Genomic DNA, 57,671 nt, shown 5'->3' on the forward strand with positions numbered 1-57,671 from the left:
TGGTTCATCGAGCATTACCGGGGAAGGCGGCGCGGATTTTGAGGAAGAAGTAGTCCTGGTCGCGGTAGCCATAGGCCCGACGCTTGATGACCTTGATCGTGTTGTTAATGCCCTCGACGACGCTGGTGTTCAGCCGGTGGCGGCAGCGCGAGACGATGCCGGGCAGGTAGGGCTCCAGCAGGCGTGCGAAGCGCTGCAGGGCTTGGATTCCGCTGTCGCGGGCTTGCTGCACCCATTGCCGCCACGCCTGGTACGTCCGCTCGGGGCTGCGCTGGAACCACAGTCGCTTGAGTTCGTCGCGTAAGAGGTAGACCGTCAGTAACGCTTGGTTGGCCTGCAGCAGCTCGTCCAGGCGCACCGCCTGGCCAGCATTCAACGACGTCCTGTTGCGCAACAGCAGCCAGCGGCTGGACTTGATCACGCGTCGGGCCTGTCGGTCGTCGCCCAGGCGCTTCGCCTCATCGACCCGCACCCGGTCGATCACCTCGCGCCCGTACTTGGCCACCACATGGAACAGGTCGTAGACGATCTCGGCCCGGGGGCACTGCGCCCGGATCTCGAGCTCAAAGGCCGTGGTCATGTCGATCGCCACCGCCTCGATGCGCTCGCACACGCCTTCGGGGAGCTGCTCGAAGAAGGCCCGCGCCGTCTCGCGCGAGCGGCCTTCGCCGACCCACAACACCTGGCGCCGGATCGGCTCGATTACCACGGTCGCGTAGCGGTGGCCCTTGTGCAGGGCGAACTCGTCCATCGCCAGATAGCGGATCGATGCCCAGTCCGGCTCCGGCAGCGCCGCCGCCAGGCGATGCCGGTCCACCGTCTTCACGGTGTGCCAGCCCAGGCCATAGAATGCGGCCACGGCCTGGATACTGGCTGAACGCAACAACTGACTGCAGGCATCCGCCAACCGGTTGGTCAGCCGCTGATAGCGCCCCAGCCAGCTCAGACGTTCCAACTGGGGACCGCCGCAGTGCTCGCACCACACCCGGCGACGCGGCACTACCAACACCACCCGATATTCGAACAGGGGAAGATCCCGCACCCGCCGTACCGTCGTCTCGTGCACCTGCCGGGTCCGATGACCGCAGCGCTCGCAGTGCATCCATTGCCGCGTCGGCTTCAGGTGCAACTCCAGCGTGCCGCCGGCCTCCTCCGGCCAAACCGCACGCTCCAGCCGATAGCCTTCCCAGCCCCCCAGCTTCTGCAACGTCTTCTTGTCCAGCATCGCTCTCTCCCGCGTCCTTCCTGGCTCCACGCGAGACTACGATGCCCTTCAGCGCACGAACACCTCCCCGGTATCCTTCGATGAACCTTTTTTGTGGCCCTCTTCCGGCTGACCCGTCTCCGGACAAGTCGCCCGGGGCACCGGGGTTCTCTCTAAACATCCACCCAGCGCCCGCTGGCATCACGGCAGGCCGTGCCGTTAATCGTTTCGGGGTAGCCGTCCATGGTGGCCTGCACCTGGTACTCGCGGCAGTCCTGCCCCGAGGAGCGGTAGGTCCGGGTCGGTGTGGCGTGGTACTGATGCCCGGTATTCGGGTTGCGCCAGGTCGAGCTCTGGCGATCCGGGACCGTCTCCAGCGTACGCGACACGCGCATCCGGTCTACGTCATCCATGCTCCGCCCCACCGAACCGCCAACCGCCGCACCCGCCAGGGTCCCGGCAATAATCGCCGCAGTACGCCCGCGCCCGCCCCCGATCTGACTGCCGATAACACCGCCTGCCGCGCCCCCGATCAGGGCCCCCGTCTGCTGCTTGCTCACCGTCTGACACCCCGACAACAGCAAAATCAGGCCCGCTGCCACCAGGAACAGCACTAGTTTTGTCATCTCTGCCTCCATTGCGCGGCCAGGGGCTGCGCGATTCGGTCTCGCCATTAAGGAAACACTGATTAATGTGCACACTCGCGCTCGAGTCGCTTTTGCGTGCGAACAAGGCGCGGTGACTGCCGTGCAGTCATTCTGCACAAGGGAGCCGCAACGCCGTGCGCACGCCCGTTTTTGATCAACAACGGGCGGCCGAGCCCCTGCTTTTAATGGTTTGTGGGGTTGGCACCCCAGGTTCCCCGATCCTGCGTTGCACCCCTTGCCGGTAGAACCACTACCGGCTGCGGACCGCGCCTTGTCTCGGAAAACCTGGCGTGCCAACGCGAGTGTGCGCATTAATCAGTGTTTCCTTAAGCCTAGACCGGCCAAGCTGAACGCTTCGTGAAAGGGTCCGCGGGACAGGAACCACCCACGAATGTGACCTCCAGGAGGCAAAATTTCCAACTGGTTCAAGACACGTGCGCGAAACCTCCCATTCACCTCTCAGAATCAACCCCGTCCGCTGTTCCCGGCGGACATCCATTCCTACACTGTCCCTCGGTAAACGACACCCCCGGTGAAGTGAGGAACGTGACCATGATCAAGAAGATATTCGCCACTGCAATTGTTGCCAGCGTTTTCGCATCCAGCCCCCTGATGGCCCAGTCGGCCGGGGGCGCGGGAGGCCCCTCCGCTGGGACCAGTGCGGGCGCCAGCGCCAGTGCCCCGCAGGGCACCCCCAACTCTCCGGTCGCCGGCGGCTCCCCGTCGGGCGGCATCTCCGCTGCGGCCCGCTCCGAACCCGGCGCGGTCTCGCGCATCGCCACCCGTTCCGGCCGCCTGGTCGGCCTGATCGCGTCCACCGGGACCACCCCGGGCACGGGCACCACTCCGGGTAGCGGTACCACCCCGGCCACGGGCACCCGGTAACGCACGCCCATGCGGACCAATCCGCTCTTCCTTCGCGAAGGCCGCCTCCGGGCGGCTTTCGCATGTCTGGGCCTGGGAATTTTCGTGAGCCTGATCACGGCCTGCGGTAGTGGCGGTCCCACACCGCTGGGGGCATCCCTGCAAAGCATGGTATCCGGTGGCCCGGATGCGTCTTCCCGCGCGGAGGAAATCCCCTACGCCTCGCTCGCGGTCCACACCGAACATCACCGGGGACTGCTGATCCTCGGGGCGATGTCCAATGGACACACGTACTGGCCGAGTGCCGAGGGCTTGTCGCTCCAACTGCACGACGGGGGCCTGTTTGCCACCGCCGGCCTCGGCGCCGACCTGCTTGGCACCCACCACCCCGACCTGGAAACGCCCCCATGGCGCGGCGAGGCCTCCGCAGGCTACCGGATCGAACGCCATGTCCGGGATGACTCGGGAACCGTGGTGCGCCACGTCGGCCAGGGCACCCTCGAGTGCGCCGCACCCTCGGCGCGGGACCTCCCCCTGGCGACCCTGGAGCTCGAGCGTTGCCGCGAGCGAATCGACTGGCAAGGGGACGGCACTACCCGTGCCGAACTCTGGCGCGACCCCGAAACCCGCGATCTATGGGCATACGACGGCCAGGCCTGGCCGGGCGGCCCCATGATCGCCTGGCAGGTGGCTCGCCCCTGGTGGTAGCCCCGGCAGGAGGCCTGATGCAACACCCTATCCGTTTCCCTTGGCTGGCCCTGTGTCTGCTGGCCGCGGCTCCGTCCGCGGGCCTGGCCGACCGTTCGCCCGCCGAGACCCCGCTCACCGATCACTGGGTGGCCTGGCAAGGCGAGCTGTCCGCGCCAATCGACTGGGCCTACAGCTTTGGCCTGCGCAGCCGCGATATGCGCCCGGTCGACCACGAACGCAGGCGGCTCCTGGCCGAGATTGAACTGATCGCACAAACCATGGACATCGCCGGGCGCCCACACGTCGCGCAAGCGCTGGACAACTGGAGCCGTACGGTCGAGTCGATGGAGCCCACCCCCCATGCGCGCAGCGCGGAACGTCTCGATCTGCCCTGGCTCCTGGCCAACCTGCGGCATGCCCCGACGGCGACGGACCTGGAACATATCGGTTACTGCGACCCGCCCGACTGGGTGGAGCTGTGGTCCATGGATGGCGTTCAGCGCCACGAATGGGACCCGGGCATGACCTTGCAGGACCTCCTGTCACGTCCGCCACGCGCCGCGGTGCGCGGCTCCGATACGGCCGCCGTAGTGACACCGCTTGGCGAAGTCCATGTGTTCGGGGTCGCGGCCTGGAACAGGGAAGACAATACGATCGCCCCCGGCACACGGGTGATGGCCCATCTCAACATCCGCGACCTTGGAGGCACCCTGGAGGGGGACCTGCTCAACCATCGTCTGCCGCGCTTTCTCGCCACTCGCCTGCCGGGTGACAACTGCACATTACGGACCCTCCCATGAACATTACCGCTTCGCGCCTGCGCCGCCGCAGCCTGGTGGCCGCCGTACTCGTCGGCCTGGGCATTCCCTCCGCCCAGGCCGAGGACTTCGGACTCGGCCTGGGCCAGCGGGACACCGGTGGCATCGGCCTGATGCAAACCCCGACAGCCCGCACCGGCGATGCCGGCCATTTCGCGGGAGGCTGGAATCGCACCTTCCCTTATCGCCGCTGGAGTGTCTTCGTCCAGCCCATGGACTGGATGGAACTGGGCTTCCGCTACGTCCAGGTGGAAAACCGGGCCTACCTCGCGGCCGGTGATGATGACCGCTACAACATCGACAAGGGCGTCGACATGAAGCTGCGCCTGAAGCAGGAGACCCGGTACATCCCGGAGGTGGCCGTGGGCTTTCAGGATCTCGGCGGCACGACCCTGTTCGGCGGCGAATATCTGGTCGCGAGCAAACGCTGGAACAACCTCGACTTCTCCCTCGGGCTCGGCTGGGGCTACCTCGGTAACCACGGAGACATCGAATCGCCGCTGGGCTGGATCCACGACAGCTTCGACCGCCGCCCGCGGTCCGCCGGCGGCGGCCAGGGGGGCGAAGTCGCCACGCACCAGATGTTCCGCGGTCCCGCCGCGCTGTTCGGCGGGGTGGAATACCAGACCCCCTGGGATCGCCTGCTGCTGCAGGTCGAGTACGAGGGCAACACCTATCAACAAGAGCCCCAGAGCAATGCCCAGGAACAGGACTCGCGCTTCAATTTTGGCGCCCGCCTGCGCCTGACCAGCAACGTGGAACTGCATGCCGGCTGGCAGCGCGGGAACACCGCGATGGTCGGCCTGCACTTCACGACCAATCTGGCTCGACTCTCGCAGCCCAAGGCCGATGATCCACCCCCGGTCGAACCCGCGCATCTCGACCGCCGCGACTGGGACGCGGTCGCCGCGGACCTCAATGCCAACGCCGGGATTCATGTGACCGAGATTCGCCAGGTCGGCGACATCATTCAGGTGACCGGCCAGCCCAGCCGCTTCCGCGACCTGAAGCAGTCCGAAGGGCGCGCCAACCGCCTGCTGGAAGCCCAGGCCGAAGCTGGCATTCATACCTTCCAGTATCGCTGGCAGACCCTCGGTCTCGATCTGCGCGAGAGCCTGCACGATCGCGAGGCTTTCGGCCGTGCCCTGGCTTCGGCCGATCACGAAACCGACTACCGCCACAGTGTGCGGGTACGCGATGCCAAGCCCACCGACAACGATCGCGGCGAGGTGCTCTACGCAGCCGAGCCGCGCCGGTTCGAATGGGGCATGGGGCCCTCGCTGGAGCAGAACTTTGGCGGACCGGATGGCTATCTCTATCGCCTCTCGGCCTACCTGGACGCCAGCTATTTCCTGAGCCAGGGCACCTGGATCTCGTCGATGCTCTCCACCACCTTGCTGGACAACCTGGAGAACTATGACTACATCGCCGACTCCGAACTGCCCCGCGTGCGCACGCACATCGGGGACTACCTGGCCGAGACCGATGTGGGAATTTCCAACCTGCAAGCCACGCATACCCAGCGTCTCGGCCAGGACTGGTACGCAATGGCCTACGGCGGCCTGCTGGAGACCATGTACGCCGGCATCGGGGGCGAGATCCTGTACCGGCCGTTCAACAGCCGCTGGGCCCTGGGGGTCGATGCCAACTGGGTCCGCCAGCGCGAGTTCGACCAGCAGTTCGGCCTGCGCGACTATGAACAGGTGACCGGGCACGTCACTTCCTATCTCGATACCGGTATCCAGGACATCCATGCCCGAGTCAGCGTAGGCCGCTATCTCGCAGGGGATCTCGGGACCACACTCGACTTCTCGCGCCAGTTCGACAATGGCGTGGTGGTTGGTGCCTGGTCGACCTTCACCGACGCCGGCGACGACTTCGGCGAAGGCAGCTTCGACAAGGGTCTGTACCTGTCGATCCCCTACGATTCATTCTTCTCCACCTCCAGCCGCAACCGGGCCAACATCGCCTGGCAGCCGCTGACCCGCGACGGTGGGGCGCGCCTGAACCGGCGCCATCAGCTCTTCGACATCACCGAGGAGCGCCAACTCGGTCGCTACTGGGACGAGCCCGACGCCACCTGGCGATAACTCTTAGGTATCCGGGTCCCTCGGGGCCCGGATACCGCTTCCACCAGACCCGCCGCCCTTTGCGCCGGCAGCGACCAGCCCAGCCTCAGCCCGGCCGCATGCACAACCGCTGGCGGCGCGGGGCCCGTGCCAGGATGCCAGCCGGGCAGGCCGTCGATTCCCATGTCGTCGGGCCTTCTGAATGCCCACTCTCCCCCGTTTGCGCTTGAGTTCGACCTTCACGGAGTCTCGCGAGGCCGGTGATACCGACCCTCTGCACCTACACGGCCGCAATCGATTCCGGCGACCCGCCCTGCCACAAAAAGGCCCCGGCAAGAGCCGGGGCCTCGGGTTAGCGCGTTCGCGATCGCCAATCCTTGTCAGGAAGCGCTATTTGTAGGAGTAGTGATAGTAACCGTACCCGTAACTGGTCGAGGCCTTGTACTCGATCGAGTTCAGGATACAACCGCGCACGTCGACCCCGGCCGCTTCGAGACGCCTCCGGGCCGACTCGATCTCGCGCAGCGGATTCAGCTGGAAACGCACGACCATCAGGGTGGTCGCGCACTGACGTGCCACCACGGCCGCATCGGTCACCGCCAGGATCGGGGGCGTGTCGATCAGCACCAAGTCGTAGTCGCGGCTGACTTGCTCCAGCAGACGGCTGAAACGATCCCCCATCAGCAGCTCCGACGGATTCGGCGGAGCACTCCCGCGGGCGATGTAGTGCAGCCCATCGATCTCGGTGCCTCGCAGGATCCCGTCCAGCGATTCGCGGTCGGCCAAATACTCCGACAGGCCCCCGTCACTGCGTTGCCCGAACGCATGATGCACATGCCCCTTGCGCAGATCGGCATCAATGACCAGGACCCGCTGCCCCGCCTGAGCACAGACTGCGGCAAGATTCACCGATACAAAACTCTTGCCGACATCCGGACTCGGCCCGGTGATCACCAGGCGATTGTCTCCGGCTTCGAGCATCGCAAAGTGCAGGCTGCTGCGCAGTCCGCGCAGCGCCTCGATGGCGTCGTCGGCCGGGTCAAGGGAGGCGAGCACGCCACCCGGCACGTCGAAGCCGCGCGGCTGACGCCGCCGCTTGACCCTGCGCAGCAGGTTCTCCTGCTGCCGCGACCGGGGAACACTGGCGTACACAGGCAGATCGATACCCTCGATCTCTTCCTGGGATTCCACACCGCGCGTCAACATCCCGCGGACCAGCACCAGCGCAATGGCCAGGCCACCGCCAAAGACCGTGGACAACATCACGATCATCCTGCGCTGCGGCTCCACCGCCGAGAGGCCGGCCTGCGCATCGTCCAGGATGCGGACATTCCCGACCGTACTGGCCCGGGCAATATCCATTTCCTGCATGCGATTCAGCAACTGCACATAGATGTCCTGATTGACCTCGACATCGCGGTTCAGGCGCAGGATCTGCTGCTGGGTCTCCGGCAGCGCACCGATCTCTTCATTCAACCGGCCGCGCTCGCTTCGCAACTTCTGACGCTTCTCGATCAGTGCCGCATAGGTCGGATGGCTGGGCGTATACCGCCGGGATATCTCCGCCTCTTCGAACTCCAGCTCATTGAGCTGACGCTCAAGGTTGACCAGCCGGTCCAGCACGGTGCGGGTCTCCTGCGAAAGGTCCACGCTCTCGCGCTCCATCCGGTATTCATTCAGGGCGTCTTCGGCCGTTTGCAGTTGTTCGCGAACATCCGGAACCTTCTCCTCCAGAAACTCGAGGCTCTTCTCCGCCTCGGCCGCCTTGCGCTGAACGTTCTGCGTGAGGTAGATCTGATTGATTGTATTCAGGATGCGGCGCGCATGGTCCGGGTCCGGGTCGGTCAGGGCCAGGCTGAACACGCCACTCTCCCGACCCTGCTGTCCGACATCGAACTGGGCGCGCAGGCCATTGATCGCGGCCAGGCGGGAACGCCTCTGGATATCGAAGCGGGCCCCAGGGGCCGCCTCCAGTTCGGCCACCCGGAGCCGCACGTCGCCATCAAGAAACTCCACGTCCGCGCCGACCCGGCCCTCGCCCAGGTCGCGATCGCCGCCCAACAGGCGATAGTGGTTGTCATCCAGGACCTCCAGCGTGAAGGTGTGTCCCTCGTATGCACGGGCCACCCGGAAGTCGCCAACATTGAGGGACTCGCCCGCCCAGACGCTCGAACCTGCAAAGGCAGGGCGCTCCATGCCGCGCCGCACCAGGTAGTCCCCCACCACGGGCATGCGGTGCGGGCGCACCACCAGGTCCAGCGACTCCTGGTCGACCGCGCGTCCGAGGACCATGCGGGAGCGGAGGATCTGTAGCTCGGCCTCGACACGGGGTTCCTGCCCCAGCATTTCACGCACGTTGGCCAGGGGGCTGCTGAAACGCCCCATGTCTTCGACCTGCACCAGCGCATCGGCCCGGTAGATCGGAGTCGACAGCGTCGCATGGATCGCGCCCGCCACTGCGAACAGGACCGTGATCGCCACGATCCACCACTTGTGGTCCAGCAACTGACCGAGCAGTCGGCCAATATCCAGTTCGCCTTCCGGCCCCCCGGGAGAATGATTCTGGGTCATCGGGATTTACCTGTGTCGAAGATCATCGATTGAGCCGCCGCGCCCAGGCGTCGGCAGCCTCCACGAGCAGGGCATGTGCCTGCCCGAATACCTCGGGGCTCTTGCCATAGGGATCAGGAACATCACGGCCCCGGCCATCTTCCAGCCAGTGACCGAAGCGCATCGTCTTGCCCAGCACCTCGGGGTGGCACGCCCCCACTGCCTGCCGCTGCCGCTCGCTCATGACCAGCACCAAGTCGGCGTGATGCAGGAGCTCCGGCTCCACCTGACGCGCCACGTGTGCCGAGACATCCAGGCCGTCGACCTCGGCGAGACGCCGGGCTTCGGGGTGAACGCCCTCCCCGACCAGGGCCCCAAGGCCGGCGGATTCCACCGCGCGCTCGGGCAAACGATTACGCAACAGGGCTTCCCCAATGGGGCTGCGGCAGATGTTGCCGGTACAAACCACCAGAATCCGATTGAACATGGCTAGAAGTCGTCGCTGAGGTTTCGAACATCTCGCGTGGTCCGCGATGCCTGATAGACCGCGCTCACGGTGGGCAGGATCTGACTGATCACGCGATTCCAGCGCCCGAGGGGCGTGGTGGTGACATAGACGATGTCCAGCGGTTCGAGCTCGAACTCGGCCCCGAGCATCAGTGCCGAGGCATTGCGCGCGTCCAGCTGATAGACGGTCGCGAGCTTGTCGCTCTCGGGTGGTGCACGGCGGATCACGAAGATCCCGCTGGCATCCGCCCGGGTTTCATTGAAGCCTCCAGCCTGGCTCAGCGCATCCATCAGGGTGACCTGACCACGGCCCAGGGGCAGGCGCTGAGGATCACCCACCTCGCCCATCACATAGACCTGCTGGCCGGCGGTGTCCGGGATGTGCAGGACATCCCCATCGCGCAACAGCCGGTTCTGCGACATGTCCCCATGGCGCAGCATCTCGTAGAGCGAGACGACGATTTCCTCTCCGTCCCGAGTGAGGATCACCTCATGCCAGTTGGCCGTGTCCGCCAGACCACCAGCCTGGTGGATGGCATCGAGCACCGTCTGCGGGACGTTCGTAATGGGCTGCACACCCGGCTCGCGCACCTCGCCCGTCACCCGGACCTTCTGCGAGTTGAACGCGGCGAGCCGCACCTCGACCTGGGGTTCGTTCACAAAGGCCGCCAGGTCGCGCGCAATCAGATCGCGCACCTCCGCGACCGTGCGCCCCTCCACATGCACCCGTCCGATATACGGATAGAAGATCGTGCCGTCCGAATGCACGGTGTTGCCCGATTCCACCGCCGACCGCTCGCTCCCGGCCGGGATGGTCAGCTCCGGGTGCTCATACACAATGACCGCCAGCACATCGCCACGACCCACGCGGTAGTCGTACTCGTCGACGTCCCGCACCAAATCATCGCTCGCCCGCCGCAGGTCCGGCGGTACCGAGCGCTGCTCCTGTGCCCGGATCAGACCGAACGTAATCGGTTCAATGTCGACCAGATCTTCGACCGGGGCACTCGAGCTGCGCTCGGAGATATGCCCGCCAGGTGCCCAGGCACAACCGCTCAGCGCCAGTAGCGTGACCAGCGACAGGGCCCAGCGAATGGGGGTTGTCTCGTTCATGGATCATCCTCTTTCGCGCATTACCGCAACGCCTGCCGTGCCAGCAGCTGCGGGGCTTCCAGTGATCGTGGCGAACCCGGGCGGCTTGGGCCTCAAGCGGGGTAACCCTGTCACGAATGAGCAGGATCGTCGCCGAACTGGCGCAGAATATCGGCGCACCCCCCCCGGGGGACAACGCCCAAACACGAAACTTACGGGCCTGTTCACAGCTTCGGCGGATCGACCTCACGTTTCCCGGAAACGGCGTTGCAGGGCCCTGAATGGGGGTGCTTGAATCCATCGCGTTCCGTCCATCTGCGACTGTCCCGGACCTCCATCACACCGCCCTACAGCGGGCTTGTGGTCCGGAAACAGCCGCCATTCATCCGACGAGGGAAAGGCGACATGAAAGTCCTGATCACCGGCGCGGCAGGTTTTATCGGCTCCCATCTGGCCCTGCGCCTGCTGGAACGTGGCGACACCGTGATCGGTGTCGACAATCTGAACGACTACTACGACCCGAGCCTGAAGCGGGCCCGGCTGGATCACATACGCGCCTTCCCCGCCGCCCGTCAGCACTTCGTGTTCGAACAGCAGGACATCTCCGATCGAGCGGCGGTGGAACGGGTGTTCCGCGAGCACCGGCCGCAGCGGGTGGTGAACCTGGCGGCCCAGGCCGGCGTGCGCTATTCGCTGGAGAACCCGGCGGCCTATGTCGACACCAACCTGGTCGGCTTCGGCAACATCCTGGAGGGCTGCCGCCATAACGGCGTCGAGCACCTGGTCTATGCCAGCTCCAGCTCGGTCTACGGCGCCAACACCACCATGCCGTTCTCGGTGCACGACAATGTCGATCACCCGCTCTCCCTGTACGCCGCCAGCAAGAAGGCCAACGAGCTGATGGCGCATACCTACAGCCATCTCTACGACCTGCCGGTGACCGGACTGCGCTTCTTCACTGTCTACGGCCCCTGGGGCCGTCCGGACATGGCGCTGTTCATGTTCACCAAGAAGATCCTGGCGGGCGAGCCGATCGACGTCTTCAACTACGGCCACCACCGGCGCGACTTCACCTACATCGACGACATCGTGGAGGGCGTGATCCACACCCTGGATCTGCCCGCGGCCCCGAACCCCGAGTGGAGTGGCGCGGCCCCGGACTCCGCGAGCAGTTCCGCGCCCTATCGCCTGTACAACATCGGCGCGCACCGTCCGGTGGAGCTGATGCACTACATCGAGGTGCTGGAGGACTGCCTGGGTCGCAAGGCCCAGAAGCACCTGCTGCCGCTGCAGCCGGGGGACGTGCCGGATACCTACGCCGACGTCGAGGCCCTGCGCGCCGATACCGGCTACGAACCAACCACCACCGTCGAGGATGGCATCGCCCGTTTCGTGGACTGGTACCTGGGGTATTACCGGGCGGCCGCCTGATGGGCATCTACCGCAAGACCCTGCAACTGCTCACCCCGGCCGAGAGACGGCGGGGCGCCCTGGTGCTCGGCATGGTGATGGTGATGGCGATACTGGAAACCGCCGGCGTGGCGTCAGTCATGCCGTTCTTGTCCGTGCTTGGAAACCCCGAACTGGTCCACACCAACCCCGTGCTCAACCAGCTCTACACCGGGCTGGGCTTCACCTCGGTGGACCAGTTCATCTTTGCCCTGGGCGCCGCAGCCTTCGCACTGATCCTGTTCTCGGCGGTGTTTCGCACACTCACGCACTTTGCGATGAACCGCTTCATCGAGATGCGCCGCCACAGCCTCGGTAAGCGACTCCTGGAGACCTACCTGCGCCAGCCGTATGCATTTTTCCTGAATCGCCACAGCGGCGACATGGCCAAAAGCATCCTCTCGGAGGTCGACCAGCTGGTACTCAATGTCTTCCGCCCCGGGATCACCATGGTGGCCTACCTGGTGGTCACCCTCGCCATCGCGGCGCTGCTCGTCATCGTCGACCCGTGGCTGGCGCTGGGAGTCGCGGTCGTCATTGGCGGCGTGTACGGCACGATCTTTGTGTTCGTGCGCGGCCTGCTCGGACGCATCGGGCGCGATCGTTCGCGCGCCAACAAGGAGCGCTTCACCGCCGCCGGCGAGGCCCTGGGCGGCATCAAGGACATCAAGCTACTGGGCCGCGAGCACGCCTACCTGTCGCGCTTCGACGCGCCGTCCAAGCGCCAGGCCCGGCACCAGGCCACCAACCAGACCATCGCCCAGGTCCCCAAATTCCTCATCGAGGCGATCGGCTTCGGCGGCATCATCGCGCTGACCCTGATCCTGTTGCACACCCAGGGCGGAACGGGTACCGATTCCCTCGGCGAGATCCTCCCGATCATCGGCTTGTATGCCTTTGCCGGCTATCGCCTGTTGCCCGCCGCGCAGCACATCTACGCCGGCCTCGCCAAACTGCGCTTCGGCGCTGCGGCCGTGGAAAGCGTGACCGCCGACCTGCGTGAACGCGAGGCCCTCGCGGAGCTGCATCGACGTGCACCGCAGCCGTTGGTCCCACGCCAGACCATCCAGCTCAAGGGCATCGACTACACCTACCCGGGCGCCCACCAGCCTGCCCTGCAGTCCATTGATCTGGAAATCCCGGTTGGCAGCTCGGTGGGCATCATCGGCACCACCGGATCCGGCAAGACGACCCTGGTGGACGTGCTTCTGGGCCTGCTACGGCCGACCCAGGGCGCCATCCTGGTGGATGGCCAGCCCGTCACGGATGCCAACCTGCGCGCGTGGCAACAGTCCCTGGGCTATGTGCCCCAGGACATCTTCCTGACGGATTCGACCGTGGCCGAGAACATCGCACTGGGTATCCCCGCCGCACAAATCGACCACGACCGGGTGGAACGCTGCGCCCGCATGGCGCAGGTCCACGACTTCATCGTCCAGGACATGGCGGAGCAGTACGCCACCATGGTCGGCGAGCGCGGCGTGCGCCTGAGCGGCGGTCAACGCCAGCGCATCGGCATCGCCCGCGCCCTCTACCACGACCCCGATGTCCTGGTATTCGACGAGGCCACCAGCGCCCTCGACACCACCACCGAGCGCGCTGTGATGGAGGCGATCGAGTCCCTGGCGCAGAGCAAGACCATCATCCTGATTGCCCACCGTCTGAGCACCGTGCGGGCCTGCGATCAGGTCGCCCACCTGGAGCGCGGCTCGTTCACGTCAGTGGGCCGCTTCGACGACCTGGTCACCGAACCCGGGACGACCGAGTCTCCGGTCCAGTCGATTACCGACGCTGCGCCCTCCGGCACCCACGGCTGAAGCCGGCGTGCCGATGCAAACCGAGGAAATGCCCGTGACACACGTTCAATCCCAGCCCCTGCAGATCAAGAACAGCGGACGCCTCGCGCGCACCCTTGCGCGTGCGGTGCACCTGCGCCACCTGCAGAAGTCGCGCAAGATCGCGATCCAGTGGCGCGAAAAGCTGATCCGCGCGCATGGCGAATCGGTGGTGACGCGCCCGGTCCTACAACAGATCAAGCGTTACGCCGCTCAAACCTACGGCAGCGATTCCTGGTGGCCATGGCTGGCGGCCTACACCGAGGTCCGCCGCGAGTTCATCGAGGGCTGGATCGGCGACGACTACTACACCGAACACCTCAATCCGTTGTGGAACCGCCAGGACATCCGCCGCCTGAGCGGACTCAAGACGATGGACTCCCGCCTGTTCCCGGACAGCGTCGTACCGCCCATCTTCGTGCGCGTGGGTGGCCAGTATCTGGACGCCCGGGGCACACCGGAACCGCTGGCTGCCGCCCTCGCCCGTCTCGAAGACGACAAGAGCTACGTCCTCAAGCCCGACGAGGGGCGTCAGGGCCTCGGCGTGACCTTTGCGCCCGCCGACCGCGTCGCCGAGGAACTCGCCCGGATTCCCGGCAACTGCATCGTGCAGCCCCTGATCGAGCAGCACGCCGATATCGCGAGAATCAATGCCAGTTCGGTGAACACCCTGCGGGTCCTGACCTTCCTCGATCCCGAATCCGGCGAGCTGCGCATCCTGAACCACTTTCTGCGCCTCGGGCGCGAAGGACAGCGCACCGACAACGTCTCCACCGGCGGCTATTTCGTCGGCGTGGACGGCGGAGGCTGGCTGGATGGCCACCTGCGCGACCCGGTCTGCGTCAGCATCGGTTCGGTCCACCCGGACAGTGGCACTGACGTCAAAGGCCTGCGGATCCCCAACTTCGGCGCCGTGCGCGAGCTCTGCCTGAACGCCCACCGCCGCATCCCCTATCTGCGCTTCATCGGCTGGGACGTCTGCATCCAGGCCGACGGCAAGCCCGTGATCCTGGAATGGAATGCGGAGCAAGTGGCCTGGTCGCGCAACGAGTCCTGTTTTGGCCCGTTGCTGCCCTCGGTCCCACAGGGCTATCCGCGCTAACCCAGCCAGCCGCAATCACGAGGACGTCATGCACACGATCAAACTGCTGTGGACCGGTGGCTGGGACTCCAGCTACCGCCTTCTGGACCTGGCGCTGCACCGCCAGCACCGGGTCCAACCGATTTATGTCCTGGACCCGCGACGCAAGTCCTATGTCTACGAGCTGCGCGCCATGGCCACCATCCGGGCAGGGCTGGAGTCCCGCCCGGAAGCCCGCGGGCGGGTCGCGCCGGTCCGGGTCTACCTGCGCGACGACATCCTCGCGAACCCGGACATCACCACGCTTTATCAGCGCCTGGCCAGCGAGGTGCATGTGGGTACCCAGTACGACTGGCTAGCACGACTGTGCGCACAGGAGGGCCTGCGTGACCTCGAACTGTCGCTGACCGGTCACGAGGCCGGAACCGAGTTGCAGGAACGCTTGTTCCGCAATCCGCAGTGCGGCGATTACCGCTTTCGCGAGGACGACTTCGCCTGGGAGCTGTTCCAGTACTACCGCTTCCCGCTGCTGTCAGTAACCAAGGAGGCGATGAAGTTCGATGCCGAGGCCAAGGGCTTCCTGCCCCTGCTCGAACAATCCTGGTTCTGCCACTCGCCGATCCTGGGCCGGCCCTGTGGTCACTGCCAGCCTTGCCGCTTCTCGCGCGAGTCGAACCGGGCAATCCAGTATTCGCGCCTGGGGCCACTCCTGGAGCTCGCACGCCGGGCACGCTCCAGCCTGCGCTTGATGCGCACCGCCGGCGCCTGAGACGCAAACGCCATGTCCCTCGCCTTTGGTGCCCTCCTTCCCTGGCTGTCCGGCCCGCGCGAATATGCCGCGTTGCGCCGCGCCGAGCGGCTCTCACTCCCTGCCCTGCAACGCCTGCAGGCCGAACGACTGGCCCGTCTCTTGATGCAGGCGCGAGACGAGGTCCCGTACTACCGCGACCTGTTGCCACCGGTGAACGTGATCGCGACTGATCCGGTTGCGGCCCTGCTGTCACTGCCCATTCTCGACAAGCACACCATCCGCCGCGAAGGCGAGCGCCTGTGTTCCGAGCGGCCACGCCCCGGACTGCGGCGCAACACCTCCGGCGGGTCGACCGGCGAGCCCGCAACGTTCTACCAGGACACCGCCTACCGCCGCTGGGGCCGCGCCACCAAGGCCCTGTTCGATGCCTGGACCGGCTACCGGCCGGGACACCGCAAGGCCGTGCTCTGGGCCGCTTCACGCGACCTGACCGCCGGGCGCGGCGTGCGCCGACTGGCCGAGCGGATGAAGAATCGCACCCTTCTGAACGCCTACTGCATGGATCCGGCCACGATGGATGCACACCTGGAGCAGCTGCGCGCGGCACCGCCCGCGCAGCTCCAGGTCTACGCGGAGAGCGGCCACGAACTCGCCCGGCACGCCCTGCGCCGGGGGATCCGCATTCAGGGTATCGGCAGCGTGCTGAGTTCGGCCGGAACCCTCTTTCCCGATATGCGCGACACCATCGAGGAGGCCTTCTCCGCCCCTGTGTTCAACCGCTACGGCTCGCGGGAGGTGGGCGACATGGCCTGCGAATGCGAACGCCACCGAGGCCTGCACGTGAACCCCCTGACACAGTTCCTCGAGATCCTCGACGACGAGGGCCGGCCGGCACCCCCCGGCACCCCGGGTCGCGTCGTGGTCACCTCGCTCACGAATCACAGCATGCCCCTACTGCGCTACGCGATCGGCGACCTGGCCAGCTGGTCGAGGGAGACCTGCGACTGTGGCCGTGAGTGGCCCCTGCTGGAGGGTGTATGGGGGCGCGTGACCGATCACCTGCGCGGCGCCAACGGTGCAGTCGTATTCGGCGGCTGGCTGCGCCAGCTTCTGTACCCGGAAGACTGGATCGGGCAGTACCAGTGGGTACAGCACGCGGAGGATCACCTCCGCCTGCGGCTGATCCCTGCAGACCACAGGTCCGACAGCGAGCGCGAGCAGGCCCTGCGCGAGCGACTGGAACCCGCCATCCACCAGCAACTGGGCGCGAGCACCCGACTCGATATCGAACGCGTGGGCACGATCCCGCCCTCGGCCAGCGGGAAGCACCTGCATGTCATCAGCGAGTTGCGGGAGAATCGGCGGTGAAGATCCTGCATGTGATCAATGGCCTCGGCCAGGGCGGAGCGGAACGCCAGCTGGGGAACCTGTTACGGGCCGCGCCGGATGCCGGGGCGGTCTTCGCACTCAAGGAGCCCGGCGTAATGGCCGGGACCATCCGCGCGCACGGCATCCCGGTGTATTCCGGAGGACTGCGCAGCCCGCTCTCGGTGGGATGGATCGCGGCATTGCGCCGGACACTGGACGCCTATCAGCCGGATGGCGTCATGGGCTGGATGTACCACGGCAACCTTGCCGCCTCGCTCACCCGGCGCCTTGGACACCGCGGTCCGGTGTTCTGGAATGTACGCCACTCGGTGCACGACCTGGCACACGAGAAACGCGGAACCCGCTGGGTGATCCGGACCGGGGCGTGGCTGTCGCGGCATCCGGCGCGCATCGTCTACAACAGTGCGGCCGCGGCCGCGCAGCACGAGGCCCTGGGTTTTGCGTCCAGCGGTCGCGTGGTGCTGCCCAACGGCTTTGATCTGGGGCGTTTCTGCCCCGAACCCGAGGCGCCCGGTGGCCTGCGCGCGCAGCTGGGCATTGGTGCGGAAACCTGGTTGCTGGGCATGGTGGGCCGCGCCCATCCGATGAAGAACCATGCCGGACTGGTGGCCGCCCTGGCGCAACTGGTCCAGTCCGGGGTGGACGTGCACTGCGTGATGGTCGGCACCGGGGTCTCCGCAGACGACAATCCCCTGGCCCTGGCCATGCGCGAGCACGGGATGGCCCGGCACGTAACACTGCTGCCTCCGACCCCCGAACCCGAGGCCCTCTATCCAGGCCTGGATTTGCTGGTGCTGCCATCGCGCTGGGGCGAGGGCTTCCCCAACGTCGTAGGCGAGGCAATGGCCTGCGGCGTCCCCGCCGTGGTCACGGACATCGGCGATGCAGCCACCGTGGTCGGAGAGACCGGTTTTGTCTCCGCAAGCCCAAAGCCGCCGGACCTGGCCGACGCCATTCGCTACGCCGTTGGCCAGGGCCGTGAACGCCTGCGCGGTCTCGGGGGCAAGGCTCGTGCACGCATGCAATCGCATTACGCCCTCGATGCCGTGAGCGCGCGCTATCAGGCCCTGTTCCAGGATGCCCTGGCAGGCACCGCGTCCGTCTCGCCATGAGCTATACCGCGATCCCGTTCACCTTCATGGAACTGCTTCTGTCGGGCAGCTTCCTGATCATCGTGCTGGTCGCCGTGCTGTGGACGGGCCGCACCCGGGAGGGCTATCTGTGGCCACTGCTGGCGGCCCTCCTTGCCCGCATCGGCGCCGCCCTGGTGCAGCGTTTCCTGTTCCCGTTGCCCCAGGGCGGCGCCGATGCGATCAGCTTCGAACGCCGCGCCTGGTTCTGGGCCCAAAGCGGCTGCGGCAATCTCGGGGATCACTTCAGCATGGGCAGTTCCTACCTGCACAGCTGGCTGATCGCGAACATCTATGCCTGCGTCGACCGCGCGCCCTTCGCCTTCCAGGCCGTGAATATCGCCCTGGGCATGCTGACGGTCTACCTGATCGCGCGCATCGCCGAACAGCTCTGGGACCGCCAGGCGGCGGTGCGCGCCGCCTGGATCGCCGCGCTGTTCCCCATCCTGATCGTGAACGCCGCCGTGCCGTTGCGCGAGGTCTGGTTCACCGCCTTCTTCCTGCTCGGGGTGCTCTGGCTGGTGCGCTGGGTGCAAAGCCAGCGCAGCGTTTTTCTGGTGGCGGCGGTGGGGGTCTTGCTGGCCTCGGCGATCGTGCATGGCGCCGCGGTGTTTGCGATCGCCGGCATTGCGGTCGTGCTGGTCGGCTGGTCGATCAAGGAGTTTCTGCGCGCCTCGGACCTGGGCCGCATGCGCCCAGGCCTGCTGTTCGGCGGCATCCTGCTCGGCGCGGCCGGTGTCCTGGGCTTCCTGGTGATGGACGACATGCGTTTCTCCTCCATTGGTCAGCTAGGCGATGTCATGGAGCAGACCGAGACCCTGGACCAGCGGGCCGAGCGCAGCGCGCGTGGCGGCGCCGCCTATCCGTCTTTTCTCATTCCCTCCAATGATCTTCAGGCGCTGGTCCTGACGCCGGTCCGCATGGGCTATCTGCTGTTCGGCCCCCCGCTGTGGGAGGTGCGCTCCCCGGTTCACCTGATCGGCATGCTGGAGGGCTTGTTCTACTTGTCCCTGGTGCTGCTGCTGGCGGTTTATCGCCACCACTGGTGGCAACGCAAGGACTTCCGACTGCTGGTGGTGATGTTCGTCGTGCTCACGATCATTTTCGCCTGGGGCACCAGCAACTTCGGTACCGCCGCCCGCCACCGCGCGAAATTCCTCGGAATTCTGATTGCCCTGGCCGCGGGCCTGGCCGGCCGCCGCGTATGGCGCTGGGAACGCCTGCAACGGCTCACCGGGAGGCGTGCAGCGACGACCGACAATGTCACCGATCCACCCGAATCTTCCGATACAAGCCTGCCGCACCCGCGGCGTGCCTCGCCCTGATTTGCCGCGCACCCCACGCGCACCCGCCCCACTCCCGGGGCCCCTACGCACATTCACACAGGAGATTGAAAGATGGCGGAATTTGCGGCACCGGACGCCCCGCGTCTGGCCATTATTGGTCTGGGTTATGTCGGCCTGCCTCTGGCGGCCGAGTTCGGACGGGTCCTGCCCACGCTGGGCTTCGACATCGATACGGGTCGGGTCGAGGAACTGCGTGGGGGGCATGACCGCACGCGCGAAGTCTCGCGCGAGGAACTCGCCGGCGCCGAACATCTGGAGCTGACCGCAGACAGGGAGCGGCTGCGGGAATGCAATGTGTTCATCGTGACGGTGCCGACCCCGATTGATGCGCATCGCTGCCCCGATCTGGGCCCGCTACTGGCCGCCAGCCACACGGTGGGGGGCGTGCTGAAGCCGGGCGACGTGGTGATCTACGAGTCCACGGTCTACCCCGGAGCCACGGAGGAGGACTGCGCCCCCGTGCTGGCTGCCGAGTCGGGGCTGGAGCTCAATCGGGATTTCTTCCTCGGCTACAGCCCGGAACGGGTCAACCCCGGCGACAAGGAACACCGTATCCCCGACATCGTCAAGGTCACCTCCGGCTCCACCCCCGAGGTCGCCGCCTTCGTCAACGCGCTCTACACCCGCATCATCCGCGCAGGCACCCATCCGGCGGCCAGCATCCGTGTCGCCGAGGCGGCCAAGGTCATCGAGAACACCCAGCGCGACGTGAATATCGGGCTGATCAACGAACTCGCCATGCTGTTCGAGCGCCTGGACCTGGATACCGAGGCGGTACTGGCCGCGGCCGGGACCAAGTGGAATTTCCTGCCGTTCCGGCCCGGCCTGGTGGGCGGGCATTGCATTGGCGTAGATCCGTACTACCTGACGCACAAGGCGCAGGCCGTCGACTACCACCCGGAGATGATCCTCGCCGGACGCCGCACCAACGACGGCATGGGGGGGCATATCGCGGACCGCACCATCAAGGCAATGATCCGCAAGGGGTTCCCGGTCGTGGGTTCGCGCATCCTGATCATGGGTCTCGCCTTCAAGGAGAACTGTCCGGATCTGCGCAACACGCGCGTGGTGGACATCGTCCATGACCTGCACGGTTATAACGCCAACGTCGACATCTGGGACCCCTGGGTGGACGCAGCCGAGGCCCATCACGAGTACGGCCTGGACCTCCTGTCCGATACCCCGGAGCCGTCTCGTTACGATGCAATCGTCCTCGCCGTCCCGCACTGGGAGTTCGTGGAACTGGGCCCGCAGGGCGTACAGAAGTTCGCACGCGAGCGCGCGGTGATCTTCGACGTCAAATCCGTGCTCCCGCCGGAGGCGAGTGACCTGCGTCTATAAACGCTCAATCCCTCTTGGTTCGCGCTGTCTTTTCGGGGTGTCTCGCACACTTTGAGCCCCCGGAAAGATGGCGATAAACCATTGTCTTGTTTACCTTTTGCCCTCATGCACACGGACTTACGAGGTGCCTGAACGCCGCCACCCCGGAGGGGGGCGAAGCACCCTCGAGACAGGAGCGCAACGCATGCAGGAAACCGAGCATCGCCGAATCGTATCGCCCCTGCGCGGCAACACCTCCAGTGCTGCCGAGACCGCCCGTCAAGGCGCGGTACGCGAACGCTGCAGCGTCGATCTGCTGATCGTGGCCGCCAACGCCCGCTCGCTGATCGCCAACCGCGGTGATCTGATCCGCGAGATTCAGGCGCGAGGGCATGGCGTGGCCGCGGCAGTCCCGCGCAAGGACTATCTACCCGAGGTCGAGGACCTGGGTATCCCGATCTACCCCTTCGACCTGGGCCGGACCGGAGTCAACCCGGTCGAAGACCTGCGGACCACAATGTCCCTGGCGCGGCTGATTCGGCGGCTGCGCCCGGAGGCGGTGTTCAGCTACACCGTCAAGCCCGTCGTGTACGGCTCCCTGGCTGCACACTGGGCCGGCGTTCCGCGGGTATACGCCATGATCACCGGCCTGGGGCATGCCTTCACGACCGAGTCCTGGCGGACACGGGTGTTGCGGACCATCAGTTCGCGTCTGTACCGAACGGCACTCGCTCGTTGCGATCGCGTGTTCTTCCAGAATCCGGATGACCTGCAGGATTTCCTCGACCGCGGGGTTTTGCCCGACACCCAACGGGTGGTCCGCATCAACGGATCCGGCGTGGATGTGGAGCGCTTCGCGCGGCAGCCCCTGCCCGAGGGCGACCCACTGTTCCTGTTTGTCGGTCGCCTGTTGACCGAAAAGGGCATCCTCGAATTCGTGGAGGCGGCGCGCCAGGTCCACCAGCAATCCCCCAGCGCCCGGTTCGTCGTCGTCGGTCCCCACAACCCGGACCTGCCCCACTCGATCCCGGCAGAACAGGTCGAGGCCTGGAAGCGCGAGGGCATCGTCGAGTTCGCAGGCGGCGTTACCGATGTTCGGCCCTGGCTCGAGAAGGCCTCGGTCTTCGTCCTGCCCTCCTACCGAGAAGGCACGCCCCGCTCGGTGCTGGAGGCGATGAGCGTGGGGCGCCCGATCATCACCACGGATGCCCCTGGCTGCCGTGAAACCGTCCTGGATGGCGAGAACGGCTTTCTCGTCCCGCCCCGAACCACTGCGCCCCTGGCCGAGGCCATGCAACGGTTTCTGGATCAGCCGGAACTGTTACCCCGGATGGCCGGGGCCTCGCGTGAGCGGGTGGAAGCGAAATACGAGGTTGGACAGGTCAATCGCGTGATTCTTCGGTCCATGGAGCTCACATGAACGCGACTCTCAAACGACTGTTCGACGTCCTGTCCAGCATGGGGGCCCTGATCCTGCTGGCACCGGTCCTGTTTCTGATCGCCGCGGCAATCCGCCTCGACAGCCCGGGCCCGATCCTGTTCCGCCAGCGACGTATTGGCCTCCATGGCCAGCCTTTCCGGGTGCTCAAGTTCCGCACCATGGTGGATCGCGACCCGGACACCATCGACCAGCACCACGAGCAGGTCGTCAGTACCGGGATCGATCCGCGCATCACGCGTGCAGGCCGGCTGCTGCGCGCCAGCAGTCTCGATGAACTGCCACAGCTCTGGAACATCCTGCGTGGCGACATGAGCGTGGTCGGCCCCCGCCCCATCCTGCCGGAGCAGGTGGAGGTCGTCCCGCCTTCCTACGCCTCCCGTTTTTCCGTGCGGCCCGGCCTGACCGGCCTGGCCCAGGTCCGCGGTCGCCGCACCCTGGGCTGGATCCAGCAGCTCGAGGCCGATACCGAGTACGCCGCGCAGCATCACCTGCTGTATGACTTGGGATTAATCCTGCGGACCATTTACGTAGTCCTGACCGGCCAGGGGGTGTACGGCGAGGCCGGCATCAACTGGCGTACCTATCGCGATTCGTTGCGTAACCGACAGCAAGGGGACACGAAATGAACTCGACCCTGAAACACATGTTCATCACCGCCTCCGCCAACGTCGCCCGACAAGCTGAGGCAGCCGGGATCGCGCGCATCTTTGTCGATATGGAAGTCCGCGGGAAGGCCGAGCGTCAGGGCCATATGGACACGCACAAGGCGCGCCACACGCTCGAGGATGTGCGCCGCATTGCCGGCGCGTTGACGAGCGCCGAATTGATGGTTCGCATCAACCCCCCGGCATCGCAAACGCCCTCCGAAGTCCGCCAGGCGATCGAAGCCGGCGCCGACCGGCTGATGCTGCCGATGTTCACCCACATCGACGAGGTCGCGCTCTTCCTCGACGCAGTGGGCGGACAAGTGCCGGTCGCTCTGCTGGTCGAGACACCCCAGGCACTGATCCGGCTCCCCTCCTACCTGCCGCTGCTGGGGCCCGACGACCAGATTCACATCGGCCTGAATGACCTCAGCCTGGCCACCGGGCTCGATTTCCTGTTCGAACCCCTGGCCGGCGGCATGCTCGAGGCCCCTGCGGCACTGTGCCGCGAGGCCGGCGTCGCGTTCGGGTTTGGAGGCGTCGGGGCCGTGGGCAAAGGCGAGATCCCGGCGGAATCCATTCTGGGCGAGCATGTCCGCCTCGGCTCCGAATGGGTGATCCTCTCGCGCGCATTCCGCGAGGTCGTCAGTCAGGAAGACCCGGCCACCGGGGCCGCGCGCCTGCGCGGCGAACTGGGACGCCTGCAAGCGGCGGAACAACGGTTTCGCGCGGCGACGCCGGAACAGCTGGGGGAGAACCGCGACGAGGTCCGCAGCCGCATCTTCCGGCTGGCGGCCCGGCTGCACAACCGGAGTCGGGCATGCGCCTGAGCCGGACGCTGTTCCTGCAGAAGCCTGACGTCCTGCGGCAACAACAGGGCCTCATCGAAAGCCGCCTGTGCGAGGCATTTCCCAACACCGCGCTGACCTTCGCCGGGGGGCCCGACGCCGTTCCCGAGGGGCTTGAGGTCGACGCGGTCATCGCCCCCACGCTGCCCTGGCTGCCCGAGGCCCTGAACCGCCTGTCGCGCTATCAGTGGATCCATTTCCTGTCCGCCGGGGTGGAGCGAATCTGGGACATGCCCTTCCCCAAGGATGGCCTGATGATGACCAAGAGCAGCGGCGTCCATGGTGCCCCGATGAGCGAGTATGCGATCGGCGCCATGCTCTACTTCGCCAAGCACTTCGATCGTTTCAACGAGCAAAGCCGCCAGAAACGCTGGGAGCGCAGCTGGCTTGGGGAACTGACCGGACGCACCGTCATGGTGCTCGGCATGGGGCACATCGGCGCGCTGGTAGCCCGCCGCGCCCAGGCGTTCGACATGCGTGTGATCGGCGTCCAGCGCAACCCGCGGGCCCATGACCATGCCAGCGAGGTCATCCCGCTGGACGCTGTGGAAGACCGTCTATCCGAAGTGGACTACCTGGTCGTCTGCCTGCCCCTCACGCCGGGCACTCACCACCTGGTCGCCGAGCCCCAGTTGCAGCACCTGAAGCCCGGCGCGGTTCTGGTGGACATATCGCGTGGCGGCGTGGTGGATCAGCGGGCCCTGACCCAGGCCCTGGACACGGGCCACTTGCGCGGCGCCGCACTGGATGTCTTCGAGGAGCAGCCCCTGCCCGCGGGCTCGTCCCTGTGGAACCGGGAGAATGTCCTCGTCACTCCACACGTCTCGGGAACCTCGCCGCACTATATGGAGCGCGCCCTCGAGATCTTCGTGCGCAACGCCCGCGCGCTTGAACAGGGCCACGCCCCGATCACGCCGGTCGATCCCGCCGCCGGCTACTGACTGCCGCCCGACAAACGCGGCTCCGCAAGAGCCCTGCTCGTTTCTCTCGCACTTCCCTTCCTGCAAGTATGCGGGCCCGGAGAACATCACTCGCCCCCCCCCCCCCCCAGGGGGGCGTGGATCCATCCGCACGGCCGCGGAAGAGTCGACCCCACTTGCCGGGACGCCGCGCCTGGTCCTGGAAAGACCCGGTCCTGGAAAGAATCGGGCGCCAACGCGCCCCCCCGAATGGATCCGCTCGGCCTGCCACCACGCTATATCGCGCCACCACAGGGCCTCTCACCTTGCGCACCGTGGCCAAAATGGGGCGGAAAGGCGACTGGCGACAGCCCGCCCGCGAAGCCACCCGGACGTTATTTCCGAGACACATCCGCGGACCGGCAAGCGGTACGGACATGGCACTGGAAAGGTACGGAGGTGCCAACGCCAGTGCATTGGCAACCCGCGTGACCGCACCGAAGGCCGCGAGTCATCCACGACGGTATGCGAGGTGCACGACCACCGAACCGTGATCCGCCGCATCACCTACCGCGAAGCGGGCGCGGCCGTTCGCGCATAGGTCACCACTGCAGGGCGCACCGGAGCCGGAACCGGTCGTGGCGGGCAGGACGACGCCGGGGCACTGTGCGTTGCCTCTTCCTCGCTCCCGGGCTTGTACCCATCCACGACCCGGCGCAGTGTCTCGAACGCGGCCCGGGCATCCCGCTCGTGGTCGGCCTGCTTCAACGCTTGCAATGCCTGGGCGAGGACATCCGCCGCCACGCAGGTCTCGCGGGCTCGCATGATCTTGGCGTGAGGCGTCGCCTCCACGTTATCTCCGATCAGCAGCTCCTCATAGAGCTTTTCGCCGGGACGCAGGCCCGTACAGGTGATGGCGATGCCTTCTCCCCCGGCGGCCTCGCCCTCGCGCACCTGATGGCCATGCAGGCGAATCATGCGCCGGGCCAGGTCGATGATCCGGACCGGTTCCCCCATGTCGAGGACATAGACCTCGCCACCCTCGGCCATCGCGCCGGCCTGAATCACCAGCTCGGCCGCCTCCGGAATGGACATGAAGTAACGGGTAATCTCGGGGTGGGTGACCGTCACCGGCCCCCCTTCGCGTATCTGCCGGTGGAATAGCGGGACCACGGAACCGGACGAACCCAGCACATTGCCAAACCGCACCATGCTGAAGACCGTCGCATGCTGGCGCCGCGCCCGATCCTGCAGGACCATCTCGGCCAGGCGCTTGCTTGCACCCATGATGTTGGTCGGACGCACGGCCTTGTCGGTGCTGATCAGGATAAAGCGCTCGACTCCCGCGGCGATCGCTGCATCGGCTACCACAGCCGTACCCAGCGTGTTGTTGCGCAGGCCCTCGAGCAGGTTGCCTTCAACCAGCGGCACATGTTTGTAGGCGGCGGCATGATAGAGCGTCTGCACACCGTGCTCGCGCAGGACCTCGGCGACCCGCGCGCGGTTCGCGACCGATCCGAGCACGGCGTGCACCGCCACCTCCGTCTGCATGCCGGAACGACGCTCCGCGAGTTCCTGCTCGATCCGGTAGAGCGCGAACTCGTTACGTTCGAAAAGCACCAACGCGGCCGGCTCAAGGCTGAGGATGCGCCGACACAACTCCGAACCGATCGAACCACCGGCACCGGTCACCATCACTACACGCCCCCGGATGCTTCGGGCCAGCAGGGCCTCGTTGGGCGGCACCGGATCGCGCCCAAGGAGATCCGCGATATCGAGATCCTCCAGTTGATCCAGCGGTGCCTGCCCCGACACCACCGCCTCCAGCGACGGCACCGACTGCACATGCAACGGATACGGTTCCAGCCATTCGAGGATACGCCGGCGATCGGCTCGACTCGCCGATGGAACGGCCAGCAACACGCGCGCGACACCGCACTGGTCCACAAGGGTCTCCAGGGCCGCGGGCCCGCATACCGGGATATCGTCAATGGCACGCCCCTGGACCGCCGGATCCTCGTCGATGAACGCCATCACGCGGAAGCGTCCACTGGACTGCAACCCGGAGGCCAGCTGAATACCCGCCTCGCCAGCACCGAAGACCACCACGCGCTCACTCCCCGATCGCGCATCGGAGACCGCCTGATACCAGCTACGCACCAGAGATCTCCCGGCCGCCACCAGGGCAAAGGCCAACAGGGCAAAGTTCACCGAAATCGCTCCGAAGAAGCCGGGTGTCTGCGTCAACTCGGTGGACGCCCAGATCATCACCGCGAGCGCCAGCACACCGACGATCACGGCCTTGAACGCCCGAGCCCCCATGAAGCGCACTACCGTCCGGTAGAGCCCCAGTCGGGCAAACACCAGAATACCGACCGCCGAAACCAGCGGGAAAAGCCACCAGGCCTCGACCATCATGGCCGGAAGCGGCTGCCCCGTGCGGATTACAAACGCCAGCCACAGGGCAAGGGGCAGCATCGTGCTGTCTGCCAGCACCATCAACCCCTGCTTCGCGCCACGCGGCAGCTGCAGCAGGTTTTCAAGACTACGATCCAGTAGCGCCATCTTATGGCCTCCCTTCGTGTCATCGATCAGATCACGAGGCAGAACAACGACGTTTTCATGTCGCCGTTCGCCGCAAGCGAGAAGGGAGGCTACCAGTGCAATCACCGGACATCTGGGGGGGGAATCACGCTGTAGGGGACGCGACTGAGGGCGTCGTCACGCTATCCGGACGTCCCTCCGAAAGAGCCGGAGAATACCTTCCGCATCCCACAGGGGGATCGCCGCGACGGGCACCTCAAGGAGACACAGATCAGACGGAAGAAGAGAGAGCCGCCACGAAACGCGGGCTCATGCCCCATGCGCACCCACACGGCTTCGAGCCCGATCAATCGAGCGTCAACAAGGTATGCAAGGATCTGGAAAGAAATGGTGGGCCGTGTAGGAATCGAACCTACAACCAATGGATTAAGAGTCCACTGCTCTACCAATTGAGCTAACGGCCCCCTGAACAAAAAAGGGGGTGGGGTGACCGATGGGACTCGAACCCACGACAACCGGAGTCACAATCCGGGACTCTACCAACTGAGCTACGGTCACCACCGTGTCACTGTACAGCTACTTGCGCGAAGGGCGGCCCTGGCGCGCCCGGCAGGACTCGAACCTGCAACCGTCGGCTTAGAAGGCCGATGCTCTATCCGGTTGAGCTACGAGCGCGTTACCGCCGAGCATTGAGGCCATGGCGCCTGATCCGAGCCTGCCGGAAAACCGTGGCCGGGAGCCATGGTCGGGGTAGAGGGATTCGAACCCCCGACATCCTGCTCCCAAAGCAGGCGCGCTACCAGACTGCGCTATACCCCGTCGAGCCGTCCCCGCTAAAGGGCCTACACAGCGAGCGCAGGATGGTAGCCCCGCGAGGGGTTCGCGGTCAACAACAGATTCCGCCTGCAATGCCCTCCCCTCGGGCGCGGCCCCGTGCTAACGTCGGCTTGGGACGTTCGCAGGGTCGCGAGCGCGGAGGGGACGGATGCTCGACTGGGTAGCCAACACAGCCATTGTATTGGGGGCAAGCGGCCTCCTGTATGCCCAATGGACACTCGCCCGGCTGCTGCGCGAGCTCCCCGAGAGCCGGGTCCGTACCGGCTGGAAGATGATGTTCTTTCTGGTCCCGGTCTTTACCCTCGGCTACTTCGGCTATATCCCGCTGAACTGGGGGCTCTACGAGGGCCTGCCCGACCTCCTGGTGCCGGCCATCTTCCTCCTCGGGGGGTGTTTCGTCTGCACCGTGGTCGGTCTGACCCACAGCTCGGTGGAGAAGATCCGCCACATTACGCGGCTGGAACACGAATCCATCACCGACCCGCTGACCGGCCTGTTCAACCGCCGGCACATGGATCGCCGGCTGGACGAGGAGGTATCCCGCGCCCGGCGCTACGGCCAGCCATTGTCCGTCGTGATGCTGGATATCGACCAGTTCAAGCCGATCAATGACCGCCTGGGCCACCTGATCGGGGACTACATCCTGACGACCCTGGCCGAACGCATGCAGCAAGTCCTGCGGCGCTCCGACCTTGCCGCGCGCTTCGGCGGGGAGGAGTTCGTCGTCGTCGCCCCGCATACCGACCTCGAGGCAGCCATGGCGCTGGGCGAGAAGCTGCGCGAAGCCATATCCGGCCACCCGATCACCCTGACCGGGCACCAGGCCGCCCCGCCCTGCGCACCAGATACCCTGACGGTCACGGTCAGCGTCGGCATCGCCAGCCTCGACGCGAACCCGAAATCCAGGGACACCGCCGAGACCCTGATTGCCCGTGCCGACGACGCGCTCTATCGCGCCAAACAGGACGGGCGCAACCGCTGCGAGGCCAGCGCGCCCGCAAGCGGCCTCTCGGCGGCCCTGTAGCCAGGCACCTCCGCTGGCCGAGGCATCCGCCTCGCCCCCATGCAGATTCCGCCCGGCAAATCGCTTGAGCCCCCGCGCCCGCCATGGGAAGATCGCGGGCGTTCCCCCGGAGGCGAGACCCCATGACGGCCCAGATCATCGATGGACGCGCGATTGGCCAGACCCACCGCGCAAGAATCGCGACCGAGATCGAATCCATGACCGCCCGCGACCTGCGTCCGCCGGGCCTCGCCGTGGTGCTGGTCGGGACCAACCCGGCCTCCGAGGTCTATGTGCGCAACAAGCGCAAGGCCTGCGAACAGGTCGGTGTGGTCTCGCACTCCTATGACCTGCCCGCGGGCACGCCGCAGACCGATCTGCTGGCGCTGATCGACCAGCTCAATGCCGACCGCACCATCGACGGCATCCTGGTCCAGCTGCCGCTGCCGGATCACATTGACCCCGAGACGGTGATCGAGCGCATCTCCCCGGCCAAGGACGTGGACGGCTTCCATCCGTACAACGTCGGCCGCCTGGTGGCGCGCGTGCCGCGCCTGCGCCCCTGCACCCCCTGGGGCGTCATCCAGCTGCTGCGGCATATCGAGGAACCGTTCAAGGGCCGCACGGCCTGCGTGATCGGCGCCTCCAATATCGTCGGCCGACCCATGGCCCTGGAACTGCTGCTGGCCGGTGCGACCCCGACCATCTGCCATCGCTTCACCCCGGATACCGCCGCCATTGCACGGCACTCCGACATCGTGGTCGCCGCGGTCGGCAAGCCCGGCCTGGTCAAGGGCGACTGGATCAAGCCCGGCGCCACGGTGATCGACATCGGCATCAACCGCCGCGACGACGGCACCCTGACCGGCGACGTGGAGTTCGACGCCGCCGCCGAGAAGGCCGCCTGGATCACGCCCGTGCCGGGCGGGGTCGGCCCGATGACCGTGGCAATGCTGCTGGACAACACCCTGCGCGCCCGCGCCTTCGGGACCCACGAAGCGGCCTGAACGATGGCGTCCAGCGCCCGCCTGCGGGCGGCGGGCACTTGCTCCTCGCGGGTTCAGCCCGCTGCGTGACGACGCGCGGCTTCCAGGCGCAGACGCACGCGTTCGCGCCCCAGATACTCCCAGATACGCGGCAGCTCCGGCCCAAAGGTCTGCCCGGACAACGCCGCCCGCAACGGCATAAACAGCTTGCGCCCCTTGCGTTCGGTGGCCTGCCCCACCGCCTTGGCCAGGGCGGGAAAATCCTCGGCCGCATCCAGCGCCTCCAGCCCCGCGTTAAAGAAATCCGCGCCGGCGGCCGTCAGTTCCTCGCGCGCGGCCGCGCTGTACGGCGCCGGATCGGCGGCGAACGCCGCGACCCACAGTGGCGCCTCCTCGGCGCGGGTGATGTTGTCGCGCAGCAGCCGCGCCAGCGCCGGGCGCTGCTCGGCAGCCACCGCCTCCAGAACCCCGGCTGCCTCCAGGTAGGCCTGCATCTCGGCATCCGAAAGGCTGCGCAGGGCCTCCGACTGCCAGTGATCCAGCTGCTGCGGATCATGCCGCGCCGCGCTGTGGCCAATACGCTCGGGGCTGAATCCGGCCGCCAGCTCCGTGGGCGACAGCAGGGCATCGCTCTCGTAGCGATGCCCAAGACGCGCCAGGTGGTTCAGGATCGCGACCGGCAGATAGCCCTTCGTCCGCAACTCCTCGACGCTCGCGGACCCGTTGCGCTTGGACAGCGGCGCCCCGTCCTGCCCCATCACCAGCGGCAGGTGGTGATAGGCCGGAGCGCCCAGGCCCAGGGCCTCCAACAGCATCATCTGGCGCGGGGTGTTGGCGATATGGTCCTCGCCGCGCACCACGTCGGTCACGCCCATCAGGGCATCGTCGATCGCGTTGGAGAAGAAGAAGGCCGGCGTGCCATCAGAGCGGCGGATCACGAAATCACCGATCTCGTCAGTACGGAAGCTGACCGGCCCACGCACCCCGTCCTCGAAGCGGATGGTCCGGCCCAGTGGCACACGAAAACGCAGCGTGGGCTTTTGCCCCTCGGCCTCGCGCCGGCCGACCTCCTCCGCACTCAGATGGGCGCAGGTCCCGGGATAGCGCGGCGGCTTGCCCTGGGCACGCATGCGCTTGCGCCCGCGCTCCAGCTCTGCCGGCGAACAGAAGCAGGGATAGGCAAGCCCCTTGCCGATCAGCTGGCTGTAATAGCCCGCATAGAGCTCGCCGCGCTCGGACTGCGCGTAGGGGCCGGCATCGCCCCCGGCGCCAAAGCCTTCGTCCCAGTCCAGCCCGAGCCAGCGCAGATCGCGCTGCAGCGCGTCAACGAACTCCGGGCGCGAGCGCTCGGCGTCGGTGTCCTCGATGCGCAGCAGGAAATGCCCTCCGCGCGAACGGGCCCGCAGGGCGCTGAACAGCGCCGTGCGTACATTGCCCAGGTGCAACAGGCCGGTGGGACTGGGGGCGAAGCGGGTGCGGATTATCGAGTTCGTCATCGCGCGCATGGTAGCGGAGCGTCCACCGGCTCACCAGCGCCTCGCCCTCACGCCCACACACACTTCCGGCATGCTGGCAGGCCTTGCCAGTGGCGGGTACCATTGCCGGTCTTATCTTCCGGAGGTCAGTCCAATGCAACGCATCCGTACCCGGCTCGGCGTCGTGCTGGCCACCCTGCTGATCACCCTCTTTACATCAGGAGCCCTCATGGCCGACACCCATCCGCAGGTCGCAATCGAAACCAACCACGGCCGCATCGTGCTGGAACTCAACGCCGAAGCCGCCCCGGAGACGGTCGCCAACTTCCTCTCCTACGTGGATGACGGCTTCTTCGACGGCACGATCTTTCACCGCGTGATCCCGGGCTTCATGGTCCAGGGCGGCGGCTTCGACAAGGACATGAACCAGAAGTCCGCCGGCGAGCCGATCCGCAACGAAGCCGACAATGGTCTGAAGAACGAGGTCGGTGCGATCTCCATGGCGCGCACCCAGGACCCGCATTCCGCCACCGCGCAGTTCTTCATCAACGTGAACGACAACGACTTCCTGAACCACACGGCCCCGAACGCGCAGGGCTGGGGCTATGCCGTGTTCGGCAAGGTCTCCGAGGGCATGGACGTGGTGCGCAAGATCGAGGCCCTTCCCACCGGCCGCGCCGGCATGCACCAGGACGTACCGCAGGAGCCGGTCGTGATGGAAAGCGTCAAGCGCGTCGAGGACTAACCTCTTCGTGAGTGCCCGCGCGCCGGCCCTGGTCATTTCCGACCTGCATCTGGATCGCGAACCCGGCCCCCTGCTCGAGGCCACGCTCGCCTTCCTCGAAGGGCCGGCGCGCGCGGCCTCTTCTCTGTACATCCTGGGCGACCTGTTCGAGTACTGGGTCGGCGACGACGCCGGCTTTCCCGCTGCCGAACGGCTCGCCGCAGGCCTGAAGACCCTGGACATCCCGGTGGCCTTTATCCATGGCAATCGGGATTTTCTCGTGGGCGAGGCATACGCCGCGTGCGCGGGGATGCAGCTGGCTCCCGACCCCCTGCATGCGGCACTGCCCTGCGGACCCGCCGTGCTCCTGCACGGTGACTCCCTGTGCACCGACGACACCGAGCACATGGCGTTTCGTCAGCAAGTACGCAGTGGCGAATGGCAACGGGCGTTTCTCGCCCATCCGCTGGAAGAACGCATCCGCCAGGCCGAAGCCATGCGCGCCGCCAGCCGCGACAAGGGTCAGATGAAGGCCGCCGCGATCATGGACGTCAATGCGGAGACAGTCGCCGACACCTTCCGTGACGCGGACGTCCCGCTGATGATCCACGGCCACACCCACCGCCCGGCGATCCATGAGCTGACCGTCGACGGCCAGCCACGCCAACGCTGCGTCCTGCCCGCCTGGGACGAACACCCCGGGTACCTGGAAATCAGCGCGACCGGCCCCGTCCTGCGCCAGCTCGACGGCGCGCCCTACCCCGAACACCTCCTCTGCACCTGATCGAATCCGCCACAGCGAGTGTTGTGGGAGCGGGCTTGCCCGCGAACGCCCCCACCAAGCCCTGACAGAAAGCCCGCAGGGTCCCGATGAGCACAGCGAATCGTTTCGACGCATCGATAGCCCCGCATATTGAGGCTGGTCCTGGATCGGCATCCGGTGTTTACGTGCCTTCGTCTGACCGCCTGCCAGGCGCTCTCTCGCGAGCGCACCGCGAGGTACTTCTTTGCTCGTGCAAAGAAGTACCCAAGAAACACGCCCGACTGCCGCGACCCCGGCCCGCTGCGCGGGCCGGGGTTTCCCTCGCTCCGAGGCTTTTCGCGGGCGGCGCTGAACTCGCTGCGCCTTCGGCTCCGCTCAGACATCCAGCGCCTCTTGTCCCGCGAAAAGCCTCTCCACTCGGCGCGACGACAACGGGGAGGTAGATCCAAACAACGGCTATCCCCGCGTGCTTGCCAGTGGATGATGGCTAGGTCTTCGAGCATCTTCGGCACGCTCGGCCTTTGGCCGTTGCGTGCCGCACCCGCGAAGCGGGTGCCGGGGGGCGTAGGATGTGATGAGCGCAGCGAATCGCATCAGGGTTACGCGCGGCGTGGGAAACGGTGCGTTTCGCTGCGCTCAACGGCACCCTACGGGATACCTTCTGTTTTGACCTTCGCCTCCCGTATGGAGCCCCTCGCGGAGGGCGTGATGGGCCGGAACAAGGCGCTGGATGTCTGAGCGAAGCGCAGCGTAGCGAGTTCAGCGCCGCCGGCCCAGCGCGCCCGGAGCGAGGTTCCCGGGCGGAATCCGGGTGCCCTTCTTTGGGTCCTTTCTTGGGCAAGCAAGAAAGTACCTCGCGGCGCGCTGGCGAGTCAGCGCGTGGCAGGCGGCCCGACGGAGGCAGGTAAACACCGGAGGATGAACCAAGACCAGCCTCGGATCGCGAAGACAAACACCATGTTGATGCGTTTCGCTACGCTCAACCGCACCCTAGGAGGAGGTCGGGGCGGCGGCCTGGGCCTCCAGTTGGGCCATCTCGGATTCGGTGAAGCCGGCGGCGCGGCGCGCCGCGTGCGCGAATGGTGGGCGCACGCGGCCGGGCATGTATTCGGCCAGCAGGTCGAGGAACAGCGGTTCGGGATCGAGACCCCGTGCCCGGGCCAGTTCGCGGAACCAGTGCGTACCAATCGCCACGTGCGCGACCTCCTCGCGCTGGATGATCTCCAAAAGGGCCACGGTGTCGGTATCGCCCGCCGCGGTCAGACGTTCGATCATCCCGGGCGTCACGTCCAGCCCGCGTGCCTCCAGCACCCGCGGCACCAGCGCCATGCGCACCATCACGTCATGGTCGGTCGCCAGCGCCGCCTCCCACAAGCCGTTGTGGGCCGCCAGATCCCCGTAGTCCGCACCCAGCTCGAGGAGACGCGCCCGCAGCAACCGGAAGTGCCGCGCCTCCTCCGCCGCGACCTGCAGCCAGTCGCTGACGAACGGCGCCGGCATGTCGCGGAAGCGGTACACGGCATCCAGCGCCAGGTTGATCGCATTGAACTCGATATGCGCCACCGCATGCACCAGCGCGACCCGACCGGCAGTGGTATTCAGCCCTCGCCGCGACAGCTCCTTCGGATGCACCAGCACCGGCCGCTCCGGCCGTCCCGGCACCTCCATGCGTTGCGGCGCGGGGGCATCCGTTCCCTCCAGTTCATCCGCCCACCAGGCGCGCGCCAGCTCCAGCACACGCTCGCACTTGGCCTCCGGGTCACGCTCGCGCAGGGCGGCCTCGGCCTCACGGTAGACGGCCGGGTGCGGCCGCGGTCGTTCGCTCATGGCATCTCTCTGTCGCTACGCACGGTCAGGCCCGGACGCGCACGTTCACCATCATGTCGTTGTCCTCGTGCTCCAGATTATGACAGTGGAACACGTAGAGCTGATCGCCAGCGTAGTGATGGGTGAAGTCGATCGCGATGCGCACGGTCTCGCCCGGCCACAGCAGGACCGTGTCCTTCCAGCCCAGGTCCGTGACGGTCAGGCCTTCATCGTTCACGGCCTGCTGGCGCACGAAGTCCGGACCGCCCGAACGTGACAGCACCTGGAACGAGAAGCCATGGATATGCATCGGGTGCGGCATGCTGCGGTCCGCATTGCGGATGGTCCAGACCTCCCGGGTGTTGGCATCCACCTCGATCGGCACCCGGTCAGGGTCGTACGTCTCTCCGTTGATGCGCCACTGCATCGGCGCCATGTCCAGACGGATATCCCGCTGGCCGGCATCCGTCACGTCGATGGGCTCGATCCGCGACAAACGCTCGGGCACCTCGGCGGTGACCGCCTCGCCCTCCTGGACCACGAACTCGAGCAATGCGAGCGGATCGCCGTCGTGCATGCCGCCACCCATCATGCGACCCATGCCGCCGCCCATGCCACGCCCCATCATTCCTCCGCCCATGCCGCCACCGGCCATCGGGTCGAGTTCCAGGCTGTGCAGCTCGACCCGGTCGCCTCCGGCAAACGCGGCGAAGTCAACCAGGACCTCCAGGCGTTCGCCCGGCGACAGGAAGGCCTCCCGGGCCTCCCGGGGCGACTCCAGCAGCCCCACGTCGGTGCCGATGACCCGAAACGGAATGGCCTGCCCCTCCGCGCGCAGGGCCAGCCGGTAAATCCGGGCGGTGGAGCCATTCAGCAGGCGCAGGCGATGGATGCGCCGCTCCACCTCGTGCGTCGCGGCCGGCGTCATATTCACCAGCACCTCGTCGCCGAGATAGCCCATCATCCGCTGCATCGGGTTCGGCTGGTACACCAGATGGCCGAGCCGGTCGAAGCGCTTGTCCTGCAGCACCAGCGGCAGGTCGGTCGTGCCGAGTTCCAGCCCCAGCGCCTCGTTCAGCGCCTCGTTGTCGTCGTCGCTCACCAGCAGGAAGCTCGCCAGCCCCTGGTGGGCCTGGCGCGCAGTCCGGTGATGGGCATGGGTGTGATACCAGTAGGTACCGCCGCGGTTGGTCACCTTAAAGCGGTATTCGTACTGCTCACCGGGGTCGACCGTCTGCATCGGATGCCCGTCCACCCGGCCCGGAACATGCAGGCCATGCCAATGGATGATCGTGCCCTCGTCGAGCTGGTTGTCCAGGGTCACGTCCAGTTCATCGCCGGTGCGCAACAAGAGGATCGGATTCTGGTAGTCATGGCCGTTCATCTGCGTCCGGTACCAGAGGAACGGGATCTCCTCGCGCCCCGGCACCGGCAACCACCCCTGCTCCGCGACCAGAGTGAACGGCTCGTTGGGTGCGAGGACCGCAAACGGGCCGTCCGCGCCGGGCAGAAACAGGGCGTTGTCGAAACGAGGGGCGGACACTGCATGGTTGAACAGGCTCCAGCCGCCGAATGTGGTGATCACGGGAAGCGCCGCGGCCAGCCCCAGAAACTGACGTCGTCTCATCATTGCTTTTCTCCAGTACCGGCTGCCGGCATGCTCCGGCGCAGCAGAATGGAATTGCCGATGACCGACAGCGAGCTGGCGGTCATCGCGACCACACCGATCATCGGGTGCAGCAGGCCGGCCGCGGCGATCGGGATCGCGGCGCTGTTGTAGGCCCAGGCCCAGAACAGGTTCTGCACGATCTTGCGGAAGGTCAGCCGCGACAGCTGGACGGCCTCGACGACCTTGGTCAGCTCCCCGCGCACCAGGGTCACATCCGCGGCCTCGATCGCGACGTCGGCGCCGGCCCCGATCGCGATCCCGACATTCGCCTGCTGCAGGGCCGGGGCGTCGTTGATGCCGTCGCCGACCATCGCCACGTGCTCGCCGTACTCCTTCTGCAACTCGCGGATGGCCTCGACCTTGCCCTCCGGCAGCACCCCGGCGCGCACCTCGTCGATCCCCACCTGGGCAGCCACGGCCTTCGCGGTGCGCTCGTTGTCGCCGGTGACCATCACGCAGCGGATACCGAGGTCATGCAGTTGTTCGATCGCGGCCTGCGACTCTTCCTTGAGCGTGTCGGCGACCGCGACAATGCCGGCCGGCTGGTCGCCAATGGCCACCAGCATCGCGGTCTTGCCGGCATCCTCCAGTTCCCGCAACGACCCAAGCAGGGCCGACGGATCCAGGCCCTGCTCCTCCAGCAGCCGCTGGCTGCCCACCAGCACTCGTTCGCCGTCCAGGCGGGCCTCCACACCGCGCGCGGTGTGCGACTGGAACTGCTCGACCTCGGCGACCTCCAGCGCCCGGTCCCGCGCACCCTGCACGATGGCGTCGGCCAGCGGGTGCGCGGAACCGGCCTCCACGGCCGCCGCCGCCCGCAGCACGCGGGACTCGTCGAAACCCTCAGTCGGGATGACGTCGGTCAGCGCGGGCTTCCCCCGGGTGATGGTGCCGGTCTTGTCGAGCACGATCACCGCAATGTCCTTGAGCGTCTGGATCGCGGAGCCCGAGCGGATCAGCACGCCGCGCTCGGCCCCCATGCCGGAGCCGACCATCAGCGCGGTGGGCGTGGCCAGCCCCAGCGCACAGGGGCAGGCAATGACCAGCACGGCGATCGCCGCCAGGATCGCCAGCACCAGCGGCGGGCGTTCGGAATCGACCCAGGGCAGGAAGCCCTCGCCCCAGACCAGGATCGGCTGCAACGCCCCGGAGAACGCCAGCCAGGCCGCGAACGCGGCCAGCGCGATCACCAGCACGGCCGGCACGAAGCGCGCGGTGATGCGGTCCGCCAGTTCCTGCACCGGCACGCGCGAGCCCTGCGCCTCGTTGACCAGGCGGATTACCTGCGAAAGGAAGGTATCGGCGCCGACGCGGGTGGCGCGCACCTTCAATCGCCCCTGTTGGTTCAGGGTGGCGCCGAGGACGGTGTCGCCCTCGCCCTTGTCCACCGGGACCGACTCGCCGGTGGCAATGGACTCGTCCACGGTGCTCTCGCCCGCCACCACCTCGCCATCGGTCGGTACCTTCTCGCCCGGGCGCACGATCATCACGTCGCCCACCTGGAGCGACTTGACCGACACCTCGACCTCCTCGCCATCACGCTCGACCCGGGCGGTCTTGGCACCCAGGTCCAGCAGCTTGCGGATCGCCGAGGAGGCCTCGCCCTTCGCGCGATACTCCAGATAGCGCCCGAGCATATGGAAGGCCATGATGGTCGCCGCCATCTCGATGAACGAGGTCATCGGATAGACGAAACCAACCAGCCCGATCAGGTAGGGCGGCAGCGAGCCCATGGAGATCAGCACGTCCATGTTCAGGTTGCCGCTTTTCAGCGAACGCCAGGCGGACCGATGCGTGGCCGCGCCCCCCGCCAGGAACACCACCGGGAAGGCCAGCAACGCGATGATCAACAGATAGCCGGGGATCGGCTGCCAGAACATGTGCGGCATCATCAGGACCATGATCGCGATGGTCGGCACCATCGCGAACCACAGACGGTTCCAGGCCTGCTTCACGTAGGCGGCGTCGATCGCCGCGTCGTCCGCCTCGCTGGCGGCGTCGTCGGTCTCCACCGCCGCCACGTCGTAGCCGGCCCCCTCCACAGCCGCGCGCAGGGCCTCGCCATCGGGCCCGTCCGGCGTCACCTCCACCGTCACGCGGTGGTCGGAGATGTTGGTGCGCACCGTCTCGATCCCGGCGAGCTTCTCGATCGCCGCGCGCACGATACCGGCGCAGTGATCCGAACCCATGCCCGGCACCACCAGCCGCACCGAACCGGAACCCCCGGCCTCGCTCTCGACCTGTGCGACGTCGTAGCCGGCGCCCTCCACCGCGGCGCGCAGCCCCTGCGGGTCGACCTGGTCGGGGTCATACCCCACCGTCACCCGGTGCCGGGCGATATTGGTCCCCACCGAGGTCACCCCCGGGGTCTTTTCCAGCGCCGAGCGCACGATGCCCCCGCAGTGGTCCGACCCCATGCCGGGGACGATGACCACCGCCTCGCGGGCGGTCGCCGGCTTCGTTTCTGACGTCGTCATCGCGTGACTCCTTACCGGCCACCGAACAGATACTTGATCAACGCGGCGATCGCGAGGATCAGCAGTACCAGGACCAGAAGCCCGATCAGGCCTCCGCCCAGACCCATACCGCCCAGCCAGCCAAAACCTTGTTCATTCATCATGATGGAGTCCTCCCAAGGACTTAAATTCAACGGCGATACGCGGTTTCGCGTATCGAGGGGGCGATCCGCAATCGCCCGGGGCCGGGCGGACGCCCGGCCAGGGAGGACTCAGAGAGGGGGACGCAGATCCGGGCCCGAACGGGCGCCGGGACCCATGGCCACGGCCCCCGGAACGGGGCGGGACAGCGATGCAGTGACCGGCTTGGTCACGGAGGAAGGCAAGGCGGAGGCCCCGCAGATACCGCAAACCGCGCACGGCATCTCGCAGCCCGAGAAGTCCGCCTGAACCGCGGGGTCCAAAGGCAGGGGTTCCGAGGGCGAGGTGGCGCCTTGATCCGGACAGTGGCCCGGCGTGGCGATTGCCGCCCCGTGATCCCCATGCATCATGCCCGCACCGGCGATCGGCGCCAGCAACAGCGCGGCGGCAATCAGCAGAGTCAGCAGATGGGACAGGGCTCGCGACACGGGCAGGCCTCGAAAGAGCATTCTTTTTACAAGTCTAGCAGCGTCGCGGACCGGTCACATGAGATAGATCAAGCAGGGAAGCACAACAACATTACAGCACCGGCGCCAGCAGGTAGGCGGCACGCGCGGCCACGCGGCGCCAGAGCGGGAGATCGTTCACGTCCTGCGGAGTCATCTCGCGGGAACGGGCGAAGTCGGCCTCGAACATGCGCGCCGTCTCGCGCGCGAAGGCCGGGTCCAGCACCAGTGCCGTGACCTCGAAGTTCAGCCGGAAGGAACGGTTGTCCAGGTTCACCGTACCCACGGCCGCGCCCATGTCGTCCACCACGAACGCCTTGCCGTGCAGGAAGCCTTCCTCGTAACGATAGATGCGCACGCCGGCGTCCAGCAGCGGCCCCAGGAAGGCGTAGGCCGCATGCGTGGTCAGCGGGTTGTCGGTGACCTCGGGAATCAGCACGCGCACGTCGACGCCGCTCAAGGCGGCCAGCTTGAGCATGCCCTGCACGCCCTCGTCGGGCACGAAGTACGGGCTGGCGATCCAGATGCGCCGGTCCGCCGCGTGGATCGCCTGCTGCATCATCAGGCTGGCGGTCTCGAATTCATCGGCCGGACCGGAGGGCAGGATCAGTACCGGGACCCCGTCCTCCGCCATGGTCGCCGGCTTCCATTCCAGCTCCGGGACCGCCTCGGTGGCCCAGTGCCAGTCCTCCAGGAACACCGACTGCAACGCGAGGGCGGACGGCCCCGCAATACGCAGGTGGGTGTCGCGCCAGGCACCGATTGCCGGATCACGGCCCAGGTACTCGTCGCCCACGTTCAGCCCGCCGACCCACGCCTGTTCGCCATCGGCGACCACGATCTTGCGATGATTGCGGAAGTTCAGCTGGAAGCGATTGCCGCGTCCGCGGGTGGAGTGAAAGTGCTGCACGTGCACACCGGCCTCGCGCAGGGTATCCAGATAGGATCCGGGCAGGCGGTAGCTCCCGATCTCGTCATACAGGAAATAGACCTCGACACCGGCCTCGGCACGCTCCACCAGCCGGCGCTGGAGTTCGCGCCCGATCGCGTCGTCACGCACGATATAGAACTGCACCAGCAGGTAGCGCTCGGCCTGCTCGATGCCGCGAAAGAGGCTGTCGAAGGTCGCCTCGCCGTCCACCAGGAGCTCGACCTCGTTGCCGTGGAGAAACGGCCAGCGGGCGAGCTGCTGTACGCCATCCAGATGCTTGCTCGGTTCCTGCGCGACGTACTGGTGCGACCACAGCTCCTCGGTCTTCGGCTGCAGCGCGCGGGCCAGGCTGGAGTCCTCGTCGCGGCGCGCCACGACATAGCCGCGAAACTCGCTGGCGCCGAACACCCAATAGGCCGGGACAGCCACATACGGCACGGTGTTGAGTGAAACGATCCAGGCCACCGCGCCCTGCGATGTGCGGGTGGACATCAGCGCATCCAGCGAGGACAGGAAGCCCAGCAGGTGGAACGCAATGACCACAGTCAGCAGGACGCGCCAGCGCGGGCGCCGCCGGCGCGGCTGCGAACGGGCCTCCCCGCTGGAAGCCGACATACCCGTCTCAGCCCAGGGCGTCGAGGCCGCGCGCCAGATCGCGCTGGATGTCGGCGACGGCCTCGAGCCCGACCGCGACCCGCACCAGGGCCTCGGTAATACCCTGGGCCTCGCGCTTCTCCGGGTCCACGCGACCGTGGGTGGTGGTGGCCGGATGGGTAATGGTGGTCTTGGCATCCCCCAGGTTCGCGGTGATCGACAGGAACTGCGTGGCGTCGATCACCGACCAGGCGGCGTCGCGCCCGCCGGCGACCTCGAAGCTGAGCACCCCGCCGAAGCCACTTTGCTGCTGCTTGGCGACCGCGTGCTGCGGGTGATCTTCGAGGCCGGGGTAATGCACGGCCGTGACCGCGGGGTGGGATTGGAGCCACTGCGCCAGATTAAGTGCGTTATCGCTGTGCGCTCGCATGCGCAGGGGCAGCGTCTCCAACCCCTTCAGGAACACCCAGGCGTTGAACGGCGACAACGTCGGACCCGCGGTGCGCAGGAAGCCGTAGACCTCCTTGCCCACCCGCTCGGCGTCGCCCACCACGGCACCGCCGAGGCAGCGGCCCTGGCCATCAAGGAACTTGGTCGCCGAGTGGATAATGATATCGGCGCCCAGATCCAGCGGGCGCTGCAGAATTGGCGTGCAGAAACAGTTGTCCACCGCGAGCAGCACGTCGCGGCGATGGGCGATGTCGGCCAGCGCACGGATGTCCACCACCTCGCCCAGCGGGTTCGATGGCGTCTCGCAGAAGTACAGCCGCGTGTTCGACTGCGTCGCCTGTTCCCAGGCCTCGAGGTTCGACAGCTCGACGTAGGTCACCTCGACGCCGAAACGCGCCAGGTAGTTGTTGAACAGCACGGTGGTGGTCCCGAACACCGAGCGCGAACAAACCACGTGATCGCCCGCCTTCAGCAGGCCCATCATGGTCGCCAGGATCGCGGACATCCCGGAGGCGGTCGCCACGCAGGCCTCGCCGCCTTCCAGCGCGGCCAGGCGGTCCTGGAAGGTGCGCACGGTGGGGTTGGTGAAGCGCGAATAGATATTGCCCGGGACCTCGCCACCGAAGCGCGCGGCGGCCTCCGCGGCCGAGCCGAACACGAAGCTCGAGGTCGGGAAGATCGCCTCGGAGTGCTCGCCCTCGGGCGTGCGCTGGTAGCCATAGCGGATGGCGACGGTCTGCGGGTCGTATTCGCTGGGATCGAAATCGGTCATTGGGGTCTCTCGGGCCACGGATTGCTGACCGGACAGTGTACCCGGCGTTTCCGTCAGTTTCCGGGCTGCAGCCGGTCCGCCACGCGCGTGAGCACGTCGTAGCTGATGGTGCCCGCCGCGCGGGCGACCCGCTCCACCGGCAGGCCCTCGCCCCACAACGTCGCCATGGCACCGACCTGCACCTCCGGCAACCCGGACAGGTCCACCGCCAGCATGTCCATGGAGACACGTCCGATCAGGGGGCAGAGCCGGTCCTGCACAAGGATCGGCGTGCCCGACGGGGCATGCCGCGGGTAGCCATCGGCATATCCCATTGCCACGATCCCGGCACGGCCCGGAGCGGCGGCGGTCCAGGTCGCGCCATAGCCCACCGTACTGCCAGGCTCGAGAGGCTGGGTGGCGATGATCGGGGCGCGCACGGTCATCGCCGGGCGCAGATCACCGTCCGGGCCCTCCGGGAGGTGCTCGACGGGGACCGAGGCCGGATGCGCGCCGTAGAGCATGATGCCGGGCCGGGCCCAGTAGTCACCCGGCGCCGCCGACCCCGCACCGCGGCCCCAGCCGGCGAACAGGGCCGCCGAATTGGCCACGCTACGGAGCCCCGGGAAAGCGGAAACCGACGCGCCGAATTGTTCCAGCTGGCGGGCATTCTGCGGATGTCCGGGCTCGTCGGCGCACGCCAGGTGCGTCATCCAGTGCAGGCCACCGCACCCGTGCCCGGCGGCCTGCAAACGCGTGGCGACGCGCTTTGCCACCTGCGGCGCGAAACCCAGGCGATTCATGCCGGTGTTGAGTTTGACCCAGACCACGGGAAGCACCACGCCAGCGGCGTCGAGATGGTCAAGCTGCGTCGCGTCGTGCAGCACGGGCTGCAGGTCGAATTCGGTACAGGCATGCGCCTCGGAGACGTCGCGGGGGCCCTGCAACACGAGCAGCGGGCCGCGGAAGCCGGCAGCGCGCAGGGCGCGGGCCTCGCCAATCTGGGAAACGGCCAGCCCGTCGCTCGCCTCGGCCAGGGCCTCGGCCGCCCACAACAGACCATGGCCGTAGCCCTCGGCCTTGATGACCGACCACATCGGAACGCCCGGCGCCAAGCGGCGCGCCACACCCAGGTTGTGCCGGAGTGCCTCGGGATGGAGCTGCATACTGGCCGCGCGTCTCACGTCGTGCCTAGTGGCCGATCTCGCCGTAAACGTCGGGGGCGTAATTCTCGAAGCGGGTGAACTGCCCGTGGAAGGTCAGGCGCACGGTCCCGATGGGGCCATTACGCTGCTTGGCAATAATGATCTCCGCCGTGCCCTTGTCGGGCGACTCGTCGTTGTAGACCTCGTCGCGATAAACGAAGGCGATGATATCCGCATCCTGCTCAATGGCCCCGGACTCGCGCAGGTCGGACATTACCGGGCGCTTGTTCGGACGCTGTTCCAGCGAACGGTTGAGCTGCGACAACGCGATCATCGGCACACTCAGCTCCTTCGCCAGGGCCTTCAAGCCACGCGAGATATCCGAGATCTCGTTGGCGCGATTCTCGCTGCTGCCGGGGGATTGCATCAGCTGCAGGTAGTCGACCACGATGAGCCCCAGGCCCTTGTGTTCACGCATCAACCGCCGGGTCCGAGCTCGCAGCTCGGTGGGCGAGAGCGCCGGGGTATCGTCGATGTACAGCGGGGCCTCGGACAGCATCTGCACCGCGCTGGTCAGGCGCGGCCAGTCGCCATCCTCCAACCGTCCGGAGCGCAGCTTCTGCTGGTTGATCCGCCCCATCGAGGACAGCAGGCGAATGGCCAGCTGCTCACCCGGCATCTCCATGGAGAAAATCGCGACCGGCTCGGAGTTCTTCATCGCCACATACTCGGCAATGTTCATCGCGAACGAGGTCTTCCCCATCGAAGGCCGCCCGGCCACGATCACCAGATCGCCCGGATTCAGCCCCGAGGTGAGGGCATCCAGATCCTGATAACCGGTGGCAATCCCGGTGATTGGATTCTGGCTTTCGTAGAGATACTCGATCTGGTCCACCGCCGCCGTCAGCAGTGGCTTCATCCCGCGAAAGCCCTGGGCCCCGCGCGCACCCTGCTCGGCGATACGGAAGACCTTCTGCTCCGCCACGTCCAGCAGTTCCTTGGAACCGCGGCCGTCCGGGGTATAGGCGGAATCGGCGATCTCGGTCCCTACCGAGATCAGCGAACGCAGGATAGAGCGCTCGCGGACGATATCCGCATAGGCCACGATGTTGGCCGCACTCGGCGTCTCGGCGGCCAGCCGTCCGAGATAGGCCATGCCCCCGGCCGATTCCAGCTCGGTCGTGCGATCCAGCTGCTCCGACACGGTGACCATGTCGAACGGGGCATTACGATCCGCCAACGCGGACACTGCCCGGAAGATCAGGCGGTGATCATGGCGGTAGAAGTCGTCTGCAGTGATGCGGTCCGCCACCCGGTCCCAGGCAGCGTTATCCAGCATCAACCCTCCGAGGACCGCCTGCTCGGCCTCCTCGGAATGCGGGGGGACCCGCGGGTTCGGGATCATGGGCGAGTTCATGCGACGAACCCGCCCATGTGCCGGGTATCAGCGACCCGGTGGGGCCACCCTCCCGACATCCGGCGGATCACTCTTCGCCGATCACGACGACGCGGATGTCGACGTCCACGTCCGAGTGCAGGTGCAGGCCGATCTCGAATTCACCGGTGGTGCGCAGCGGACCTTCCGGCATGCGCACTTCGCGCTTTTCGACTTCGGTACCCTTGGCGGTCAGCGCGTCGGCGATGTCCGCCGGGCCGATGGAGCCGAACAGCTTGCCTTCGCCACCGGACTTCGCGGTGATCTCGAGCACGGTTGCGTCCAGCTTTTCCTTGCGGGCCTCGGCCGCAGCCAGGGCCTCGGCCGCCGCCTTTTCCAGTTCGGCGCGACGCGCCTCGAATTCGGCGATGTTCTCGGCGGTGGCAAACTTGGCCTTGCCCTGCGGCAGCAGGAAGTTGCGCGCAAATCCCGGACGCACGTTGACGCGGTCGCCCAGGGTGCCCAGGTTATCGATCTTTTCCAGCAGAATGACTTCCATCTTTGGTATTCCTGTAACGTTTGATCAGCCCCCGAAGGGGCGCATTCTACACCGGTCTCGGACCGGTCTCACGGATTGTTGTCACTGTCCTGCCCGCCCTGCGCGGAACCGGGGCCCAATCGCGAGCGGATATCCGCCCAGGCGTCGATCACCCCGATGGTGGCCAGCAGCAGAAACATCTGCGGCATGGCCAGGGCCAGGAGCACGTACATCCCCACCAGCCAGAAGCTGCTCATCCCCTGCCGGAAGGTCAGCGCGTGCATCAGCGCGATCCCCTGCAGGAAGAACAGCACCGCCAGGATGAACGCCAACTCCGTGGCCACCGGGACCGGACCCAGATGCCCGATACCGGCCAGCAACAGCGTGACGGCACTCAGCATCCGCCCGAACTGCAGGCCCCGGAACTCCTCGCCGAACGCCCCCGGGTTGTACAGCAGTGCCTGCCAGTAGCGACCCAGCAGCACGGCCAGCGTCAGGCTCAGCAGCAGGATCCCGGCCAAGAGCCCGGTCAGGTACGGCGCCGCGCGGCGCAGCCCCGCCTCCAACTCCTGTGGCCCGGTCTCGCTGCCCTCGACCAGAGGCCCCAGCAGGACCATGCCCGCCTCGGCCCAGGTGGACTCCAGATCCGGCACCAGCAGGTGCACGGCCAGCACGCCGATCCCGGCGACCGCGGCGGCGACCTGCAGCGTCATGCGCCACGAGATCGTGCGCCGCAGCAGCTCGGCGAGCAGCGCCACTGGCGCCCACTGCACAACCCCGGCGACCACCCCCGCGAACAGCGGGGCCTCCGGGATCAGGACAAACATCGCCACCCCGAGGACCACTGCGGACAGCACCATCACCAGGAGTGCTTGGCGCAGGCCGATGCGCAGCCCTACGAGGGCGATCAGCGCACTGCTGAGCAGTGCCACCGGAGGCAGGAACAGGCCCGCCACACCAAAGCCGGAAACCGCGCCTACGGCGCGGCTCCGGCTTTTCATCGCAAATTCGGCCAGTACGCGCATGGCGACGGCCCCGGCGAACCGGTGCGGGACTTAGTGGTTATCGCTGTACGGCAGCAGGGCCAGGAAGCGCGCACGCTTCACCGCCGTGGCCAGCTGGCGCTGATATTTCGCGCTGGTGCCGGTGACACGGCTGGGCACGATCTTGCCGGTCTCGGTCACAAAACCCTTCAACAGATTCAGGTCCTTGTAGTCGATGTACTCGATGCCTTCAGCGGTGAACTTGCAATACTTGCGGCGACGCGGAAAACGGGCCATGTCAGATCTCCTTCAATCAATCGGTCAGCGAACGGGCGGGATTTACTCGGCGGAAGCCGAGTCGTCGGAGGCGCCTTCGCCACCCTCGTCGTCGCGCTCGCGGCGACGGCCCTTGCCACTCTCCTCTTCCTGGCCCTTGGCCAGCGGGGAGGTCTCGGTCACGGCCTCTTCCATGCGCATCGCCAGGTGGCGCAGCACGGCATCGTTGAACCGGAAGGCACTGGCGAGCTCTTCCATCGCCTCTTCCGAGGCCTCGATGTTCATGAGCACGTAGTGGGCCTTCACCAGCTTCTGGATCGGGTAGGCCAGCTGACGGCGGCCCCAGTCTTCGAGGCGGTGGATCTTGCCTTCATGACCTTCGACCAGGCCCTTGTAGCGCTCGATCATCGCCGGGACCTGCTCGCTCTGGTCCGGGTGGACCAGGAATACAACTTCGTAATGACGCATCGGGAACTCCTTGCGGGTATCAGCCTCCCGTCAAATGCGGTGAGGCAAGGGTTCGACCCAGCGGACGCAGCCGCAGGGCAGAAAGGCGCGACACGATAACCGAAGCGGGCGCCAACAACAAGCAGGGAGCCGGCGAAACAGGGGTTTGCACCGCCCCTCGGAAGGCTAGCGGCTACGCAGAACCAGCCGGCGGACCTTCGCGACGCTGGCGAACCGCCTCGAACAGGGTGACGCCGGTGGCAACGGAGACGTTGAGGCTCTCCACCGCGCCCTGCATCGGCAGGGCCGCGAGGTGGTCACAGGCCTCCCGGGTCAGACGCCGCAGGCCCTCGCCCTCGGCCCCCATGACGATCGCCGTCGGCGGGCGCAGGTCCAGATCATAGAGGCTCTCTCCCCCTTCCCCGGCCAGGCCTACGGTCCACATCCCGGCATCCTTCAGGGCTGCCAGCGTCCGCGCGAGATTGCTGACCGTCACCACCGGCACGGTCTCGGCGGCCCCGGACGCCACCTTGATGGCGGCGGGGGTCAATGCGGCGCTGTGATGGCGCGGCATGACCACCGCCCCGGCCCCGGCCGCATCCGCGGTCCGCAGGCAGGCCCCGAGATTATGCGGGTCGGTCACCCCGTCGAGCACCAGCAGCAGATCCAGGCCATCGCGCACCCGGGTAATCAGGGCCTTTTCGTCCAGCAGCGGACGCGGCGTGCAGTGCACGACCACACCCTGGTTCTGGAACCCCGGAAGCTGTTGATCGAGCCGCTCGCGGCCTACCCGCTCGATCGAGATGCCGCGCGACTGCGCCAGTTCTCGCAGGCGTTCCAAGGCGGGTTCGATAGGGTCGGTCGCCAGCTGCAGCCGCTTGACCCGCTCCGGGGCCCGCTGCAACACGGCGGCCACTGCGTGGATGCCACCAAAGGTCTCGGCGCGGCTACCCTTGCTCCCCTTGCTCATCGCGGACCTCCGCCACGGCGATCCCGCCACGGGTCAACGCCCCGGCGGACACCGCCTGAGCGGCCCCCGAGCAAGCGGGGGAACAGACGCGGGTTCACCCTGCGCCTCAGGACGAGGACGGACGCCGACGACGGCTGCGGCCACGTCCGGACCCAGAGGATTCCTTGGCCTTGGCCGGGCGATCCGCACTCGGCTCGACAATGGTATTTCCGTCCTTGTCGGCCTCGGGTCGCGGCGGCGGAACCGCCTCGTTGCCCGGTTCCGGGGCATCGCTGTTGCCTTCATCCGGCGCGTTCCGCGGGCGGCGTGCGTTGCCGCGGCCACGTCTGCTGCCCCGGGTCCGTTCATTCCCCGGGCTCGCTTCATTCCCCGGGCTCGCTTCATTCCCTGGGCTCGCCTCATTCCCTGGGCTCGCCTCATTCCCTGGGCTCGCCTCATTCCCTGGGCTTGCTTCATTCCCCGGGCTCGGCTCTTTCCCCGAGCTCGGTTCTTTCGCCGGGCTCGGCTCGGCAGCAGGGCTCGTCTCGCCACCGGCGGCCCCACGGCGGCGGCCACCACGACGGCGGCGCTTCTTCTTCGGCGCCGGGGCATCATCGTCGGCCGCGGGGGCTTCCGGCCCGGCTGCTGTGGGTTTTGCCTCAGGCTCGGGCGCTGCTGCGGTTGGTGCGGCGGCGGCCTCGACCGGAGCCGCATCGGCATCCTTGCGGCGCTTGCTACGACGGCTGCGCTTTTTCGGCGGCGGAACGGCGGGACTCGGCTGACCCGCTTCCTGGGCCAGGGCCAGATCGATCTTGCGATCATCCAGGCTCACCCGGGCCACCTGCACTTGAAGCTCGTCGCCGATACGGAACACCCGGCCACCGCGTTCGCCGGTCAGGCTGTGGCGCGCCGGGTCAAAGTGGTAGAAGTCGTTGTCGAGGCTGGTCACGTGCACCAGGCCCTCGATGTAGACGTCCTTGATCTCCACGAACAGACCGAACCCGGTGACTCCGGAGACCACGCCGGGGAAGGTCTCGCCGACCTTGTCCTGCATGTACTCGGCCTTCAGCCAGGCCACCGCGTCGCGGGTCGCGTCGTCGGCGCGTCGCTCGGCCATCGAGCAATGCTCACCCAACTGCTCCATGTCGCCATGCGAGTACGGGAAGGCCTTGGCGCTGCCCTTGCGCAGCACATGGCGAATGCCGCGATGCACCAGCAGGTCCGGATAGCGGCGGATCGGCGAGGTGAAATGCGCGTAGTCGTCCAGCGCCAGGCCAAAGTGGCCGTCGAGTTCCGGGGCATACACCGCCTGGCTCAGCGAGCGCAGCAGCACGGTCTGGATCAGCTGCTGGTCGGTGCGCTGGCGCGCCGCCTTCAGGACTTCGGTGTAGTCGGCGGGGCTCGGCTCGTCACCACCGCCCAGGCTCAGACCCGCGCCATTGAGGAAGTCGCGCAGGTCGTCGATCTTGTCCGACGGCGGCTGATCATGGATGCGGTACAGCGCCGGCACCTTGTGCTTCTTGAGGAAGCGAGCGGCGGCCACGTTGGCCATGATCATGCATTCCTCGACCAGGCGATGCGCATCGTTGCGCACCGTCGGCACGATCTTCTCGATCTTGCGGTCCTCGCCAAAGACGATCTTGGTCTCGGTGGTGTCGAAGTCGATCGCGCCCCGGCGATTGCGCGCCGCGTGCAGGGCCTTGAAGGCCTGGTGCAAGGTCTCCAGGTTCGGCATCACATGCGCGTTCTGCTCGCGCTGCGCCGCGTCGCCGCCGAGCATCGCGGCCACGTCCTCGTAGATCAGACGGGCGTGCGAACGGATCAGTCCCTCGTGGAAGCGATAGCTCTTCAGCGCCCCGCGCGCACCGATCTCCATCTCGCAGATCATGCTCAACCGGTCCACGTTCGGATTCAGCGAGCACAGACCGTTGGAGAGGGCCTCCGGCAACATCGGGATCACGTTGTTCGGGAAGTACACCGAGGTGCCGCGTGTGCGTCCCTCGCGATCCAGCGCGGCGTCACGCTGGACGTAGTGCGACACGTCGGCGATCGCAACCCACAGCCGCCAGCCCTTGCCTTCCGGCTCGCAGTACAGGGCGTCGTCGAAGTCGCGGGCGTCGTCGCCATCGATCGTGACGAACGGCTTCTCGCGCAGGTCCAGGCGATCCTTCTTGTCTGCCTCGGCCACCTCGGCGCCCAGCTCGTCGGCCGCCGCTATGACCTCGTCCGGCCACTCGTGCGGCAGGGCGTGGGCACGGATCGCGATGTCGATCTCCATACCCGGCGCCATGTGCTCGCCCAGGACTTCCTGCACGTCCCCACGCAGGCGCGCCGTGCGTGAAGCGGATTCACGGATGCGCACGACCACGATCTGGTCGTCCTCCGCCTCGCCCAGGCCGTCCGGCGGCACCAGGATGTCGTGGGTGATGCGCTTGTTGTCCGGGGTCAGGATACCGACACCGTCCTCGATCTTCAGGCGCCCGACCACCTGGGTGGTGTTGTGCTCCAGGACCTCGACAATCCCGCCCTCGCGGCGGCCGCGACGATCCACGCCCATGACCCGGGCCAGAACCCGGTCGCCATGAAATACCCCGCGCATCTGCTTCGGCGACAGGAACAGGTCGTCATCCTGCTCGTCCGGCACCAGGAAACCAAAACCATCCGGGTGACCGATCACGCGCCCGCGGATCAGGTCTTCCTGGTTGACCGGCAGATAGGCACCGCGACGGTTGCAAAGGGCCTGCCCATCGCGCTCCATCGCCTTCAGGCGGCGGCGCAGGGCCTCGAGGCGATCGTCGTCGTCGATCTTCAGACGTTCCGCGATCTCGTCGTAGGACAACGGATTGTCGGCTTCCTGCAGAAGCCCGAGGATGAACTCGCGACTGGGGATGGGGTTGTCGTATTTCTGCGCCTCGCGCTCGAAATTGGGATCGGCGGGGGTCTTGCGACGTTGTCTTGGCATTCAGTGAACTCTGTGGATGTTGCAATGGGCAGCCCCTCGCCGGGAATCCGGCTGGGCGCGCAAAGCGCCCATTATGAGGCATGCGGAATTTTGTTGCGCAGGGGACGCGTTTGCGCGCCCCCTGCCGACCACACCGGAGGGAAACATTCCCGCTCCTGGGCGTTGACAGCCCCCCGGCCGCGCACTATATTGCGCGCTCCTGAAGCGCAGGACACACGGTTTCCTCATTGTGTGTCGTCCCTCGTGCCGAGGTGGCGGAATTGGTAGACGCGCTAGCTTCAGGTGCTAGTGGGGGTAACCCCGTGGAGGTTCAAGTCCTCTCCTCGGCACCATTTTTCAGCTGTATTCGAATCCCTGTTATACGCGAAGCGACACCCGTGAGGGTGGCGGCTTTTTTGCGTGGCGAATCCCACCTGCTCCGCCACTCTGCTCGCCGGAGCCCGCACGGTGGTGCGCGCCCCGACGTGCCCAGGGAGACACTCAATCAGCTGTCGAACGGGTCGCGCAACACCAGGGTCTCGTCACGATCGGGCCCCGTGGAGACCATGTCGACCGGCACCCCGACCACCTCGCTCAGACGCTCCAGATAGGCGCGGGCATTCGCCGGCAACTGGTCATACTCGCGGATCCCGACCGTGGATTCCGTCCACCCCGGCATCTCCTCGTAGATCGGCGTGCAGGCCGCATAGGCCTCGGCGCCGGACGGCGGCGCCTCGCGGGTCTCGCCATCGCAGTTGTAGCCCACGCAGATCTGCACGTTCTCCAGGCCATCCAGCACATCCAGCTTGGTCATGCACAATCCGCTGATGCTGTTCACCTTGACTGCCCGCTTCAGCGCGACGGCATCGAACCAGCCGCAGCGCCGTGCGCGCCCCGTGGTGGAACCGAACTCATTGCCCTGCCGCGCCAGGTGTTCACCCATGTTGTCGAACAGCTCGGTCGGGAACGGTCCGGCGCCCACCCGGGTCGTGTAGGCCTTGGTGATCCCCAGCACGTAGTCGAGGTCGCGCGGCCCCACACCCGACCCGGTGGACGCACCACCGGCGGTGGTATTCGACGAGGTCACGAACGGATAGGTGCCGTGGTCGATGTCCAGCAGCGTGCCCTGGGCCCCCTCGAACATGACGTCCTTGCCCTGCTCGCGCAGCTTGTGCAGGCGGCCCGCCACGTCGGTGACCATCGGCTGCAGGCGCTCGGCGTGCGCCAGGCACTGCTCCAAGACCTCTTGTTGGTCGATGGTCGGGGCCTTGAAGTAATGCTTCAGCGCGAAGTTGTGATAGTCCATCACCTCGCCCAGCTTGGCCGCCAGGCGTTCGCGGTGGAACAGGTCGTCCAGGCGCAGGCCCCGGCGCGCAACCTTGTCCTCGTAGGCGGGACCAATGCCGCGCCCGGTGGTCCCGATCGCGGCCTTGCCACGGGCCTTTTCGCGCGCCAGGTCGAGGGCTACATGGTAGGGCAGGATCAGCTGGCAGGCATCCGACAGGCGCAGACGGTCCGCCACCGGCACACCCTTGGCCTCCAGCTCTTCCATCTCGGTGATCAGAGCCTCGGGCGAGAGCACCACGCCATTGCCGATCATGCATTCCACGCCCTCCCGCAGGATGCCCGACGGGATCAGGTGGAGCACGGTCTTCTCGCCATCGATCACCAGGGTATGCCCGGCATTGTGCCCGCCCTGGAAGCGCACGACGGCTGCGGCATCCTCGGTCAGACGATCGACGATCTTGCCCTTGCCCTCGTCACCCCACTGGCTGCCCAGTACGACTACAAAACGTCCCATCGCCATCAATGCTCCACTACAGTCCATTCCCCGGCGCGCTGCTCGAGCCGCGCGCCCCCGGGTACTTCGTTGTCCTGGCCTTCCAGCTCGCGCACTACGCGCACGCCGCGGGCACGGAGATCCGCAATGGCCGCCTCCAGCGCCACATCGCCGGTGGCCGGTGCCAGCACCGTCTGACGAGGCGCCATCGGCGCCCCGGCCTCGCGGCGCACGAAGGCGCGCAAATCGGTACTGAAACCGGTGGCCGCCCGTGCGCGGCCGAAGACGCGACCGATCTCGTTATAACGGCCACCGCGCGCGATCGCCTGGCCGGACCCGGGCACGAAGGCCGCGAACACCAGACCGGTGTGATAGGCATAGCCGCGCAGCTCGGCCAGGTCCAGGTGCAGGTCCAGGCCCGGCTCGCTCGCCTCAAGCCGTGCGACCACAGCCTGCAGGTGATCCAGCGCCACAGCCACCTCGGCTGGTGCACCGGCCAGGGCGCGACGGGCAGCGTCGAGTACCGTGGCATCGCCATTCAGATCCACCAGGGAGCGCAGCCGCGCACAGGCCGCCGGATCCATGCCGCCGGCCTGCCAGGCCGCGAGGGTCTGTTCGATCTCGGGCACGCTCTTGCGCTGGAGTTGATCGAAAAATTCCTCCTCCTGGCTCGCATCCAGACCCGCATCCTGCGCCAGGGCACGATAGATCCCGACGTGGCCGAGATCCATGCTAGGACGCTCCACTCCGCAGGCGGCCAGGGTCGCCAGCATCAGGCGAATAATCTCGAGATCACTATCGATCCCGTCATGGCCAAACAGCTCGGCCCCGGCCTGGAGCGGACTGCGTGAACCCGACCATTCATCTGCCCGGGTACGCAGCGCACTGCCCACGTAACAAAGCCGATTCGGGCCCTGGACACGCAGACGGTGCGCATCGATCCGCGCCACTTGCGGGGTCAGGTCTGCGCGCACGCCCATCATGCGGCCCGTGAGCTGATCCGTCAGCTTGAAGGTCTGCAAATCCAGTGCGTGCCCGGCACCCGTCAACAGGGACTCCAGATACTCCGCCAGCGGCGGCATCACCAGGTCATAGCCCCAGGTGTCGAACTGGTCCAGCACGCGCCGGCGGAGGTCCTCCAGACGGCGCGCAGCATCCGGAAGGGCCTCCTCCAGCCCGTCCGGCAGCAACCAGCGGTTGATATCGGTCATCTCGTCCCTGCTCTTGTGCTGTGATCCGCCACGCCCGAGTGGCGGCCCGGCAAAAATCGGGCCCGGAATCTTCCGGGCCCGTTGCAAACGGCCACCTTCGAGGCGGCCACGGCGGACCGCCTCCGCCCCTCCTTTACCGGGTCGGCAACGGCGCCGGGCGTTCGCCACCGGGGGCGTTGAAGAACTGGAAGAACTCGGAGTTCGGTTCCAGGATGAAGGTGCTGTTCTCGCCGCTCATGCTATTGCGGTAGGCGATCAGGCTTCGATAGAAGCGGAAGAACTCCTGATCCTCGCCAAACGACCGCCCGAGGGTCTCGGTGGCGATCGCATCACCGGCACCGCGGATCTCTTCCGAGTCCCGATAGGCGTTCGCCAGGATGACCGTGCGTTCACGGTCGGCGCGCGAGCGGATGCGCTCGGCCTCTTCCTGACCGCGGGCGCGGAAGTCCTGGGCGACCCGCTGACGCTCGGCGCGCATGCGCTCGTACACCGACTCGGACACCTCTTCCGGCAGGTCCATGCGGCGGATGCGGACATCAACCAGGTCGATCCCCAGCTCCTGCGCGGTCTCCAACGCAGTCTGGCGCACCGCACCCATGATCGTCAGGCGTTCGCCAGCGACCACGTCCTGCAACTCGAAGCGCGCAAACTCGTTACGCATCCCGTCGCGCAGGATCTGGGCCAGGCGCTCTTCGGCCAGACGCTCGTCACCACGGGTGGCACGGTAGAACTGGCCGACATCGTCGATCCGCCACTTGGCGTAGAAGTCGACAATGATGTTCTTCGCCTCGGAGGTCAGGAACCGGTCCGGCGGGATATTCAGCGTCATGATCCGGGCGTCGAACTTCTCGACGTTCTGGATCAGCGGGAACTTGAAGTGCAGCCCAGGGGCCGGGTCGACCTCCCGGATCTCCCCGAGGGCGAACTTGATCACGCGGTCACGCTCGTCGACGGTGTAGGTCGACAGCGCGACCACGATCCCGAGCACGACTACGGCAATACCGACGATGCGAAACATTAGCGAACCTCCCGCGAACGCTGGGCGGCCGGGCTGCGATCGCCCAGTCGGTTCGTGCCCGTGCCACTGTTGCCGAACGTGCTGCGGCTGGTATCCAGCGGCCGCGGTGTTGGCGTGTCACCGGAATTAGTGGTGGAGCGCTGCCCCTGGAACAGCTGATCCAGCGGCAGCATCATCAGGTTGTTACTGCTGCCAACATCCAGCATTACCTTACGGGAATCCTGCAGCACGGCCTCGACGGCCTCGAGGTACAGGCGGTCGCGGGTCACGTCCGGCGCCTGCTGGTATTCGGCCAGCAACTGATCGAAGCGCGAGGCGTCACCCTCGGCGCGCGCGATCACCTGGTCCCGGTAACCCTCGGCTTCCTCGATGATACGGGCGGCCTGACCGCGTGCCCGCGGAATCACACCGTTGGCGTAGGCCTCGGCCTCGTTGCGGAAACGCACCTCGTCCTCGCGGGCACGAATCGCGTCGGCAAAGGCCTCCTGCACCGGCTCCGGCGGCTGCGCCTGCTGCATGGACACGGCCGTCACGATAATGCCCGCGCCATAGGAATCGAGGTTTTCCTGCATCACCACTCGCGAGGAGGATGCGATCTCGCCACGTCCCTCGCCGAGAATGAAGTCCAGATTGTTCTTGCCGATACGCTCGCGGATCGCCGACTCCATCACCTGGTTCACGGTGGTGTCGGGATCGCGCACGTTGAACAGATAATCGACCAGATCGAGGACGCGGTACTGCACCGCGATGTCGACATCAATGATGTTCTCGTCACCGGTCACGATCAGCGCACGGTGGGACAGGGTGCGCACGTTGTCGACATTCTCGATCTCGACGCGCTCGATCGGGTATGGCAGGTGCCAGCCCGGCCCCGGGTTTTTCACTTGCTGGAATTCGCCGAAACGCAGCACGACGCCGCGCTCGCCTTCCGAGATGATATGGAATCCGGAGGCCAGCCAGACAACCACGGCAATGATCAGACCGAGGCTGACCAGGGCCTGCGTGCCGCGCCCCATGCCGCCGCTTCCGGAACCGCCGGAGCCACCACTGCCGCCCCCGCCGAAGATGCCGTTCAGCTGACGCGACAGCTTGCGCATCATTTCTTCGAGATCGGGCGGCTGGTTACCGCCTCCGCCGCCACCGCTACCGCGCTGGCCGCCACCACCCCCACTCCAGGGGTCGCGGTTGTTGTTTCCCGGTTCGTTCCAGGGCATGGAGTGGACTCCGTCGCTCGCTCAGGGCTGCGCCCGACGCGGAATCCATGGAGACCGGCGGGCATAAGGGGTCACATTCTAGGGAGGCGCCTCCGGGCGGGCAACCACGTCCGGAGGGAAATGGGGGTTACTCGGGGCCCAGACCTGCCGGCTCGGCCTCAATCACGACAAATGCCTGGGCGTAATCGCGCTCGTCGCTGATGCTGAGATGGATGGTCCCGGCGCCCATACGCTCGGCCGTGGCGCGGGCACGCCCCTCCAGCACGAACTCCGGCCGACCACGGGCATCATGGGTCACGCCGGCCTCGGCCAGTGCCATATCCGCCCCGATGCCGCAGCCGAGCGCCTTGGACAGGGCCTCCTTGGCGGCGAAGCGCCGGGCGAGAAAACCGGCCGGGTGTTCGGGCGGCAGGTCCGCGCGCTCCAGCGGGTGCAGGATACGTTCCGCCAGGCGCGCACCGTGGCGCTCCCACATGCCCTGCATGCGCGCGACCTGCACCAGATCGGTTCCGATGCCCAGGATCATCCGGCGCTCAAACCGGGTACTGACCGGGCGGCAGACCCTGGCGCGCGGCATCCATCAGGCCGCGCATATGGCTGACCGCCTCGGGCAGGCCGGTGAACAGGGCCCGGGCCACGATCGAATGCCCAATGTTCAGCTCGTGAAACACCGGGTTGGCGGCAATCGGCCGCACGTTGTCATAGTCCAGCCCGTGCCCCGCGTTGATGACCAGCCCCATGGCCCGGCCGGCCGCAGCGGCCTCGTTGATGCCGCCCAGGAGCCGCTCACGCTCGGCGACATCGCGGGCATTCGCATAGGCGCCGGTGTGCAGCTCTACCACCGGGGCGCCGATGGCCACGGCGGCCTCCAGCTGGCGCACATCCGGCTCCACGAACAGCGAGACCTCGATCCCGGCGGCGGTCAGCGGCGCGACAAACGCGCGCAAACGCTCCAGCTGGCCCACGGCATCCAGGCCGCCCTCGGTGGTCAGCTCCTCGCGCTTCTCCGGCACGATACAGCAGGCCTCCGGGCGCAGCTTCAGGGCGATCGCTTGCATCCCCTCGGTGGCTGCCATCTCCAGATTCATCGGGACCCTCAGCCGCGGCTTGATCCCGAACACGTCGTCATCCTGAATGTGGCGCCGGTCCTCGCGCAGATGCAGGGTGATCGAATCCGCCCCGCTGGCCTCGGCCAGGCGCACGGCCTGCATCAGGTCCGGATACGGCGTATGCCGCGCCTGGCGGATGGTGGCGATATGGTCGAGATTGACCCCGAGCTTCAACGGAGCAGGATGCGACATGATGCGGTGCCCTTGTATGGCTGCGGTCCGGGCCACTACAGCAGACCCCGGGTCCGCAGCGGCCGCCCGGCCAGATGGGTGTCGATCAGCCGACGCATGAAGTCGCGGCTGACGCGGGCCTGATTATCCGGCACGTCGCAGGCGCTGGCCAGCGCCTGCAGCGCGACACCGGGGATCGCCTCGCTGCGACCGGCGGCCACACGTTCCATCCCCGCTTCCGGGTCGTAGCGGTACCAGGCATCGGGGTCCAGCTCGGCCGGGTCCACGTGTTCGAGCCCGGAAT

The 57,671-nt window shown here is 66.8% G+C and carries 50 protein-coding genes and 5 tRNA genes (1 of these 55 running past the window's edge); 22 read left to right on the plus strand and 33 right to left on the minus strand.

All coding sequences use genetic code 11. From position 1 onward, the window contains the following. Positions 1-4 precede the first annotated feature (4 nt). Positions 5-1,225, minus strand: coding sequence for an ISL3 family transposase (locus tag D575_RS0100815; protein ID WP_018143877.1), 1,221 nt, complete (start codon positions 1,223-1,225; stop codon positions 5-7). A gap of 152 nt (positions 1,226-1,377) precedes the next feature. After that, entirely contained in the window at positions 1,378-1,830 is a 453-nt protein-coding gene (locus D575_RS0100820) for an RT0821/Lpp0805 family surface protein (RefSeq protein WP_018144014.1), read from the minus strand. Between the two features lie 573 nt (positions 1,831-2,403). Here D575_RS0100820 and D575_RS13760 point away from each other — a divergent pair. The 4 genes from D575_RS13760 (at position 2,404) to D575_RS0100840 (ending at position 6,313) form a co-directional block, all read left to right on the plus strand. Beyond that, positions 2,404-2,736, plus strand: coding sequence for a hypothetical protein (locus tag D575_RS13760; protein ID WP_019612076.1), 333 nt, complete (start codon positions 2,404-2,406; stop codon positions 2,734-2,736). Between the two features lie 147 nt (positions 2,737-2,883). Continuing rightward, positions 2,884-3,423, plus strand: a complete 540-nt coding sequence (locus D575_RS0100830; protein WP_026181998.1) for a YjbF family lipoprotein — start codon at positions 2,884-2,886, stop codon at positions 3,421-3,423. A 17-nt stretch (positions 3,424-3,440) separates the two neighbouring features. After that, a complete protein-coding gene (locus D575_RS0100835; RefSeq protein WP_018144017.1) occupies positions 3,441-4,205 on the plus strand; it encodes a capsule biosynthesis GfcC family protein in 765 nt (254 codons plus the stop codon). Positions 4,206-4,222: 17 nt separating this feature from the next. Next, on the plus strand, positions 4,223-6,313 hold the full coding sequence (locus D575_RS0100840) for a YjbH domain-containing protein (RefSeq protein WP_026181999.1): 2,091 nt from the start codon (positions 4,223-4,225) through the stop codon (positions 6,311-6,313). Positions 6,314-6,682: 369 nt separating this feature from the next. Here D575_RS0100840 and D575_RS0100845 read toward each other — a convergent pair whose 3' ends face one another. Genes D575_RS0100845 through D575_RS0100855 form a run of 3 tightly spaced genes read right to left on the minus strand, consistent with a single transcriptional unit; the run spans position 6,683 to position 10,462 of the window. Beyond that, positions 6,683-8,863 carry a polysaccharide biosynthesis tyrosine autokinase gene (locus tag D575_RS0100845; RefSeq protein ID WP_018144019.1) on the minus strand — a complete coding sequence of 727 codons (2,181 nt, stop codon included), beginning with the start codon at positions 8,861-8,863 and terminating at the stop codon, positions 6,683-6,685. Between the two features lie 22 nt (positions 8,864-8,885). Beyond that, entirely contained in the window at positions 8,886-9,329 is a 444-nt protein-coding gene (locus tag D575_RS0100850) for a low molecular weight protein-tyrosine-phosphatase (RefSeq protein ID WP_018144020.1), read from the minus strand. A 2-nt stretch (positions 9,330-9,331) separates the two neighbouring features. After that, a complete protein-coding gene (locus tag D575_RS0100855; protein WP_018144021.1) occupies positions 9,332-10,462 on the minus strand; it encodes a polysaccharide export protein in 1,131 nt (376 codons plus the stop codon). A gap of 384 nt (positions 10,463-10,846) precedes the next feature. Here D575_RS0100855 and D575_RS0100860 point away from each other — a divergent pair, with 384 nt between their 5' ends. From D575_RS0100860 to D575_RS0100915, 12 genes are all read left to right on the plus strand, one after another. After that, entirely contained in the window at positions 10,847-11,872 is a 1,026-nt protein-coding gene (locus D575_RS0100860) for an NAD-dependent epimerase (protein ID WP_018144022.1), read from the plus strand. Beyond that, positions 11,872-13,707: an ABC transporter ATP-binding protein gene (locus D575_RS0100865; RefSeq protein ID WP_018144023.1), complete on the plus strand. Its 1,836-nt coding sequence runs from the start codon at positions 11,872-11,874 to the stop codon at positions 13,705-13,707. Before D575_RS0100860 ends, D575_RS0100865 begins: the two co-directional genes overlap by 1 nt. A gap of 34 nt (positions 13,708-13,741) precedes the next feature. Beyond that, positions 13,742-14,827 carry a sugar-transfer associated ATP-grasp domain-containing protein gene (locus D575_RS0100870; RefSeq protein ID WP_026182000.1) on the plus strand — a complete coding sequence of 362 codons (1,086 nt, stop codon included), beginning with the start codon at positions 13,742-13,744 and terminating at the stop codon, positions 14,825-14,827. A gap of 28 nt (positions 14,828-14,855) precedes the next feature. Then, positions 14,856-15,575, plus strand: a complete 720-nt coding sequence (locus D575_RS0100875; protein ID WP_018144025.1) for a hypothetical protein — start codon at positions 14,856-14,858, stop codon at positions 15,573-15,575. 12 nt (positions 15,576-15,587) lie between these two features. Further along, positions 15,588-16,925 carry a phenylacetate--CoA ligase family protein gene (locus D575_RS0100880; RefSeq protein ID WP_018144026.1) on the plus strand — a complete coding sequence of 446 codons (1,338 nt, stop codon included), beginning with the start codon at positions 15,588-15,590 and terminating at the stop codon, positions 16,923-16,925. Further along, complete coding sequence (locus D575_RS0100885) at positions 16,922-18,058, plus strand: glycosyltransferase (RefSeq protein ID WP_018144027.1); 1,137 nt, start codon at positions 16,922-16,924, stop codon at positions 18,056-18,058. The genes D575_RS0100880 and D575_RS0100885 overlap by 4 nt, the downstream gene beginning before the upstream one ends. Next, positions 18,055-19,401, plus strand: a complete 1,347-nt coding sequence (locus tag D575_RS0100890) for a glycosyltransferase family 39 protein (RefSeq protein ID WP_018144028.1) — start codon at positions 18,055-18,057, stop codon at positions 19,399-19,401. The genes D575_RS0100885 and D575_RS0100890 overlap by 4 nt, the downstream gene beginning before the upstream one ends. Before the next feature lie 72 nt (positions 19,402-19,473). Further along, complete coding sequence (locus D575_RS0100895) at positions 19,474-20,763, plus strand: nucleotide sugar dehydrogenase (protein ID WP_018144029.1); 1,290 nt, start codon at positions 19,474-19,476, stop codon at positions 20,761-20,763. Between the two features lie 184 nt (positions 20,764-20,947). Beyond that, the gene (locus D575_RS0100900) at positions 20,948-22,162 is read left to right on the plus strand and encodes a glycosyltransferase family 4 protein (protein WP_018144030.1); all 1,215 of its coding nucleotides are present in this window, start codon (positions 20,948-20,950) and stop codon (positions 22,160-22,162) included. Then, entirely contained in the window at positions 22,159-22,809 is a 651-nt protein-coding gene (locus tag D575_RS0100905; protein ID WP_018144031.1) for a sugar transferase, read from the plus strand. Before D575_RS0100900 ends, D575_RS0100905 begins: the two co-directional genes overlap by 4 nt. Next, complete coding sequence (locus tag D575_RS0100910; RefSeq protein WP_018144032.1) at positions 22,806-23,657, plus strand: aldolase/citrate lyase family protein; 852 nt, start codon at positions 22,806-22,808, stop codon at positions 23,655-23,657. Before D575_RS0100905 ends, D575_RS0100910 begins: the two co-directional genes overlap by 4 nt. After that, positions 23,648-24,616, plus strand: coding sequence for a D-2-hydroxyacid dehydrogenase (locus D575_RS0100915; RefSeq protein ID WP_018144033.1), 969 nt, complete (start codon positions 23,648-23,650; stop codon positions 24,614-24,616). Before D575_RS0100910 ends, D575_RS0100915 begins: the two co-directional genes overlap by 10 nt. 525 nt (positions 24,617-25,141) lie before the next feature. Here D575_RS0100915 and D575_RS0100920 read toward each other — a convergent pair. The 5 genes from D575_RS0100920 to D575_RS0100940 all read right to left on the minus strand — a co-directional run bounded on the left by D575_RS0100920 (position 25,142) and on the right by D575_RS0100940 (position 27,937). Further along, the gene (locus tag D575_RS0100920) at positions 25,142-27,139 is read right to left on the minus strand and encodes a nucleoside-diphosphate sugar epimerase/dehydratase (RefSeq protein WP_018144034.1); all 1,998 of its coding nucleotides are present in this window, start codon (positions 27,137-27,139) and stop codon (positions 25,142-25,144) included. A gap of 367 nt (positions 27,140-27,506) precedes the next feature. Continuing rightward, a tRNA-Lys gene (locus D575_RS0100925) sits at positions 27,507-27,582 on the minus strand. Positions 27,583-27,600: 18 nt separating this feature from the next. Continuing rightward, positions 27,601-27,676, minus strand: a tRNA-His gene (locus tag D575_RS0100930). Between the two features lie 40 nt (positions 27,677-27,716). Continuing rightward, positions 27,717-27,793: transfer RNA gene (locus D575_RS0100935), tRNA-Arg, on the minus strand. A gap of 67 nt (positions 27,794-27,860) precedes the next feature. After that, positions 27,861-27,937 (minus strand) — tRNA-Pro (locus D575_RS0100940). Between the two features lie 166 nt (positions 27,938-28,103). Between D575_RS0100940 and D575_RS0100945 the strand changes: the two genes are divergently transcribed. Both D575_RS0100945 and folD read left to right on the plus strand, forming a co-directional pair. Beyond that, complete coding sequence (locus tag D575_RS0100945) at positions 28,104-28,979, plus strand: GGDEF domain-containing protein (RefSeq protein WP_018144035.1); 876 nt, start codon at positions 28,104-28,106, stop codon at positions 28,977-28,979. A 122-nt stretch (positions 28,980-29,101) separates the two neighbouring features. Continuing rightward, positions 29,102-29,965, plus strand: a complete 864-nt coding sequence (gene folD / locus D575_RS0100950) for a bifunctional methylenetetrahydrofolate dehydrogenase/methenyltetrahydrofolate cyclohydrolase FolD (protein ID WP_018144036.1) — start codon at positions 29,102-29,104, stop codon at positions 29,963-29,965. Positions 29,966-30,018: 53 nt separating this feature from the next. On the opposite strand, the gene gltX is transcribed toward folD, so the two are convergent. Further along, positions 30,019-31,449 (minus strand): glutamate--tRNA ligase, encoded by a 1,431-nt coding sequence (gene gltX, locus D575_RS0100955; protein ID WP_018144037.1) that lies wholly within the window; start codon positions 31,447-31,449, stop codon positions 30,019-30,021. 199 nt (positions 31,450-31,648) lie between these two features. Between gltX and D575_RS0100960 the strand changes: the two genes are divergently transcribed. From D575_RS0100960 to D575_RS14495, 3 genes are all read left to right on the plus strand, one after another. After that, positions 31,649-32,164 carry a peptidylprolyl isomerase gene (locus D575_RS0100960; protein ID WP_026182001.1) on the plus strand — a complete coding sequence of 172 codons (516 nt, stop codon included), beginning with the start codon at positions 31,649-31,651 and terminating at the stop codon, positions 32,162-32,164. Positions 32,165-32,171: 7 nt separating this feature from the next. Next, positions 32,172-32,927 carry a UDP-2,3-diacylglucosamine diphosphatase gene (locus D575_RS0100965; RefSeq protein ID WP_018144039.1) on the plus strand — a complete coding sequence of 252 codons (756 nt, stop codon included), beginning with the start codon at positions 32,172-32,174 and terminating at the stop codon, positions 32,925-32,927. Between the two features lie 459 nt (positions 32,928-33,386). Continuing rightward, complete coding sequence (locus D575_RS14495) at positions 33,387-33,644, plus strand: hypothetical protein (RefSeq protein WP_155985165.1); 258 nt, start codon at positions 33,387-33,389, stop codon at positions 33,642-33,644. A 252-nt stretch (positions 33,645-33,896) separates the two neighbouring features. Here D575_RS14495 and D575_RS0100970 read toward each other — a convergent pair whose 3' ends face one another. The 15 genes from D575_RS0100970 to rnr form a co-directional block, all read right to left on the minus strand. Beyond that, the gene (locus D575_RS0100970) at positions 33,897-34,733 is read right to left on the minus strand and encodes a ferritin-like domain-containing protein (protein WP_018144040.1); all 837 of its coding nucleotides are present in this window, start codon (positions 34,731-34,733) and stop codon (positions 33,897-33,899) included. 25 nt (positions 34,734-34,758) lie between these two features. After that, entirely contained in the window at positions 34,759-36,342 is a 1,584-nt protein-coding gene (locus D575_RS0100975) for a multicopper oxidase family protein (protein WP_018144041.1), read from the minus strand. After that, a complete protein-coding gene (locus tag D575_RS0100980; RefSeq protein ID WP_018144042.1) occupies positions 36,339-38,858 on the minus strand; it encodes a heavy metal translocating P-type ATPase in 2,520 nt (839 codons plus the stop codon). Before D575_RS0100980 ends, D575_RS0100975 begins: the two co-directional genes overlap by 4 nt. Positions 38,859-38,869: 11 nt before the next feature. Continuing rightward, the gene (locus D575_RS14605) at positions 38,870-39,001 is read right to left on the minus strand and encodes a hypothetical protein (protein ID WP_017925682.1); all 132 of its coding nucleotides are present in this window, start codon (positions 38,999-39,001) and stop codon (positions 38,870-38,872) included. A gap of 108 nt (positions 39,002-39,109) precedes the next feature. Next, complete coding sequence (locus D575_RS14500; protein ID WP_196793817.1) at positions 39,110-39,466, minus strand: hypothetical protein; 357 nt, start codon at positions 39,464-39,466, stop codon at positions 39,110-39,112. A gap of 91 nt (positions 39,467-39,557) precedes the next feature. Continuing rightward, a complete protein-coding gene (gene cls, locus D575_RS0100995; RefSeq protein ID WP_018144043.1) occupies positions 39,558-41,030 on the minus strand; it encodes a cardiolipin synthase in 1,473 nt (490 codons plus the stop codon). A gap of 7 nt (positions 41,031-41,037) precedes the next feature. Next, the gene (locus tag D575_RS0101000; protein WP_018144044.1) at positions 41,038-42,231 is read right to left on the minus strand and encodes an O-succinylhomoserine sulfhydrylase; all 1,194 of its coding nucleotides are present in this window, start codon (positions 42,229-42,231) and stop codon (positions 41,038-41,040) included. 53 nt (positions 42,232-42,284) lie between these two features. Continuing rightward, positions 42,285-43,394, minus strand: coding sequence for an alanine racemase (gene alr / locus D575_RS0101005; RefSeq protein ID WP_026182002.1), 1,110 nt, complete (start codon positions 43,392-43,394; stop codon positions 42,285-42,287). Positions 43,395-43,401: 7 nt separating this feature from the next. Beyond that, positions 43,402-44,760 (minus strand): replicative DNA helicase, encoded by a 1,359-nt coding sequence (gene dnaB, locus D575_RS0101010; protein WP_018144046.1) that lies wholly within the window; start codon positions 44,758-44,760, stop codon positions 43,402-43,404. A 79-nt stretch (positions 44,761-44,839) separates the two neighbouring features. After that, positions 44,840-45,289, minus strand: coding sequence for a 50S ribosomal protein L9 (gene rplI / locus D575_RS0101015; RefSeq protein ID WP_018144047.1), 450 nt, complete (start codon positions 45,287-45,289; stop codon positions 44,840-44,842). Positions 45,290-45,357: 68 nt separating this feature from the next. Beyond that, positions 45,358-46,293: a hypothetical protein gene (locus tag D575_RS0101020; protein ID WP_018144048.1), complete on the minus strand. Its 936-nt coding sequence runs from the start codon at positions 46,291-46,293 to the stop codon at positions 45,358-45,360. Between the two features lie 30 nt (positions 46,294-46,323). Beyond that, the gene (gene rpsR, locus D575_RS0101025; RefSeq protein ID WP_018144049.1) at positions 46,324-46,548 is read right to left on the minus strand and encodes a 30S ribosomal protein S18; all 225 of its coding nucleotides are present in this window, start codon (positions 46,546-46,548) and stop codon (positions 46,324-46,326) included. Between the two features lie 42 nt (positions 46,549-46,590). Then, complete coding sequence (gene rpsF, locus D575_RS0101030; RefSeq protein ID WP_018144050.1) at positions 46,591-46,995, minus strand: 30S ribosomal protein S6; 405 nt, start codon at positions 46,993-46,995, stop codon at positions 46,591-46,593. Positions 46,996-47,167: 172 nt separating this feature from the next. Beyond that, complete coding sequence (gene rlmB / locus D575_RS0101035; protein ID WP_018144051.1) at positions 47,168-47,944, minus strand: 23S rRNA (guanosine(2251)-2'-O)-methyltransferase RlmB; 777 nt, start codon at positions 47,942-47,944, stop codon at positions 47,168-47,170. Positions 47,945-48,050: 106 nt separating this feature from the next. Continuing rightward, entirely contained in the window at positions 48,051-50,885 is a 2,835-nt protein-coding gene (gene rnr / locus D575_RS0101040; protein ID WP_018144052.1) for a ribonuclease R, read from the minus strand. 245 nt (positions 50,886-51,130) lie between these two features. Between rnr and D575_RS0101045 the strand changes: the two genes are divergently transcribed. Then, positions 51,131-51,217: transfer RNA gene (locus tag D575_RS0101045), tRNA-Leu, on the plus strand. A gap of 152 nt (positions 51,218-51,369) precedes the next feature. Here D575_RS0101045 and D575_RS0101050 read toward each other — a convergent pair. The 7 genes from D575_RS0101050 to D575_RS0101080 all read right to left on the minus strand — a co-directional run. Then, positions 51,370-52,671: an adenylosuccinate synthase gene (locus D575_RS0101050; RefSeq protein WP_018144053.1), complete on the minus strand. Its 1,302-nt coding sequence runs from the start codon at positions 52,669-52,671 to the stop codon at positions 51,370-51,372. Further along, complete coding sequence (locus tag D575_RS0101055; protein ID WP_018144054.1) at positions 52,671-53,855, minus strand: ATP phosphoribosyltransferase regulatory subunit; 1,185 nt, start codon at positions 53,853-53,855, stop codon at positions 52,671-52,673. Before D575_RS0101055 ends, D575_RS0101050 begins: the two co-directional genes overlap by 1 nt. Before the next feature lie 133 nt (positions 53,856-53,988). Next, positions 53,989-54,873, minus strand: a complete 885-nt coding sequence (gene hflC / locus D575_RS0101060) for a protease modulator HflC (RefSeq protein ID WP_018144055.1) — start codon at positions 54,871-54,873, stop codon at positions 53,989-53,991. Beyond that, positions 54,873-56,087, minus strand: a complete 1,215-nt coding sequence (gene hflK, locus D575_RS0101065; RefSeq protein ID WP_018144056.1) for an FtsH protease activity modulator HflK — start codon at positions 56,085-56,087, stop codon at positions 54,873-54,875. The genes hflC and hflK overlap by 1 nt, the downstream gene beginning before the upstream one ends. 127 nt (positions 56,088-56,214) lie before the next feature. After that, positions 56,215-56,613, minus strand: a complete 399-nt coding sequence (gene acpS / locus D575_RS0101070) for a holo-ACP synthase (RefSeq protein ID WP_018144057.1) — start codon at positions 56,611-56,613, stop codon at positions 56,215-56,217. Between the two features lie 7 nt (positions 56,614-56,620). Continuing rightward, positions 56,621-57,388: a pyridoxine 5'-phosphate synthase gene (locus tag D575_RS0101075; RefSeq protein ID WP_018144058.1), complete on the minus strand. Its 768-nt coding sequence runs from the start codon at positions 57,386-57,388 to the stop codon at positions 56,621-56,623. A gap of 35 nt (positions 57,389-57,423) precedes the next feature. Beyond that, on the minus strand, positions 57,424-57,671 hold the 3' end of the coding sequence (locus D575_RS0101080) for a recombination protein O N-terminal domain-containing protein (RefSeq protein WP_018144059.1). 409 nt of this gene lie beyond the right edge of the window; 248 of the gene's 657 nt are visible here — the last part of the coding sequence; its start codon lies beyond the right edge, outside the window — the gene reads right to left on this strand; the stop codon is at positions 57,424-57,426.

It is taken from the genome of Thioalkalivibrio sp. AKL6 (assembly GCF_000376905.1).
Classification (GTDB): domain Bacteria; phylum Pseudomonadota; class Gammaproteobacteria; order Ectothiorhodospirales; family Ectothiorhodospiraceae; genus Thioalkalivibrio; species Thioalkalivibrio versutus.

Excerpts from the sequence above, each read along its gene's own strand:
- D575_RS0101075 (WP_018144058.1), bottom strand. The coding sequence starts at position 57,388 with ATGTCGCATCCTGCTCCGTTGAAGCTCGGGGTCAATCTCGACCATATC.
- gltX (WP_018144037.1), bottom strand. The coding sequence starts at position 31,449 with ATGCGCGCGATGACGAACTCGATAATCCGCACCCGCTTCGCCCCCAGT.
- D575_RS0100845 (WP_018144019.1), bottom strand. The coding sequence starts at position 8,863 with ATGACCCAGAATCATTCTCCCGGGGGGCCGGAAGGCGAACTGGATATT.
- D575_RS0100880 (WP_018144026.1), top strand. The coding sequence starts at position 15,588 with ATGTCCCTCGCCTTTGGTGCCCTCCTTCCCTGGCTGTCCGGCCCGCGC.
- D575_RS0100835 (WP_018144017.1), top strand. The coding sequence starts at position 3,441 with ATGCAACACCCTATCCGTTTCCCTTGGCTGGCCCTGTGTCTGCTGGCC.
- D575_RS0100910 (WP_018144032.1), top strand. The coding sequence starts at position 22,806 with ATGAACTCGACCCTGAAACACATGTTCATCACCGCCTCCGCCAACGTC.
- D575_RS0101050 (WP_018144053.1), bottom strand. The coding sequence starts at position 52,671 with ATGGCGATGGGACGTTTTGTAGTCGTACTGGGCAGCCAGTGGGGTGAC.
- D575_RS13760 (WP_019612076.1), top strand. The coding sequence starts at position 2,404 with ATGATCAAGAAGATATTCGCCACTGCAATTGTTGCCAGCGTTTTCGCA.
- acpS (WP_018144057.1), bottom strand. The coding sequence starts at position 56,613 with ATGATCCTGGGCATCGGAACCGATCTGGTGCAGGTCGCGCGCATGCAG.
- rpsF (WP_018144050.1), bottom strand. The coding sequence starts at position 46,995 with ATGCGTCATTACGAAGTTGTATTCCTGGTCCACCCGGACCAGAGCGAG.
- rpsR (WP_018144049.1), bottom strand. The coding sequence starts at position 46,548 with ATGGCCCGTTTTCCGCGTCGCCGCAAGTATTGCAAGTTCACCGCTGAA.
- D575_RS0101020 (WP_018144048.1), bottom strand. The coding sequence starts at position 46,293 with ATGCGCGTACTGGCCGAATTTGCGATGAAAAGCCGGAGCCGCGCCGTA.
- D575_RS0100945 (WP_018144035.1), top strand. The coding sequence starts at position 28,104 with ATGCTCGACTGGGTAGCCAACACAGCCATTGTATTGGGGGCAAGCGGC.
- D575_RS0100875 (WP_018144025.1), top strand. The coding sequence starts at position 14,856 with ATGCACACGATCAAACTGCTGTGGACCGGTGGCTGGGACTCCAGCTAC.
- D575_RS0100890 (WP_018144028.1), top strand. The coding sequence starts at position 18,055 with ATGAGCTATACCGCGATCCCGTTCACCTTCATGGAACTGCTTCTGTCG.
- D575_RS0100905 (WP_018144031.1), top strand. The coding sequence starts at position 22,159 with ATGAACGCGACTCTCAAACGACTGTTCGACGTCCTGTCCAGCATGGGG.
- D575_RS0100830 (WP_026181998.1), top strand. The coding sequence starts at position 2,884 with ATGGTATCCGGTGGCCCGGATGCGTCTTCCCGCGCGGAGGAAATCCCC.
- rplI (WP_018144047.1), bottom strand. The coding sequence starts at position 45,289 with ATGGAAGTCATTCTGCTGGAAAAGATCGATAACCTGGGCACCCTGGGC.
- D575_RS0100915 (WP_018144033.1), top strand. The coding sequence starts at position 23,648 with ATGCGCCTGAGCCGGACGCTGTTCCTGCAGAAGCCTGACGTCCTGCGG.
- D575_RS14495 (WP_155985165.1), top strand. The coding sequence starts at position 33,387 with ATGATGGCTAGGTCTTCGAGCATCTTCGGCACGCTCGGCCTTTGGCCG.
- D575_RS0100850 (WP_018144020.1), bottom strand. The coding sequence starts at position 9,329 with ATGTTCAATCGGATTCTGGTGGTTTGTACCGGCAACATCTGCCGCAGC.
- D575_RS0100820 (WP_018144014.1), bottom strand. The coding sequence starts at position 1,830 with ATGACAAAACTAGTGCTGTTCCTGGTGGCAGCGGGCCTGATTTTGCTG.
- rlmB (WP_018144051.1), bottom strand. The coding sequence starts at position 47,944 with ATGAGCAAGGGGAGCAAGGGTAGCCGCGCCGAGACCTTTGGTGGCATC.
- rnr (WP_018144052.1), bottom strand. The coding sequence starts at position 50,885 with ATGCCAAGACAACGTCGCAAGACCCCCGCCGATCCCAATTTCGAGCGC.
- cls (WP_018144043.1), bottom strand. The coding sequence starts at position 41,030 with ATGTCGGCTTCCAGCGGGGAGGCCCGTTCGCAGCCGCGCCGGCGGCGC.
- D575_RS0100980 (WP_018144042.1), bottom strand. The coding sequence starts at position 38,858 with ATGACGACGTCAGAAACGAAGCCGGCGACCGCCCGCGAGGCGGTGGTC.
- D575_RS0100970 (WP_018144040.1), bottom strand. The coding sequence starts at position 34,733 with ATGAGCGAACGACCGCGGCCGCACCCGGCCGTCTACCGTGAGGCCGAG.
- D575_RS0100920 (WP_018144034.1), bottom strand. The coding sequence starts at position 27,139 with ATGGCGCTACTGGATCGTAGTCTTGAAAACCTGCTGCAGCTGCCGCGT.
- D575_RS0100865 (WP_018144023.1), top strand. The coding sequence starts at position 11,872 with ATGGGCATCTACCGCAAGACCCTGCAACTGCTCACCCCGGCCGAGAGA.
- D575_RS0100895 (WP_018144029.1), top strand. The coding sequence starts at position 19,474 with ATGGCGGAATTTGCGGCACCGGACGCCCCGCGTCTGGCCATTATTGGT.
- D575_RS0100900 (WP_018144030.1), top strand. The coding sequence starts at position 20,948 with ATGCAGGAAACCGAGCATCGCCGAATCGTATCGCCCCTGCGCGGCAAC.
- D575_RS0100815 (WP_018143877.1), bottom strand. The coding sequence starts at position 1,225 with ATGCTGGACAAGAAGACGTTGCAGAAGCTGGGGGGCTGGGAAGGCTAT.
- folD (WP_018144036.1), top strand. The coding sequence starts at position 29,102 with ATGACGGCCCAGATCATCGATGGACGCGCGATTGGCCAGACCCACCGC.
- D575_RS14605 (WP_017925682.1), bottom strand. The coding sequence starts at position 39,001 with ATGATGAATGAACAAGGTTTTGGCTGGCTGGGCGGTATGGGTCTGGGC.
- dnaB (WP_018144046.1), bottom strand. The coding sequence starts at position 44,760 with ATGATCCCGAACCCGCGGGTCCCCCCGCATTCCGAGGAGGCCGAGCAG.
- D575_RS0100960 (WP_026182001.1), top strand. The coding sequence starts at position 31,649 with ATGGCCGACACCCATCCGCAGGTCGCAATCGAAACCAACCACGGCCGC.
- D575_RS0101000 (WP_018144044.1), bottom strand. The coding sequence starts at position 42,231 with ATGACCGATTTCGATCCCAGCGAATACGACCCGCAGACCGTCGCCATC.
- D575_RS0100855 (WP_018144021.1), bottom strand. The coding sequence starts at position 10,462 with ATGAACGAGACAACCCCCATTCGCTGGGCCCTGTCGCTGGTCACGCTA.
- hflC (WP_018144055.1), bottom strand. The coding sequence starts at position 54,873 with ATGTTTCGCATCGTCGGTATTGCCGTAGTCGTGCTCGGGATCGTGGTC.
- hflK (WP_018144056.1), bottom strand. The coding sequence starts at position 56,087 with ATGCCCTGGAACGAACCGGGAAACAACAACCGCGACCCCTGGAGTGGG.
- D575_RS0101055 (WP_018144054.1), bottom strand. The coding sequence starts at position 53,855 with ATGACCGATATCAACCGCTGGTTGCTGCCGGACGGGCTGGAGGAGGCC.
- D575_RS0100860 (WP_018144022.1), top strand. The coding sequence starts at position 10,847 with ATGAAAGTCCTGATCACCGGCGCGGCAGGTTTTATCGGCTCCCATCTG.
- D575_RS0100975 (WP_018144041.1), bottom strand. The coding sequence starts at position 36,342 with ATGATGAGACGACGTCAGTTTCTGGGGCTGGCCGCGGCGCTTCCCGTG.